Consider the following 57671-nt stretch of genomic DNA (forward strand, 5'->3'; position numbering starts at 1 on the left):
TGGCAGGGTATGCACATAACAGGCTTCACTGTGAAGCCTCTGTCTGCAAAGCCTAACAGACGTTTTCAGAATTTCTTTGTGAACAAAAGATATGTGAAATCAAGGGCTTGTGCGGCGGCACTTGAAGAAGCCTACAGAAATCTTCTTATGACGGGAAAATTCCCGGCTTGCGTGCTTTATATCGATATCCCGCCGAATACCATAGATGTGAACGTCCACCCTACTAAAATAGAAGTGCGTTTTTCAGACGAAAAGCTTATGCACGAGGCTGTGTTCTTTGCGGTGAAAAATTCCCTTATGAAAAATGACAGACCTAATGAGATGCACCTTGAAAACAAGCGTAATTTCACCGACAGAGAGCTTTTTGATATACCTAAAAAAGATAACAGCGTTCAGCTTAAATTCTCTATGGAAAATGATACACCAAAGCCTGTTGCCTCAAAGGCTGAGATACCTGTCCCAAAGCCGCAGACAGAGAAACAGTACGAAAATTCGTACAGCTATCAAAAGCCTGCACCAACGCTTAAAACTGTGGAGAGCAGGAGCATAACTGAGGAAGAAAAGGAAAAACTCAGCGGCAGTGACGATATGTTCCTTGCAAGCCTTGAACAGCCTGCAAAGAAAGAAACAGCCGTTACAGAGCTTTCAGGTCCTGAGCCGAAGCCCCATAAAGTGACAGTGGAGGAGATAAACAAGGCGATAAGCGAGATACCTCTCCCCGAAGAGCCGGAGGAGCAGAGCGGCGACGCTTTCAAGTTTATCGACGCTCAAAGCTTCACAAAGAAAAAGCCTGTTTCCGTTATCGTGGAGGAGAAAGAGCCTGAAAAGCCGAAGCCTGTTGTGGTGGGCGAGCTTTTCAAGACATATGTTGTGGCACAGGTGGGCGACGAAATGATACTTATGGATAAGCATGCCGCCCATGAGAGATATATTTTCGAGAGGATAAAAAGCGACGCCGAACAGCTTGAAACGCAAATGTTCCTAGAGCCTATCATGGTATTGCTTTCCTATGACGAGTATGACGCTCTCACCGCAAACCTCGATAAGGTGTCACAGCTTGGCTTTGAGATAGAGCCTGACGTTGCGCCAACTGTTGCAGTAAAGGGCGTGCCTATCATTCTTGGTGACGATAACCCTGCGGATATAATCAGCGAACTTGCAAAGAATTTTATTGAGAATAAACTCAATCCGCAAATAGAGCTTTTTGACGACCTCTACCATTCTATCGCCTGCAAAGCGGCAATAAAGGCGAACGATACCAACAGCGGAATAGAATTGCAGGCGCTCGTGAACGCCGTTTATGGTCAGGAAAATATCAGATATTGCCCCCATGGCAGACCTGTTATGATAACCCTCACCAAAAGAGATATCGAAAAGCAGTTCAGACGAGTTCTATAAAAAATGCAGGAGGCGAAAGCTATGGAAAATAAAATACCTCTCCTTGTCATTGCAGGACCTACCGCCAGTGGAAAGACCGCCTGCGCAGTGGAGCTTGCAAAGATATATGACGGTGAGATAGTTTCCGCAGACTCTATGCAGATATATAAGGGTCTGAGCATCGCCACTGCAAAGCCTACCAAAGAGGAAATGCAGGGCGTGCCACATTATCTTGTAGATTTTCTCGAGCCTGAGCAGGCTTTTTCCGTGGCAGATTATGTGAAGCTCGCAGGTGAGCGTATCAGAGAGATACACAGCCGTGGCAAAGTTCCTATTCTCTGCGGGGGAACAGGACTATATATAAGCTCACTTGTGAACAACGTAATCTTTGGCGATACCGAAACGGACGGCTCAGTCAGAAAACGTCTTGAGGAGGAAGCCAGGACGCTGGGCGGTCACGCTTTGTGGGAAAGGCTCAGAGAGGTCGATCCCGAAACTGCTGAGAAAGTCCATGAGAACAACCTGCCAAGGGTCATACGAGGACTTGAAGTCTTTGAAACTACAGGTATACCGCTTTCACAGCATAAGGTGAACAGCCGTCGTGAGAAGTCGCCATATAACGCCTGCATTATCGGTCTTACAGCTTCCGACAGACAGTATCTCTATGACCGTATAAACCGCCGTGTTGATGTAATGGTGGAAAACGGGCTTATAGAGGAGTGCAGGGTTTTTTATGACAGCTTTACCCCTGCTACAGCTTATCAGGCGATAGGCTATAAGGAGCTCGTGCCGTATTTTGAAGGCAAAGCTGAGCTTTCCGAATGTCTCGACAAAATCAAACAGGAAAGCCGTCATTATGCCAAAAGACAGCTTACTTGGTTTAGACGAGTTGACGGAATTCAGTGGGTGGAAACAGATAAATTTGATAGTTTTCAAAAAATTATAGAAAATATCAAAAATATTATAGCCAAATCGGAAATTATGTGATATAATATAATTTGAAAGATTTTATAGTAAAAAAAGCAATACATTGCTGTAAAAATTTTTAGGAGTGTTATTTATGAATAAGAATCTTAATCTTCAGGACGTTATACTCAACCAGATCAGAAAAGACAAGATAGCGTCTACTTTTATCCTTATGAACGGCTACCAGTTCAAAGGCGTTGTAAAGGGCTTTGACAGCTATGTTGTGGTTCTCGATTGCGAGGGCAAGCAGAACATAGTTTATAAGCATGCTATCTCAACTATCGTTCCGTCAAGATATATCAACGTTCTTGACGCCGCAGGCAATTCAGATATTTAAGAGGGCAGTAAAAAATGAATTCTCTGACCGTTAAAATACTTACCGGTCTGCTTTCTGTGCTGATAATCACAACTATCGGCAGTCAGATATACAGTGCACTTACAGAGCGTCATGATACTGAGGAAGCTGTGCTTGTTACTATCAATGAGGATATTGCTTTTAAGGGCGTTATAATCAGAGATGAAAAGGTGGTCACCTATGACGGCGGCGGAGTTTTGGATTATACCTATTCCGACGGCAGTAAAATATCTGTTGGCAATACCATAGCGTCAGTTTATTCTTCTGAGGACGCTGTTACAGCGAAAAACAAGATAAAGATACTTGAAAGCGAGATAGCCGCCCTTGAAAGAGCACAAAATCCGGGTACAACTAATTATGTTCAGCCTGAAACGCTCAAAAGCAAGATAGATAAGGAATATAAGGAGCTTCTCTCATATTCTTCTCAAGATAATTTCTCTGAGTTTGCCAAAACAAGAGAGGATATGTCCCTTGTGATGAATATTTATAATATCGTCACAAAGACCGAGCAGAGCTATGACGAAAGGATAAGCCAGCTTCAGGCGAAAGTCAAGGAGCTGGAGGAACAGACCTCAGGTTCAGGAAAAACGATCACTGCTGACGAAACAGGCTATTTTGTTTCTTATGCAGACGGCTATGAGAGCGAGCTTACTATGGAGAACGCTTCCCAGCTCACTGACAAGGATATACAAAAGGTCATCGACCAGCCTAGTAAGGACGCACCGAACGCCATTGGCAAAATGTTTTCCGACTATTCATGCAGGATAGCAGGGATCATGGAAAACGATAAAAGGATAACAGAGGGCGCATGGCTTAGAATGACGCTCAGTACCACAAAAAACATCTATGACGTTAAGGTGGAGTCTGTTAAGCCTTGTGAGGACGATGAGAACAAAGTGGTCGTCGTGCTTTCCTGTGACAGACTTGACGAAGCTCTTGTTGAGTCAAGAGTGCAGTCTGCGGAGCTTATCTTCGACGAGTATCAGGGTCTTAAAGTTCCAAGAAGTGCGATACGTTTTCAGGGCGATCAGAAGGGCGTTTATGTGATACTCGGCAAGGACGTTACCTTTAAGAAGATCAATGTTATTTATGAGGGCGATGATTATGTGCTCTCTGAAAATACCTCAAACGAGGATTATCTGCTGCTTTACGATCAAATTTTGTTAGAGGTGGTATCAGATGAAGATGTGCAGCAAAGTAGATCAGACAGCAACGCTGTCACCTCAGGATAATTATTTTCCGGAGGTTCTTGAAAACTGTAAGGAAATATGTTATAATGTAGAGAACGCCAAAGCAAAATGGCGTAAGCCTGACGAAGAAGTCAGGATAATGGCTGTCACAAAGACAGTGCCGCCTGAAAAGGTGAATTTCGCTGTGGCTCAGGGCTTTAAGCTGCTGGGCGAAAACAGGGTGCAGGAGTTTCTTTCCAAGAAGGAAGCTTACGATAAAAGTGCAGAAGTGCAGTTTATCGGACATTTGCAGACCAATAAGGTGAAATATATAATCAATGACGTTACTCTGATACAGTCTGTCGATAACCTGAAGCTTGCTCATGAGATAAGCAGGCTTGCAGTGAAGAATAATAAAACTATGAACGTCCTTGTGGAAATAAATATAGGCGACGAGGCTACTAAAAGCGGCGTTTCCGCTGAAATGGCTGAGGAGCTTGTAAGACAGACAGCGCAGCTGCCTAACGTTTCCGTAAAGGGACTTATGGCTATCCCTCCTGTTGGCTCAGGGGAGGACGTTTTTGAAAAAATGCACGGTATCTTTCTTAGTGTAAAGGAAAAGGATATACCGAACGTGTCTATGGATATTCTCTCAATGGGAATGTCTGGGGACTATGAGCTTGCCATAAAGCATGGCTCAAATTTGGTGAGGATCGGAACAAAGCTTTTCGGAGCTAGAAAATATTTGGAGGATTAAAAATGGGTGCAATGCAGAAATTAAAAAATCTCTTTGTAGGCGAAGATGAACTTGAGCAGGAGGACGCAATGTATCAGCAGCCGATGTATGAGAATAAAACAGAATACAACGAAGCACCAAAGAACACAGGTGCATATGGCAATAACGCACGTCCGGTAAGAATGGAGCAAACCACGACTTTGCAGATAGTTCTTGCAAGACCAAACGATTTTTCTGAGGTCAAGTCTATCGGCGGCGATATAAATGAGGGAAAGACAGTTCTTCTTAACCTGGAAACTGTCAAGAGCGAGGACGCAAAGAGAATACTTGACTTTATCTCAGGTGTTGCGTATGCAAATGGTGCAGACATCAAGATGATGGCTCAGAAAACATTCGCTATCATGCCTAGAAACGTTGGTTTCTCAGGAGTTGACCTTATGAGCGAGCTTGAAAATAACGGCTACAGCTTCTAAAAATGGCTCGTGCTAAATATCAGTTTTTGCCCGACCTGTCTGAGGACGATATCCGTCTGTTAGACAGAGTGTCCGATTGGATAATGGCGGCTGATGAAAAGTATATAACAAAGTTTTCTGCGTTTCTCGATGAAAGGCAGTGTCTGCTGTGCGAAAAACTCATGGCGTCTGTGAAATATGAGAATTATAGGCTTTGGGGCGGATATGAAAACGCCGCAAGGCGTATGCTGTGCGTCTATCCTGAATATGGCGAGGCAGAAAGTGAGGATTTTCCTATCACCGCAATTACACTGCTGTATCGCAAAGAGGATAAAATAACTCACAGAGATATCCTAGGCTCGCTTATGGGTCTAAGAATAAAAAGAGACAGCGTTGGCGACATTCTTGTGGGAGAGGGAAAGTCAGCGGTGTTCCTGCGTTCTTCTGTGGCAGGCGAGGTTACAAGCGTCCTGACGAAGGTCGGCAGAGCAGGAGTGAAGCTCCGGGAAGGCTATGACGGCAGTATACATATTGGGCAGAAAACTCAGGAAATAAGCGGTACTGTGGCTTCCATGCGTGCAGATTGTATCTTAAGTCTTGCAGCAAGGATATCACGAGAAAAGTCAGCACAGCTTATAAAAAACGTGGGCATCGAAATAGACCATATGCCGAAAAATTCACCGAAAATACCTCTTGAAGAGGGCTGTACATTTTCAGTGAGAGGATACGGAAAATTCAAGCTGCTTTCAGTTGACGGCACAACTAAAAAAGACAGAATACATATAACTTTAAATAAATTTGTGTAAAGATCACGGAGGTCCTAGTATGTTAAATCCAAATAATATTAAAGGAAAAACTTTTGATACCGAGAAAAACGGTTATTCAAAAGAAGACGTAAAAGAATTTCTCGGGCAGGTAGCCGAGGATTATGCCGAAGTAGTAAAGGCAAATCAGGATACCGAAGCTAAGATCATCAAGCTCGTTGAGAAGATAAACGAGTACAGAGAGGACGAGGAAGCTATCCAGCAGGCTCTTGTTGTGGCTCAGAAAGAGTCAAATAAGATACTTACTGAGGCCAAAACTCAGGCTCACGATATGATCGAGTCTGCCAAAACAGAGCAGGTAAGACTCGCAGAGCAGAGTGCCTCTGAGTGTGAGAGAATAGTTAAGGAGCATAAGGAAAAGTGCGCTGAGCTTATCAGAACTAATACCGAGATAACAGAAAAGAAGATAAATGAAGTAAGAGCCGCTTATGACGAGGAGCTTGCTAAGTTTGAGAACCTCAAGGCTGAGGTAACTCAGTTCAAGGCTGACCTTACTCAGCTTTATAATAAGCAGATAAGACTTATTATGGAGATTCCTGCGTCCGAGCCTGCCGAGGATACAGCAGAGGAGTATGAGGAAGAAGAAACAGTCGAGGAAACTCAGGAAGCTGCAGAGGAGCAGGCAGAGGAAACAGCTGAGCCGGAGGAAACTGTTGAGGCTGAATCTGCACCTGTTACTGACAGTGAGCACGTTGAGAAGATACTTAACACTGGTTCTTTCGACCCTGTTATACCAAAGACAGCTCCTGCTGAGCTTAAATTTGGAAAAAATAACTAATTCAAAGGCTCTGTTTTCCGCAGAGCCTTACTGTTCATAAATGGAGTAGGGAATAGATGTTTGTAATTTCGCTTGTTATCATGGCAGTTCTCGTTGCCGCCGACCAGCTCATAAAGCTTGCCGTGACAAATAACCTGCCGTTGAATGGTCAGCCTGTCGAGGTCATAAAGTTCGGTAGCTTTAAGGTTTTCAGCCTGACCCATATAAGAAACTCAGGAGCAGCATGGAGCATGATGTCAGGAAAGACCTGGTTTCTTATCGGTCTGCCTGTTGTCGTATTGATCGTGGCGGTGATCTATATGTATAAGATACGCAAAGGCTCAAAGCTGGAGCTTGTGTCGCTGGCTATGGTGCTTGCAGGCGGTATCGGTAACCTTATCGACAGAATAAGGGTAAAAGAAGTTGTGGACTATATCAAGTTCGAGCCTATCAATTTCCCTATCTTCAACTTTGCGGATATCTGTATCGTTATCGGCGGAATTCTGTTCGTCATCTGTTTTTGCTTTCTTGACGAAAAGAAAAAGCCCATTCGTGACGATATAAAGGTCAAAGACGAAAATGACAAAGCTTGATTTTATTGCCACTGCTGAGCAAACAGGCGAGCGTATCGACAGATTTTTGTCAGCGCAGGATACAGGTCTTACACGTTCTGCTGTGCAGAAGCTTATCGAGGACGGTGGCGTCACAGTTGGAGGCAAAAATGTAGCTAAGAATTATAAGCTGCATAATGGTGACAGCGTTGAGATAATTATTCCCGACCCTGTGGAGCTTGACGTCAAGCCACAGGATATCCCCGTGGAAATAGTTTATGAGGACAGCGAGCTGCTTGTGGTGAATAAACCTAAAGGCATGGTGGTGCACCCTGCCGCAGGCAATCCCGATGGCACTTTGGTGAACGCATTGCTTTATCATTGTCATGGCAGGCTTTCTTCAATAAATGGCGTCATTCGCCCTGGGATAGTCCATAGGATAGACAAAAATACAAGCGGTCTGCTGATCGTTGCCAAGACCGACAGCGCACATAACTTTCTTGCGGCTCAGATAAAAGAGCATAGCTTTACAAGAGAGTATGAAGCTGTACTCACAGGCGGTCGCCTAAAGACCCCTATCGGCACAGTTGATGCACCTATCGGCAGAAGCAAATATGACAGAAAGAAAATGTGCGTGACAGAGCAAAACTCCAAGCACGCAGTTACCCATTATGAGGTGCTGGAGGAGTTAGGTCAGTATTCGCTGGTGAAATTCCGCCTTGAAACAGGCCGAACCCACCAGATAAGAGTACATTCCGCCTATATCGGTCACCCTGTCTACGGCGACGATGTTTACGGCAAAGCTGTAAAGGGAATCGAGGGGCAGTGCCTACACGCAAAGAAAATTGGTTTTATACACCCTGTGACCAAGGAATATATGGAGTTTGACAGCGAATTGCCCGATTATTTTCAGGCGGTGCTGAAAAAACTCAGAGCAGGGAATTGACCCACGGAAGTGATTTTATGTTTGAAGATATATCAAAAGTCCTGCTTATAACGGATATGGACGGAACTTTTCTCCCCGCAAGCAAGATACCTACCCCGAAAACTCTCGCCGCTGTCAAGCGTTTTGAAGAGGCTGGGGGCAGATTCTCTATCGCTACAGGCAGAGCCATTCAGGCGGCTAGACAGTATTTTGACATGGTGAATGTGAATTGTCCTATCATAATGTCAAACGGCGGAATGGTCTACGATATCCATACGAAAGAGCAGATATATAACGTCTTTCTGCCAAGCTTTGCGGCGGATATCGTCAAGGAGATACTTGCCGATAATCCTTATGTTGGCTGTGAAGTGCTTACTGTCAACGAGGTCTATGTGCCAAGCATGACCCCTATGGAAAAGCGCCATAACGAGATCTGTAAGCTCATTCCCGTTCAGTGTGACGTTGACGAGATACCTGACAAGAACTGGTATAAGGTGCTTTTTGCAGTTGAGCCTGAGCGTATGGACGAGCTTATAAATTATGTGGCAAAAAAAGGCTACAAAGGTGTAGATTTTGTGCGTTCAAGTATCGAGTATTACGAGATACTTCCACAGAATATATCAAAAGGTACGGCTCTTGAGGAGCTGAGAAAAGCTTGTGGCATGGATGATTTTACTTTCGTGGCAGCAGGCGACTATAATAATGATATTGAACTTCTTCAAGCGGCTGACATGGCATATTGTCCGTCAAATGCGGCAGAGGAGGTCAAAAAGGTTGCGGATAAGGTCTTTGAGCAGTCCTGCGAGGAGGATTTTATTGCCGCAGTCATAGATGAAATTTTTGAAAAACTGAAGAAATAATATTTTTTTTGGAGGTCAAAAGTATGGACGAAACATTAAAGAAACAGCTTGAGATCACAGCCTGCAAGGTTCGTCTTGGAATACTCGAGGGAGTATTCAACGCAAAGTCGGGTCACCCGGGCGGATCGCTCTCTATAGCAGATCTGCTCACTTATCTCTATTTTGCCAAGATGAACGTATATCCTGATAAGCCGGAAGAGCCTGAGAGAGATAGACTCGTGCTTTCAAAGGGTCACACAGCACCTGCACTCTATGCAACTCTTGCAGAAAAAGGCTTTTTTCCAAAGGAGGAGCTGAAGTCCCTCAGACATATCGGTGCAATGCTTCAGGGTCACCCTTGTATCTCTATCCCTGGCGTAGATATGTCCTCTGGATCCCTTGGACAGGGCATTTCTGTTGCCTGTGGTATGGCGCTTTCAGGAAAGCTCACAAGCGATACCTATAAGGTGTATACTATCCTTGGCGATGGTGAGATCGAAGAGGGTCAGGTATGGGAGGCTGCAATGTTCGCCGCTCATTATAAGCTTGATAACCTCGTTGCTGTTGTGGATAATAACGGACTTCAGATCGACGGAAAGATAGAGGACGTAATGTCGCCATATCCTATCGTTGACAAGTTTGCAGCATTTGGCTGGCACGTTATCACAGCCGACGCTCACGATTTTGACTCACTTGAAAAAGCATTCAACGAGGCAGAAACAGTATGCGGTCAGCCTTGCGTTATCGTAATGAAGAGTATCAAGGGCAAGGGCGTTTCATTTATGGAAAACAACGTTTCATGGCATGGCTCAGCACCTAACAAGGAGCAGTATGAGCAGGCTGTGGCAGAAATAAACGAACAGCTTAAAAGTCTGGAGGGTTAAGCAATGGCAGAATTGAAGAAGAAAGCTACAAGAGAAAGCTACGGCGAGGCTCTTGCAGAGCTTGGCGATAAGTATGATAACCTCTATGTTTTTGACGCAGATCTTGCTGCTGCAACAAAAACAGGTATATTCAAAAAGAAATTCCCTGACAGATTTTTTGACTGCGGTATCGCTGAGTCAAATATGATGGGCGTTGCAGCAGGTATGGCTGCAACAGGCAAGATACCATTTGCTTCTACATTTGCAATGTTCGCCGCAGGCAGAGCATTCGAGCAGGTAAGAAACTCTATCGGTTATCCTCACCTCAATGTGAAGATAGGTGCAACACACGCAGGTATCTCTGTAGGCGAAGACGGTGCAACACATCAGTGCAACGAGGATATCGCTCTTATGAGAACTATCCCTGGCATGGTGGTAATAAACCCTGCTGACGACGTTGAAGCAAAGGCTGCCGTTGAAGCCGCTATCCTCCATGAAGGTCCGGTTTATCTTCGTTTCGGCAGACTTGCCACACCTGTTTTTAACGACCCTGAAACATATAAGTTCGAGCTTGGCAAGGGCGTTAAGCTCCGTGACGGCAAGGATATAGCTATCGTTGCAACAGGTCTTATGGTTTATGAGGCTATCGAGGCTGCAAAAACACTGGCAGCCGAGGGTATCGAAGCAACAGTTATCAATATCCACACTATCAAGCCAATCGACGAGGATATCATCGTTGAAGCCGCAAAGAACACAGGACTTCTTCTCACAGTTGAGGAGCATAGCGTTATCGGTGGACTTGGCTCAGCCGTTGCAGACGTTCTTGCAGCAAGACACCCTGCAAAGCTTGTTAAGATCGGCGTTAATGACGAGTTCGGTCACTCAGGCCCGGCAGTAGATCTGCTCAAGGAGTACGGTCTGTGCGCAGACAATATCGTTGCAAAGGCAAGAGATGCTGTTAAGGCAAAGTAATAAAAGCAAACGGACGGATATCTTCCGTCCGTTTTTTTGTACACAAAAAAAGACACGCTTATGATCTCGTAAACGTGTCTTTTCTTATGCTTTTACAGTGCCTGCATGAGTGTCGATAATGTTGTTTATACATATGTAAAGATAAGGCTTAAGCTCGCCAATGTCCACAGGCTCGTTGTAAAGTATGGACGAGTAGCAGGTTGAGCTTACAAGCTCAACTATCATGAATATCATGACCTCAGGCTGAACAATATCATATGGAGCGTCAGCAAGCATAGCGTCATAAATGTTGCGGAAGTCGATGTCATCGTCCTTTATAGGCGACGTAAGAGCGTGCTTGAAAACGCCCCAGCTAAGATTCTTTGCAATAAAAGTCAAAAGCGACTTGTTCTCGTTTAGCTGGTTGATGATGTTGTCAACAATAAAAATAATTCGTTCGTTAAAGGTAAGCTTCTTGCCGCTCGCATTTAATGCCTCGATAGCGTTTCTGAAAAGCTGTGACGACTTGTGAGAAACAAGCTTGTTTCTTATGTCATATTTGTCCTTGAAATAAAGATAAAACGTTCCTTTCGCCACACCAGCGTTGTTCACGATGTCTGAAATGGAGGTCTTGCTCACTCCCTTGGAGGTAAAAAGACTAAAGGCCGTGTTAAGCAGAGAGTCCTCCTTTACCTTTTTATTGGTATCAAGCTTGCCCATTTTAACACGTCCTTCCTTATTATAATATATACAATTTGTATGCCACACATACACAGGTTTACTGTGGTTGACACTATATTTATTATAATACAAATTCTTGTTAAAGTCAACGGAGCAAAATGACCAATAGTCACTTGTGACCGTTGGTCATTTTGTGCAACTCTACAAAAAGAATGACTAATGGTCATTTTACTATTGACTGTTGGTCATTTTTGATGTATACTATGAATTGTTAAAAGACCGAAAGGTCAAAAACTATGTGAAGGGAATGACATTTGATGCAGAAATTTGGCAGAGGAGTTGTAAAGCTCCGAGTACCGATACTCATAGTCAGCGTTCTGCTGCTGATACCGTCAATATTCGGTTTTCTCAGCACGAGAATAAACTATGATATTCTTTCATACCTCCCGTCAGACATTGAAACCATGAAAGGTCAGGATATAATGCTTGACGAGTTCGGCAAGGGTGGCTTTTCGCTGGTAATGCTTGACGGCATGGAGGATAAGGACGTTGAAAAGGTCAAGGAGAAGATCGAAAAGGTAGACCACGTTTGCGATGTTCTCTGGTATGACACCTTGGCAGACGTTTCACTTCCAAAGGAAGTTCTTCCTGATGATATTTACGATTTCTTCAATACAGATAACTCCACAATGATGGCTGTCTTTTTTGACGAGGCGACCTCCGCTGACGGCTCACTTGAAGCTGTCAAGGAGATAAGAAGCATCGCAGGCGAGCAGTGTTTCGTAAGCGGTATGTCGTCAGTCGTTGAGGATATCAAGGATCTGACAATGCAGGAAGCTCCGATGTATGTTGTTATCGCAGTAATACTTACAAGTATCATACTTGCACTTACAATGGATTCGTTCCTTATCCCACTGTTCTTTATGCTCAGCGTGGGCATGGCGATAATCTATAACATGGGAACGAACTTCATACAAGGCGAAATATCGTTCATCACCGAGGCTCTGGCAGCTGTACTACAGCTTGCGGTAACGATAGACTACTCGATCTTCCTGTGGCACAGCTACAAAGAGGAGAAAGAAAAGCACCCTGGTGACAACAAAGAGGCTATGGCAGTCGCCATCGGCAAAACTATCACCTCAGTTGTTTCAAGCTCCATAACAACAGTTGCAGGCTTCCTTGCACTTTGCTTCATGAGCTACGAGCTTGGCATGGACATGGGTATCGTAATGGCAAAGGGCGTTGTTATTGGCGTTATCTGCTGCATAACAGTTCTCCCGTCAATGATACTTGTCTTCGATAAGGCACTTGAAAAAACAATGCACAAAGACCTTGTTCCAAGCCTTGAAAAGCCTTCAAAGTTCATTATCAAGCACCATGCAGCATTTATCGTACTCTTTATAGTTGTACTTATCCCTGCCGTATATGGTCAGATAAACACCAATGTCTACTATAACCTGACAGATACTCTTCCAAAGGATCTCAACAGTGTTATCGCAAACACAAAGCTAGATGAGGAATACAACATGGCAACGACCCATATGCTCCTGGTTGACGCTGATATGCAGCCAAAGGAAGTAAACTCTATGCTCGACGAAATGGGCAAGGTTGATGGTGTAAGCTTCTCAATGTCACTGGATACTCTTATCGGTCCGTCTATCCCTCGTGAGATAGTTCCTGAGTCAGTAACAAAGATACTCAAGAGCGACAAATGGCAGCTTATGCTAATAGGTTCTGAATACAAGGTAGCTTCTGATGAAGAGAATGCCCAGATAGATGAGCTTAGCAAGATACTTAAATCCTACGATAAGGACGGAATGCTTATCGGTGAGGCGGCGGCAACAAAAGACCTTATCGACATAACAGATCATGACTTCAAGGTAGTAAATATAGTTTCTATCGCCGCTATCTTCATCATCATTCTTATTGCACTGCGTTCAGTTTCACTGCCTATTATTCTGGTAGCCGTTATCGAATTTGCTATCACAGTAAACATGGGTGTTCCGTGCTTTACGAATACCACCATACCGTTCATAGCGTCGGTAGTAATCGGTACTATCCAGCTTGGTGCAACAGTTGACTACGCTATCCTTATGACAACAAGATATAAGACCGAGCGTAACGCAGGCAAAGATAAGCACGAAGCTGTCACTATCGCACTCACCACTTCAATGAAGTCTATCATGGTCAGCGCACTTGGCTTCTTCGCTTCAACATTCGGCGTTGGCGTATATTCAAGCGTAGATATGATCTCACAGCTTTGTACGCTCATGTCAAGAGGCGCAATAATCAGTATGATAACTGTTATCTGCATACTTCCTTCAATGCTTATGCTGTTCGATAAGGTAATAATCAATACAACAATGGGCATGAAGAAAAAAGAAAATAAGCTTTATAAGCTTCCTGAAATAAACTAATTCGTAAAGGAGATATAGTTATGAAAAAGTATTCAAGAGTTCTTGCAGGCATACTTGCCGTACTTCTTTCCGCAGGCTGCACAGGTCTTTACGCAGCAGCTCAGTCAGACAGCTCTTCCGCTGCCGACAGCACTGCCTCAACAACAAAGAGCGAATCAGATAAAAAAGATACAAAAGATACAAAGAAAGCTGATAAGTCTGACAGTGATACAGAAAAGCAGGCTAAGGAAGAAACAGTTTATGTTATCACTGACGCTTCCGGCAACAAGACAAAAACAGTCGTTTCCAACTGGCTGAAAAACCCACAGGGCGTAAAGAAGCTGGAGGACGTTTCCGACCTGACAGATATCGAGAATGTTAAAACAGACGAGGGCTTTACAGCCAATGGTGATAAGCTCACATGGGATACCGAGGGCGGAGATATCTACTATAAGGGCTATACCGATAAGGCACTCCCGGTTGATGTAAAGGTAACATATACCCTTGACGGCAAGGAGATAAAGCCTGAGGACCTCGCAGGCAAGAGCGGCAAGCTTACAGTAAGATATGACTATACGAACAACGATAAGAAAACTGTCAAGATAAACGGCAAGAAAACAGATATCTATGTTCCATACCTTATGGCAACAACAGCTATCCTTGATACTAACGTTTATTCAAACGTTGAAGTAACAAATGGCAAGCTCATTTCAGACGGAAGCAGACAGATACTTATAGGTGTTGCAATGCCTGGCCTTACAAAGAGCCTTGATCTTCAGGATAACGAAGATATCGAGATACCGGAGTACGTTGAGTTCACAGCAGACGTAAAGGACTTCGAGTCAACAACTGCTCTCACAGTCGCAACATCTGACATCTTCTCAAAGCTTGACCTTAGCGATATCGGTGATGCTGACGATCTTCAGGATAAGCTTGATGAGCTTTCTGATGCTACAGACGAGCTTGTAGACGGCACAGCAGAGCTTTACGCAGGCATCAAGAAGCTGTCCGATTCCTCAGGAACACTTATCACAGGTATCGACAAGCTTTATTCAGGCTCTAAGTCACTTGACAATGGTGCTAAGACCCTTAACAGCGGTGCAACAAAGCTTCGTGACGGAGCAAAGACCCTTGATTCTTCCACAGGTGAGCTTATGAGAGGTATCTCCACAGCTCATAGTGGTTCAACAGCCCTCCTCGGTGGTTTTGATCAGGTAAACAGTGGTATGTCATCCTTGAAGAACGGCTCATCATCACTTTCAAGTGGACTTTCACAGGTATCCTCAGGCGCACAGCAGGTAAATAACGGTGCTGCAAGCCTTGCCGCAGGCACAAATAAGCTTGTTACAGGCGTAGGCGACCTCCAGGCAGGCTCTAAAAAGCTTGCCGCAGGCACAAAGCAGACCTATGACGGTTCAACTGCACTGAAAAAAGGCGTTGCAACACTTAATGCAGGCGTTTCCACACTCTATGAAAAGGTGCAGTCACTCCCTGCAAGCGTTGAACTTCTTTCAAATGGCATAACAAAGGTAGATAACGCTCTTACACAGTCTATCGCATACGACCAGCAGGTACTCGCAGGACTTGAGCAGCTTCTCGGTAATTACGAAGAAGGCTCAGCAGAGTATACGAGCATAAGCAATATGATAGCAGCCGTAAATGGCTCTATCCAGTATCAGCAGGGCGCACAGAGCGGCCTTGGCGATGTTTCAACAGGTGTCGGCACAATGGCTACCGAGGGCAAACAGCTTGTTGACGGTGTAACTCAGATATACAATGGTCTTAACGATAAGAAGAAAGGTCTTGTCGCAGGCGTTGATAATTTGAATACAGGACTTAAAACAGTAAACGAGGGTGCTTCAGCACTTAAAACAGGTATCGGCACACTTGCTAAGTCCAGCAAGGATCTTAACAATGGCGCAGCTACACTCTCCGCAGGCACAAAGAACCTCTCCGCAGGCGTAAGCTCAGCACAGGTAGGCGCAAGCAAGCTTGATAAGGGTGTTGACAGCCTGAACTCAGGCGTATCAAAGCTTTCAAACGGTGCAAAAACTCTTGACAGCGGTCTTGGTCAGCTTGACAACGGCAGCAAGCAGCTAAAAGACGGTACTGCAACACTCTATTCATCACTTGTAGAGCTTGCACAGGGTACAACAACACTTTCAAGTGGCAGTGCAGAGCTGTTCAGCGGTATCGGTCAGCTCAAAGACGGCAGCTCACAGCTTTCATCTGGTGTTAAGAAGCTTGAAAGCGGTGCAAAGACCCTTAAAGACGGCATGGCTAAGTATAAGGACGAGGGCATCGGCAAGCTCCTTGACATCTACAACAACGACCTCAAGGGACTTATCGACAGACTTGACGCTCTCAAGAAAGCAGCCGAGGATTCAACTACATTCTCAGGCGCAGCCGATGGCGTTGAAAGCTCAGTTAAGTATATTTACGAAACTGCGGCTATTGAAAAAGCAGACGAGTAATTTTTACTTCCCACACATAGCAAAGACCCCCTTGGACAGAAATGTCCGAGGGGGTCTTTGTATTTATAAACGTATTATCTGTACAAAAAAACGGACGGGATTTCTCTCTCCGTCCGTTTTATATATTCTACTGTCTTAGATAAACGCCGTTTTCTTCGATGTAGTCCTCCATGTCCTGCTTGTATTCAAGATCAAGAGAATCTTTAGGAAGTGCCTTGAGTGCTTTCTGACCAATGTCTTTTCTGAAATGCTCTCCCTCGAACTTTATCTTGGAAACAGCCTCGTAAGACTTGTCCAGAGCACCCTGAAGCGTGTAAGCATTGCAGGTAACGCCCAGAACACGTCCGCCGTTTGTGTAGAATTTGCCGTCCTCGTACTTAGTGCCTGCGTGATAAATAAACGCTCCGTCTACCTGACCCTTGTCGTCCATACCGAACATCTCGATACCCTTTTTGTACTTAACAGGATATCCTCCGCTCGCCATAACAACACAAGTGCAGTAACCCGACTTCCAGCCGATCTTGACATCAGCCAGCCTGTGTTCATAAATAGCCTCAAATATCTCGCAAAGATCACCCTCCAGCATAGGAAGAACTACCTGCGTTTCAGGGTCGCCGAAACGGCAGTTGTATTCAATTACCTTTGGACCATTAGAGGTGAGCATAAGTCCGAAATACAAACAGCCCTCAAAAGTCCTGCCCTCAGCATTCATTGCATTGATAGTTGGCAGGAAGATCTTCTCCATGCACTCCTTGGCAATGTCCTCAGTGTAGTAAGGGTTAGGTGCAACAGTACCCATTCCGCCTGTGTTCAGACCCTTGTCGCCGTCCAACGCTCTCTTGTGATCCATTGAAGAGATCATAGGAACAACAGTCTTGCCGTCAGTGAATGAAAGCACAGAAACCTCAGGACCTGTGAGATATTCCTCCACAACGATAGTGGAACTGCTCTCACCGAACTGCTTGTCATCTATCATTGAGTGTATAGCCTCCACAGCCTCTTTCTCACTCTCCGCCAGAATAACGCCCTTGCCAAGTGCAAGTCCGTCAGCCTTTATAACAGCAGGGTATGTGTTCTGTTCCTTGACATATTTTATAGCGTCCTCACTGTTTGTGAACACCTCGTATTTGGCTGTAGGAATATTGTATTTTTTCATAAGATCCTTAGAAAAGACCTTTGAACCCTCGATTATAGCCGCATTTTTCTTAGGACCAAAGGTCTTGAAACCCTCAGCCTGCAAAGCGTCTACCATTCCAAGTACAAGCGGATCGTCAGGTGCAACAGCCACCATGTCTACTTTAAGCTTCTTTGCCAGAGCCACAACGCCCTCAATATCCGTTGCCGCAACATCAAAACATTCTGCATAGCGTGAAATGCCACCGTTTCCGGGTGTGCAGTAAAGCTTTCCTACCTTAGGGGACTCCGCAAGCTTCATAATGATAGCGTGTTCACGTCCGCCTCCGCCAACAACTAATATGTCCATTTTCAGACCTCCTCAGTGTGTTTTTCCAATTATAACAATACCGCACACCTATGCTGTGCGGTATCGTCATTTATTTACTTCGTATATTATTACTTAAGCTTAAAGCTGTCAAGAACTGTCTTGAACTCGTCAGAAAGCTTGCTGTAAGCGTTCTCGCTTGCACCATATGTGATAACAACAAGGTTGCCGTTGTCAGAAGTGATTATCTGATTGAGCAGTACCTTCTGTGAGCCGATCTCGCCTGTTACGTCAACAATGTAAGCGTCCTTGCCTGCAAACTTATCTTCCTTGTCGTTTGTAACAGTGTAGCCGTCCATGGAATTATATGTTTGCTTGATCTGGTCAGCATAATCACTTGCTGTAAGACCATTGAGCAGATCGTTTGACATTGAGATAACGTTGATAGAAGCAGACTCAAGCTCAGCATCATCGCCTGCGTCAGCGTATGTGAACATTACGTCAACACCAGCGGACTCCTGCATTGCCCACTTCTTTGAGTCGATCTTGAAAGTATAAAGATCGCTTGTGTAAACGTCATTCTCATATGTGCCTTTAGCCTCGTCGCCAGTGCTTGTTGTGTCGTCAGCAGAAGTTGTTGTGTCAGCAGCTGACTCCTCAGGTGCAGCAGTTGTAGTTGTTGTGTCAGCCTTAGACTCAACAGCAGGTGCAGCCGTAGTTGTAGTAGTTGTTTTAGCCTCAGCCTTTGACTCACTGCTTGAATCGCTTGACTCTGAGCAGCCTGTAACTGCAAATACCATTGACAGTGCCATGAGTGATGCAAGTAACTTTTTCATAATAAATTTCTCCTTTTCTTCTTGACCTTTATTGTTTTGCATTAATGCGCAGAAATTAGTGATGGAATAATCTTATTCCAGTGAATGCCATTGCCATGTTGTACTTGTTGCAAGTCATGATAACATGATCGTCCCTGATAGATCCGCCCGGCTCGGCAATGTAAGCCACACCGCTCTTTTTAGCTCTCTCGATGTTGTCGCCGAATGGGAAGAAAGCGTCAGAACCAAGGCAAACGCCTGTGTTCTTTGCAAGCCATTCCTTCTTTTCAGCCTCAGTGAGCACCTCAGGCTTTACCTTGAATGTGTTCTGCCATACGCCCTCAGCCAGTACATCATCATGCTCGTCAGAAATGTAAACGTCGATAGCGTTATCTCTGTCAGGACGTCTTATGTTGTCAACGAACTGAAGTCCCAGAACCTTTGGGTGCTGTCTGAGCCACCAGATGTCAGCCTTGTTTCCTGCAAGTCTTGTGCAGTGTATTCTTGACTGCTGACCTGCACCGATACCGATAGCCTGACCGTCCTTTACATAGCAAACGCTGTTAGACTGTGTGTATTTAAGTGTGATAAGTGAGATAACAAGATCAGTTTTCTTGTCCTCAGGGATCTCCTTGTTGTCTGTCACGATATTTGTGAGCATATCATTGTCTATTTTCAGCTCGTTTCGACCCTGTTCAAAAGTTACGCCGAAAACCTGCTTTCTCTCAATAGGTGCAGGAACATAGTTCTCATCTATCTTGATGATGTTGTATGTACCCTTTCTCTTTGACTTGAGTATCTCAAGAGCCTCGTCAGTGTAGCCCGGTGCAATGATACCGTCAGAAACCTCTCTCTGGATCATCTTTGCAGTGCAAGCGTCACACTCGTCAGAAAGTGCGATAAAATCGCCGTATGATGACATTCTGTCAGCACCTCTTGCTCTCGCATAAGCGCTTGCAAGTGGAGTAAGCTCGCCCAGATCGTCAACAAAATATATCTTCTTTTCGACCTCGCTCAAAGGCTTGCCGATAGCAGCGCCCGCAGGTGAAACGTGCTTGAAAGAAGTTGCCGCACACATACCTGTAGCCTTTTTAAGCTCTCTTACCAACTGCCAGCCGTTGAATGCGTCAAGCAGATTGATGTAACCGGGCTTGCCGTTGAGTACCTGGATAGGAAGATCCTTGCCCTCCTCCATAAATACTCTTGACGGCTTCTGATTAGGGTTGCAGCCGTATTTCAAAAGCATTTCATTTGCCATAATTTTTACCTCCTGTTTATATGAATAAGCCTTAATCCATTGCAAATATTGCCACTCCTGCCATTACTGCCACAAGCAGTACCGCAGCGAATGAGATATAGAAAAGCAGTATGAGCCTGCCCTTGCTTTTCTCTTTAACGTCCCACTTTTTCGAGGGGATACTTGGTCTTGTCACACCCATTATTATGGGCATGATTAGCAGATATCCAAGCATACCGAGTATAAGATTTATGCTCGGCGTATCGTCCATATTCTTCATGAGCAGAAAAATAGGTATCACAATAAGAATGTGCGCCAGCACCATGAATACTCGCCATATCCTGCGCTGTTTTATCTTTTTGTCCCTTATGCCGTTGAGTTCTTCCTCAGAAGCTTTTCTCTTTAGAAATTCTTCCTGCCTGAGCCTTACTTCTTCAAGCTTCGCCTCATCAACTATCTTGACCGTCCTGGTGCCGTCGTCAATGTAGTTCTGAGTGCCGCAGTAAGGGCAGTAGACGATCTTCTTATCGTCCTCTATCGTTATTTCACCGCCGCAGTTTTTGCACTGAAGTGCGATAAGTTCCAACTTGCTCCCCCCTGACTATTTGATGAAACGTAAGTAAAGCTTGCCCACTCCGAAGAATATCGCAGTGAACGTGATGTAGAAAAGCACCGCAGTTTTTATCCTGCCCATGCCCCCAGCGTTCCTCGGTTTAATAAGCGCCATTATCACAGGCAGAGCCACCCATAAGCATATGGAAGCGATTATTGCAAATACAGACTGATACATCACCGCACCGCTGAATACAAGCGTGAATATAACGTGCAAAACGATGCAAGCTATTATCCACCCCTGCTTCTGGGAAGCGTTTTTGTATCTGCCGCTCGCTTCTTCGTCACGAAGCTTCTTGTCAAAGTCCGATACCTCTTTGTTGAGCTTTATCTCTTTGAGCCTAGCCTCGTCAATGACGTTTATTATCCTGTTTCCGTCATCAAGAAGTATCTGTGACCCGCAGTATTTGCAGAACGTCTTTTTCTGCCCCTCGTGAACTTCAAGCTCGCCGCCGCATTTGGGACATTTTAATGCAACTAACTCCATTTTTTTTATACTCCTGCTTCGCTATAGGATATTACTTGCTGTACTTATTAACGATCTTAGAAACAGCCTTGCCGCCTGCGATATCAATGTATCTTACAAACAGCGATACCTTGTTGTCCTCGTTGAGTGCTTCCCAAAGCTTGCCGGTGAACTCCTCGATATCGTTAGGTATCTCCACCTTCTTAGGCTCGCCCTCAAAGCTTGGCAGAGGATTGCCGTCACCCATGTAAGTGTGGATAAAATGACCCACGCCGTCAAGAGGGTTGGTGTATGTGTAAGTAAATCTCTCGCAGCAGTCAGGGTTGCCGTCAGCGGACTTGAGTATGCTCATAGCATAATTATATGCGCCGTTCTCAACGTGCATGATACCTGAAATACGAGGAGTGTAGTTTGGAGCGTCGTCCTCATACTCTCTCGTTCTCAGAGATTGCTCAAAAGTCTGCTGCTTGTCCATAAGCTCGTAGATAGTGTCCGTCTGATCGCCGTTTGTAACGATAGTCTTGTTTCCAAGCACACGAACAGGGGAGTATATAATAAGGTGTGGGTCAGAAAGCTTGCTAGGGTCAGCAGCTTCTGTCTTGATGCCGTCCTCAGTTTCCGTGAAAACTCTGTTTCTGGAATTAACACTTCTGCCCATGATAAAATAAGCAGTCACAGCACTCTTTCCGTCAGCAGACTTGCCTATTACTATTCCTCTGCCCGGATATGAGTTGCTTTTAAGCTCGTCATAAATATTAAGGGTCTTCATATCTTGTCCTCCATAATTTTTCTCAGTCTTTAAGGTCAACGTAAGCCTTGCCGTCCTTAATGCTTATCCTGTCCTCGCAGAACAGCGAAACCGCCTTAGGCAAAAGCTTCCATTCAACGTTTTCCATTATCTTCTTCTGTAAGCTTTCAGGCGTTTCGTCATTTGCAACATCTACAGCGCCCTGCAAAATAATAGCACCGGCATCAGCCTTTTCGTTTACAAAATGTATAGTCGCACCCGATACCTTTACACCATATTCAAGAGCCTTTTCGTGAACTCTAAGTCCGTAAAAGCCCTCGCCGCAGAATGACGGTATCAGCGCAGGGTGAACGTTTATTATCCTGTAAGGATAAGCCTTTGTAACGCATTCGTCAAGAATGACCATAAATCCGGCCAGCACCACAAGGTCAGCACATTGTCTGTTCAGCTCCGCCAGTATAGCCTCGCTGTAACTCTTGCTGTCAGCATATTCCTTTCTCGGAATAATGACAGTGCCGATACCTGCATTTTTCGCCCTCTCCAGAGCATAAGCACCCTCCTTCGAGGATATAACGCAGGTTATCTTGCCGTTTTTTATAATGCCGCTTTTTTCAGCGTCAATAAGCGCCTGTAGGTTTGTTCCGCCGCCCGAAACAAGAACGCATATCTTCTTCATATCTCTTTACCCTTAGCAGATGATAACGCCCATGTCAGAGTCAACAAGTTCGCCCAGAACGTAAGCCTCTTCGCCTGCCGCCTTGATAGCTTCGATAGCCTTGTCAGCGTCAGTCTTGTCAACAACAACAGTCATACCAACGCCCATGTTGAATGTGTTGAACATATCTCTCTCAGGAATGTTTCCTGTCTTTGCGATAACGTCGAAAATAGGAAGCACCTGAACGTCGCTTCTTGCTATCTTAACGGAAAGACCGCTTGGAAGTGAACGTGGAATGTTCTCATAGAATCCGCCGCCTGTGATGTGAGATATAGCCTTTACCTTAACAGAGTCAAGCAGGCTCATGACAGCCTTTACATATATCTTTGTAGGTGTGAGAAGTGTCTCGCCCAGTGTCTTGCCAAGCTCGTCATAGTGAACAGAAAGAGTCTTTTCGTCAACACTGAATACCTTTCTTACCAGTGAGAAGCCGTTTGAGTGAACACCGCTTGACTTGATAGCTATCATAACGTCACCGGCCTTCTGAGTGCTTGGGTCAAATATCTTGTCCTTGTCAACAACGCCAACAGAGAAGCCTGCAAGGTCATATTCGTCAACAGGGTAGAAACCAGGCATCTCAGCCGTTTCGCCGCCGATAAGCGCACAGCCTGACTGTACACAGCCCTCTGCTACTCCAGAAACTATCTGAGCTATCTTCTCAGGATAGTTCTTGCCAACAGCGATGTAGTCAAGGAAAAACTGTGGCTTTGCGCCGCAGCAGATAATGTCGTTTACGCACATTGCCACGCAGTCGATACCAACTGTGTCATGCTTGTCCATAAGAAAAGCTATCTTGAGCTTTGTGCCAACGCCGTCTGTGCCTGAAACGAGAACAGGCTTTGTGATACCTGTCATGTCAAGCTCAAACAGACCGCCGAAGCCGCCGATGCCGCTGAGAACACCGCTCGTCATGGTCCTTGCAACGTGCTGCTTCATAAGCTCAACTGCCTTGTAGCCTGCCGTTACGTCAACGCCTGCTTCCTTGTAGCTGTTTGAAAAACTGTTTGTATTCATGATAAAATATCCTTTCAGTTATTTACTTCTTTTCCGATATCTTCGATTCAAATTTGTCCTTAGGCATATCCTTAGGAACTTCGATAGGGTATTTCTCTGTAAAGCAGCCTACGCAGAAATCACACTTTGAATTTCCCGCAAGCTTTTTAACGCTTTCAACACTGAGATATCCCAAGCTGTCTGCACCGATATATTCGCATATTTCTTCATTGGTCATCTTGCAGGCGATAAGATTTTCCTTGCTGTCTATATCCGTTCCGAAATAGCATGGTGCAATGAATGCAGGGGAGGAGATACGAACGTGAACTTCCTTTGCACCTGCGTCCCTCAGCAGCTTGACGATACGTCCCGAAGTCGTTCCTCTGACGATACTGTCGTCTATCATAACGACCCTCTTGCCCTTAACAGTGCTTGAAATAGCGTTGAGCTTTATCTTGACGGAGTTCGTCCTCTCTGTCTGGCTAGGCTGAATGAACGTCCTGCCTATGTATCTGTTCTTGATAAATCCGATGCCGTATGGTATGCCGCTTTCCTGAGAAAATCCCAGCGCAGCGTCAAGTCCCGAGTCAGGCACGCCTATGACAATATCAGCGTCAACAGGGTGTTCTCTCCAAAGATATTTTCCTGCCCTGAGCCTTGCCATGTGAACGCTAGACCCCTCGATAACAGAGTCAGGTCTAGCAAAATATACATATTCAAATACGCATATAGTACCCTTTTTACCACAGTGAGTCGTGATAGAGTTCACACCGTTTTTGTCAATAACTATCATTTCACCTGGTTTAAGATCTCTTATGTATTCAGCGCCGATGCTGTCAAAAGCACAGGTCTCCGACGCTACCACATAGCCGTCGTCTATCTTTCCGAGGCAAAGGGGTCTGAAGCCGTCAGGATCTCTCGCCGCAATAAGCTTTGTCGGCGACATAACGAGCAGCGAATACGCACCCTTTATCCTGTACATAGCTTTTTCAAGCGCCGCCTGTATAGACGGTGCTCTAAGACGTTCCTCGGTTATGGCGTATGATATGACCTCAGTATCATTTGTGCTGTGGAATATCATGCCCTTGTTTTCATATTGCTCTCTAAGTTCTCTTGCGTTAGTAAGATTTCCGTTGTGAGCGATAGCCATAGGACCCTTTATGTGACGAACAACAAGCGGCTGAGCGTTTGAAGCATTGCAGTTGCCTGTGGTCGAATATCTCACATGACCTATAGCAATATTGCCCTTGCCGAGCCGTTCGAGAGTTTCCTTGTCAAAAACCTGATTGACAAGACCCACGTCCTTGTGATAGCTGAACACGCCGTCGTCGTTTACAACGATACCGCAACTTTCCTGACCTCTGTGCTGTAATGCGTAAAGAGATACATAAGTCTGAGCCGCAACATCGCTTGTCTTGTTAGTATAAATGCCGAAAACGCCGCATTCTTCATGGATACCTGTTACCAATTAAATCATTCCCTTCCGTTCCAGCAGTAGGTGCAAAGCTCACAGCTTGGCAGACCCACAGCCTTTACAGTGCCTTCAAGCGATTGGAATTCAACAGAGGTAAGTTTAAGTCTTCTGCATATCTCGTCCCTGAGGAGCTTGCCACGCTCAGTGCTTGAATCGCTGTATTCTTCAATGTATTTAACTCCCTCGATACCCTCGTTCTCATCAATGATCTGTCTTGCGATAAGTTCAAGCTCCGAGGTGCTGCGTGAAAAGTTAAGATACTTGCAGCCATACATGATAGGAGGACAGGCTGATCTCATGTGGACTTCCTTTGCACCGTTCTCATAAAGAAACTCAACAGTTTCCCTCATCTGAGTTCCTCTGACGATACTGTCGTCAACGAACAGAAGCTTCTTGCCCTCGATAAGTTCGTGAACAGGTATAAGCTTCATCTTCGCAACTCTGTTTCTCATAGACTGGCTTGTTGGCATAAAGCTCCTAGGCCACGTAGGAGTGTACTTGATGAATGGTCTTGCAAAAGGTATGCCGCTTTTGTTTGCATATCCTATAGCGTGAGGAACGCCCGAATCAGGTATTCCGCAAACGAAATCAACGTCAGGGAGCCTGCCGTTTTTCATATCGTTCTCTGCCATTATCTCGCCGTTGCGTGTTCGCATAAGCTCCACGTTCACGCCCTCATAGCAAGCGGTAGGGTAGCCGTAATAAGTCCAAAGGAAAGTGCAGATCTTTTTCTTGTCTGTACCCTCGCTGAGGATATTGTAGCCGTCCTTGGTTATCTCGGTTATCTCTCCCGCCTTTAGTTCGTGACAGGTGGAGTATCCAAGCTTCTGATATGCAAATGATTCAAAAGAAAAGCAATATCCGTCAGAACGCTGTCCTATTATAATAGGAAGCCGTCCGTCCTTATCTCTGGCAACGATCATCGACTTGTCTGTCATTATTGCAAGTGACATCGTGCCTTCTATCTTGTCCTGTGCGTATCTTATGCCGTCAACAAAGCTGTTCTTCTGTGCGATCAGCGCACCGATAAGCCCTGCGGAATTGATAGCGCCGCTGCTCATTGTTTCAAAGTTTGCGCAGCCCTTTTCAAGCAGTTCGTCAGCCAGTTTAGCGGCATTTTGTATTACACCGATAGAGCACACTGCGTAAAGTCCTAACTTGGAGCGTACCATTATCGGCTGAGGATCTGTGTCGCTTATGCAGCCGATACAGATGTTTCCTCTCATTTTGTCAACGTCTTTTTCAAATTTAGTACGAAATGGTGAGTTTTCAATGCTGTGAATATTTCTCTGAAAGCCAAGCTCAGGGGAGAATGAAGTCATTCCGCCCCGCCTTGTGCCTAAGTGTGAATGATAGTCGGTCCCGAAGAAAACGTCCTGAATACAGTCATTAGCTGAAACAGCTCCGAAAAAACCGCCCATAGATATTATTCTCCCATTACTCTCTTTATCATCTCATGGTAAGCCTCTTCAACGCCGCCCATGTCTCTTCTGAATCTGTCCTTGTCGAGCTTCTCATGTGTCTTAGAATCCCAGAAACGGCAAGTATCAGGTGAGATCTCGTCAGCAAGAAGTATCTTTCCGTGGAATCTGCCGAACTCGATCTTGAAGTCGATAAGGTCAATGCCGATGTTCTTGAAGAAGCCAAGCATGAACTCATTTACCTTGAAAGCATACTTTGTGATATCCTCGATCTCTTCCTCAGTAGCAAGACCAAGACCAAGAGCATAATACTTGTTGATGAATGGGTCGCCAAGCTCGTCGCACTTGTAGCTGAACTCAAGTGTAGGCTGCTTGAGCTTTGTGCCTTCCTCGATACCGAGCTTCTTTGAGAAGCTTCCTGCTGCAACGTTTCTTACGATAACTTCCAGCGGAACGATCTCGACCTTCTTAACGATAGTCTCTCTGTCAGAGATCTCCTCAACAAGATGAGTAGGGATACCCTCTTTTTCAAGAAGCTTGAACATATAGTTTGTCATTTTGTTATTGATAGCACCCTTGCCAACGATAGTGCCTTTCTTCTCGCCGTTGAAAGCAGTAGCGTCGTCCTTGTAATCAACGATAACAAGATCAGGGTCGTTAGTAGCGAATACTTTCTTAGCCTTGCCCTCATAGAGCTGTTCTGTCTTTACAATGTTTTCCATAGATTTATTCCTCCATAAATTTATTTACATTATTTATATGATACACCGAAAACATATCCACTGCCGTTTTAATATGTAGGGGCGAACATCGTTCGCCCGCCGACAGCAGAACTTCCCCGATATATCAAATATAACATACAGCCGAGCTATATGTCTGTATCAAAAAATCAAAGCGCAGCAAGCTTGTCCTGTAAAGCCTTGTCCTTAGCCACAACGCCGTCTATCATATCCTGCTTAGCCTTTTCAAGCTTCTCAGCCAGACCCTCGTCAGAAAGAGCGAGCATCTGAATAGCAAGTATAGCAGCGTTCTTAGCGCCGTCAACTGCGACAGTGGCAACAGGGATACCGCTAGGCATCTGAACGGTAGCAAGCAGAGCGTCCATGCCGTCGAAGTTAGCACCCTTGCAAGGGATACCGATAACAGGAAGCGTTGTGTGACCTGCAATAACTCCCGCAAGATGAGCCGCCATTCCGGCAGCGCAGATTATAACTCCGAAGCCGTTTCCCTTAGCTTTGTCAGCAAAATCGCTTGCAAGCGCAGGCGTTCTGTGAGCAGACATAACGTGACATTCGTAAGGAACACCGTAAGCTTTAAGTTCAGCAACAGCCTTGCTGACAACAGGAAAATCGCTGTCAGAACCCATTATTACCGCAACTTTTTTCATAAATTTATACCTCCAAGTAAAACAAAAAATTACAAATAAAAAACTGCAACAATGGCGTTGCAGTTTTAGTCAGTGCATAATTAGATCGTTAGAGTGCAAAAAATCAAGGCAGGACGCAATTATACTTAAAGACCTACCCATAAAAGAATATGTAATTGATGAAAAACAGCACATTTCAGTCATACATCTCTCCTGAATACATACAAAAAATACTGCACAATATTACCAGACAGTAAAGCGGAGCAAAACTGTCTGCGAAAGCTTTTTTACTGATTTTTTCCATAACAGTATACAAAGCCTTACAATAATATTGTACAATATTTATAGATAAATTTCAACACATATTTATATAAAATTTATATCAATTAATCTTTGATTTATTGTGAAATTTGTCTACATTAACTTTTTGTTCAGAAAATACTTGTATCAGTGATCTGACCGTTTGACAAGCTGTTGACGAAACCACGCATTTCCTCTTTGGAGCGAATACAGTGTGCCGAGTCGATTATCTGCTGTCTTTGAAGCGGATCCAGCTTAGCAAAGTAAGCATATGCCGCAGGCACCTGAGCAAGAGCCATAGACAGCCCCAGCGGCAATTCCTGCCCGTGAGCAAAAGAGTTGTTTTTCATTTTTATCACCTCCGCATATATTATTTCCCGGGCAATAAAAATAATAAACCCTTACGATCTTATATGTGATACTGCACAATTTATCACTCCGTAATTTGTGCAAACAAATGATTTATTTTTTAATTTGGCAACATTTCTGCAATTGTTGCATTTTTTTATGCAACAAAAGTGGTGATTTTCGGGATAAGTATAAGGATATTATCCCAAATCGAATATCCTGCAAGGTAGCAGTGTATGAGGAAACATTCTGAGGGCGTGAGTTAGGTGAACACGATGAGAGGTTCTGATCGCACAGAAAAGCACTTCCTGCACCTTGTTTGAAGCTTGAAAATTGAATAAAAATCGTACAAAACCACAAAATTACGGCAACAAATCTGTAGGGGCGAACAGCGTTCGCCCGTCGAAGAAACAAGTCCACGATTACAACCATTGTAGGACAGAACAAAAAACTATCCTATCATGCTTGTAAGGGCTGGCGCCCTCGACAGCCCGCTCGAAGTGACGAGGTTTGAATTTACCATAAAGTCATGCAGATGTACAAAGACGTGCGAGGGGGTCGGGACGTCGGATTTCTGCAAAGCAGAAATCGCTCCGCTGGGTCATTCCTTACTTCATAGGAATATTATTCTTTTCCAAATCAGTTGACAATCTTTTGTTAATATGATATAATTATTTTGTTAATTTTTTGTCGATTTATCAGTTAATCTGAGGTGTATTAATAAATGGATAATCTTTCTAATATAAGTGTGATAAAAGATGTTCTCGCAAGACACAATTTCACTTTCTCCAAGGCTCTCGGTCAGAATTTCTTAGTGAATCCCTCCGTTTGCCCCAAGATAGCCGAAATGGGCAATGCAAAAAAAGGCTTCGGCATAATCGAGATAGGCACAGGCATAGGCGTTCTCACAAACGAGCTTGCCAAGCGTGCCGACAAGGTGGTGGCTATCGAAATTGACGACAGGCTTATGCCGGTCCTTGCAGAAACTCTTGCAGAATATGACAATGTGAAGATAATAAATGCCGACGTCATGGAAACTGACCTCCATAAGCTTATTGCCGAGGAATTTCAGGGCATGGACGTTGCCGTTTGTGCAAATCTGCCTTACTATATAACCTCGCCCATATTAATGATGCTCCTTGAAGAACGTCTGCCCATAAAGTCTGTTACTGTCATGGTGCAGAAAGAAGCAGGCACACGTCTTTGTGCCCCTATGGGTACAAGAGATATGGGAGCAGTCACAGTGGCAATAAATTATTTTTCTGTACCGAAACTGCTTTTCAACGTATCACGAGGAAGCTTCATGCCCTCGCCTAATGTTGACAGCTGCGTGGTGAGGTTTGATATCCGTGATAAGACCCCCGAGGGCGTGACGGACGAAAAGTTCTTTTTTAAAGTCGCTAGGGGAGCATTTTCACAGCGAAGAAAGACCCTCTCAAATTCCGTATCATCATCAATGGGCATAGATAAATCTATAGTAAATCAGGCGATAGAGCAAAGCGACCTGCCTGCCTCCGTCCGTCCTGAAGCTCTTTCCATGGAACAATTCATAACCTTTTCCGAAGCCCTTAGAAAGCTTGTCTAATTATACATATTTTTGTACAATTAGACTTCATTACTTGCAGGGGAGCGGCTCAGTTTCTGCAAGCAGAAATGCGACGTCCCATTTCGTTCGCCCGTTGCTCGGCAACTATCCCGAATTTCAACAGCAGATTTTCATGACGTTGAAAGTTATGAGATCTGTCCGTAAATTTGGTCAGTATTTCAATTTCAAGCCCATATTGCGACACCTTTCGCTTGATAGTCCTGCTAAAATGTAATTATTACATTTTGGAAACATAGGACGTGATAAGCAATGGAAAAAATACGGCATACGGCAAAATTTCATACCTCAGGCAAAACGAATGTACTTATGGCTGTTTTATCGGCGGCAGCAGCGTTTGCGGCAAGCTTCGGAAAGATCTTAGGCTTCCCCTCGTCAATGAACGTGGCGGTTGCAGTGCTTTCGGGAACTAATGTGATACCTGCTTTTTTAGGCTCTGCACTTGCATATTTTGTAAACGGAACATTCTCAGAGGGTATCGTTCAGCTTTGTGCGATACTTGTTATAGGGGCGGTAAGGCTTGTGATGCCATCTGCTGACCATAAGGACGACCCCGTTTTTGTGTCGCTCCTCACAACAGGATCAATGCTTCTTTTCAGCTGTGTAATGTCGGTGGCAATGCCATCGGATACATATACGGCTTCACTGCGAATGATAAGCTCTCTCATGTGTGGCTGTGTTGTTTTTATTGCACTGACCGTAAAACGTCAAAAAAACCGAAGCGGTGTTTTTGACCTTACAGGAATAAACGGAGTTTTCACAGCTATACTTTATATTATGTTTATCTCGACCATCACTGCCGCACCGCTCTGTGTGGTGAACCTGGGCAGGATAGCAGGCACTTTGTTTATGCTTATGGCAGTGCGAAAGTATAGAAATATAGGCGGCGCAGTTGTTGGTGCATTGACCACCTGCGGTGTACTCCTTTGTACTCCGTCACTTGCGAGAAATACACTTTTGCTTGCCACGTCAGGACTTATCTGCGGAGCTTTTCTGCAATTTGGGTCTCTTGTGATAGTGCTTGTTTTCCTTGCAGTTTCACTTGTGAGCCTTGTGGCAATGGGCGTGAACGGTGATACATTTTCAATGTTTGCTGATTTGCTTATAGGCTCTGTGCTTTTTATCGCACTGCCTGTTCCTGTGATAAAAAGGGTGGCAAAAAAAGTGGTGGGAGTGAAAAATTCCGTTGACCTTGTAGGGCAGACCACTTCTTCAAAGCTCAATATGGCTTCGAGAACTCTGGGCGGTATCAGAGGTCAGCTTACAATGGTCACTGCGGCGATAGATAAACGCTCAAAGGAAGCTACACTGTCAAAGCGTGTACGATCTGTTGTTTGTACCGATTGCGATATGTATTCAGTGTGCAGTAAGCGTTGTGTACAGCTTGATGACAGCTTTTCAAAGCTTGAAAGCATAGTCTGTACATATAATAACCTCAGCCTTGACGACGTTGAAAAGCATTTGGGAGGCTGTGTGAGAAAGTCGCTTCTTTGCAAAAGCTTCAATGAGTTGTATACCGACTTTGTGGCAGAACGTGCCGACAGCATGAGAGTTCGTGAAATGCGTGAGTTTTTAAGCGAACAGCTTTCCTCCATGGAGGATATCTTATCCGACCTTTCTTTCAGGGCAGGTCAGGTGAGAAGCGTTGATCCTCAGCTTTCAGCAAGAGTAAGGGAGCATTTCTCAAACCTTGGCTATCCAAATGTGAAAGCCTGCGTTTACATAGACGAAAACCTTTGCCAGCGTGTGGATGTTTTTATAACTGCTCAGTTCAGGGGTGATCTTGTAAGGCTCACAGCAACGCTTTCAGAAATGATAGATTATGACCTTGATATGCCAGTGATAGTCAAGGTGGATAATATAACCAGAATGTCCTTCGCGGAAATACCGAAATTCACAGTTGATATAAAAAGCTTTTCAGCTTCGTCAAGCGGAGAATATTCGGGGGACAGCTTTGAAGTCTTCGATTCAAGCGTCAACGAAAAGTATATCGTCCTTTCAGACGGCATGGGAACAGGAAAAAGAGCAAGACTGGATTCATTGTTTTCCGTAAGTCTTGTTACAAGGCTCATACGATCGGGAATGTCTATGCAGACAGCTCATAGGCTTATAAATTCCATGCTCAGAGTTAAGGGCTGGGAGGAATCTTTTGCGACCCTTGATATAATGCGGCTGGAGCTTAATGGCGGAACGGTGCAGTTTCTGAAATCTGGTGCGGCGCAAAGCTTTCTTTTCCGTGACGGCGGTCTTAAAGCTATCGGCGGACAGGCTTTTCCTGCTGGGATACTTGCGGAGTGTACTCCTGATGTGAGCGAGCTTAAGCTCTTTGACGGGGACGTTCTGCTTATGACCTCAGACGGTGTCGAGGACGCTACAGCACGAGAGATACTCCGCTGTAACGGAATGAACGCTCAGGAGATAGTCACGGCGCTTGGCGCAAAGGCGCTTGCTCAGCGAACAGGAGGCAGGCGTGACGATATAACTATTATTGCCGCAAAAATTTCACTTCGTGACGAAAATGAAAAATGAATGTAAATGACTTTGCCGACTTTTGCCTGCAATTTTTTACTTTTGTATACTTTGACTTTACTTTTTCTATGTTATTATATAAAATCTATTGTGCAAAATATATAAAACTATCTGTTGAAATATGTGCGAATACGAGAATAACTACTAAAACTATTGCAAAATTGTTCAAAAAAGATTAAAATGTAAGTATGAAACACCGAAATTATTCAGCGGTTTTCACAAAAAGACAAGGGAGGCTGAATTATGATAGATATTATTCCAAAGGATTATGAACTGCCGCTCTATCTTTTCCACAATGGCACAAACTGCGAAACATATAAGTTTCTTGGCTGCCATAAGGGAGAGAAAGACGGCATAGAAGGATATTATTTCAGAGTCTGGGCAGCACACGCTGAGGGCATTTCTGTTGTGGGAGATTTCAATGACTGGGACGAAAATGCCACTCCAATGGAGAAGATAGACGACTCAGAGGTGTGGGAGGCTTTTGTTACAGGGCTTAAGACTTATGATGCATATAAATACTGTATCCACGGCTGTGACGGCAAGACCCATTATAAGGCTGATCCGTACGGCACACACATGGAGGTCGCTCCGAACACCGGCTCAAAGGTTTTCGATATAGACGATTATCTTTGGAGCGATAAAAAGTGGATGGCCGAGAAGAAGTCTAAGGATATCTACAATTGTCCTATGAATATCTATGAGGTACATCTCAATTCATGGAAGGCTTGTCCTGACGGAAAATATTTCTCATATGTTAGATTTGCAGATACTATAATCCCTTATATAAAGGAAATGGGCTATACTCATATCGAGCTTATGCCGCTGGCGGAATATCCTTTTGACGGCTCTTGGGGCTATCAGGGTATCGGCTATTTTGCGCCGACTTCACGTTTCGGAACGCCTTATGACTTCATGAAAATGATAGACCTTTTCCATTTGGCAGGAATAGGCGTTATCCTTGATTGGGTGCCTGCGCATTTTCCTAGAGATGAGGCAGGACTGTTCGAGTTTGACGGTGGTCCGTCATATGAATACTCTGACCCGAAAAAGGCAGATCACCTCACTTGGGGAACGAGAGTTTTCGATTATTCAAAGGGCGAGGTAAAGTCGTTCCTTATCTCGAACGCTCTTTACTGGATAGAAAAATATCACGTTGACGGTCTGAGAGTTGACGCTGTTGCGTCTATGCTTTATCTTGACTATGACAGACGTGACGGAGAGTGGACGCCTAACAAGTTCGGTGGCAAGGAAAATCTTGAAGCTGTTCAGTTCTTCAAGGATCTCAATACCGCTGTGTTCGGAAGAAACCCTAATACCCTTATGATAGCTGAAGAGTCAACTTCATGGCCTATGGTAACAAAGCCTGCGAGCGACGGCGGTCTTGGCTTCAACTTCAAGTGGAACATGGGCTGGATGAACGATATGCTCAAATATATGGCTCTTGACCCTATTGACAGAGCTTTTCATCATGATATGCTCACGTTCTCATTCTTCTATGCTTTCTCTGAAAACTTTATTTTGCCTATCTCTCATGACGAGGTGGTGCATGGTAAGGCTTCATTGGTAAATAAAATGTATGGTGGAGATATCGACAATAAGTTCAAGCAGTGCAAGCTGTTCATGGCTTATATGATGGCTCACCCAGGTAAGAAGCTTCTGTTCATGGGTGCTGATTTTGCTCAGTTCAGAGAGTGGGATTACGAGAATGGTCTGGAATGGTTCATGGTGGACGAATATGAGAACCACCGCAATTATCTGAACTACTCCAAGAACCTCAATCATTTCTATCTTGACCACCCTCAGTTCTGGGAAAGAGATTTCTCTTGGGAGGGCTTTAGCTGGATATCAAATGACGATTTCAAGCAGAGTATCATCATCTTCAGACGTTTTGACAAAAACGGCGGAGAGGTCATCGTGGTTTGCAACTTCGTTCCTGTGGAAAGAAAGTCATACTGCTTTGGCGTTCCTTACTGGGGCAGCTATACAGAGGTGTTCAACTCGTCTTCTGTTGACGGATCCCCTTGCACGAACGGTACTGTCAAGGCGGTAGATGTTAAGATGCACGGCTTTGACCAGTCAGTCTGCATCGACATTCCTGCGTTCTCTTGTATGTATTTCACGGTGAAGAAAGAGGAAAGACCTGTGCCTGAGAAAAAGGCAGAGAATAAGAAAAAGACAAAGACGGCGGCTAAGAAAACTGCTGTCAAAAAAGCCGCTAAGGCGAAAACAACTAAGAAGTCCACAGCTAAAAAGGCTGAGTAATATAGACTTAATAAAAATTGGTGGGTGAATTAATTATGTTCAACAAAAAAGAATGTGTTGCAATGCTGCTGGCAGGCGGTCAGGGAAGCAGATTGTATGCCCTGACACAGAGCGTTGCAAAACCGGCAGTACCTTTCGGTGCTAAGTATCGTATCATTGATTTCCCTCTCTCGAACTGTATCAATTCAGGTATCGACACAGTGGGCGTGCTGACACAGTATCAGCCATTGGTACTCAATGAGTACATTGGAAACGGTCAGCCTTGGGATCTTGACAGAATACACGGAGGCGTTCATGTGCTTCCTCCTTATCAGACAGCTTCAGGCGCTGACTGGTATTCGGGTACTGCAAACGCTATTTATCAGAATATCGCTTTTGTAGACAGATATGACCCTGAGTATGTTGTTGTTCTTTCAGGCGACCATATCTATAAAATGGATTACAACAAGATGCTTGAATATCACAAAGCTAAGAACGCTGACGCTACTATCGCTGTTCTGGACGTTCCAAAGGAAGAGGCGTCACGTTTCGGTATCATGATAACCGACGAGGACGACAACATCATAGACTTCGAGGAGAAGCCAAAGAACCCTCGTTCAACTCTTGCTTCAATGGGTATCTACATATTCACTTGGAAGAAGCTGAAAGCTTATCTTATCGCTAATGAGAACGACAAGGAAGCTTCAAAGGACTTCGGCAAGAACATTATTCCTGACATGAGAGAAGCAGGCGAGAAGCTTGTGGCTTATCGTTTTGACGGCTACTGGAAGGACGTTGGAACTATCGACTCTCTTTGGGAAGCTAATATGGACCTTATCAATCCTAACATTCCTATCGATCTTTATGACACAAGCTGGAAGATATACTCAAGAAACCCTGTTATGCCACCTCAGAGCATAGGCAAGAACGCTCAGGTACAGAACTCTATGGTAACAGAGGGCTGCGTTATCGACGGCTCTGTCGAGTTCTCAATGATCTCTGACGGCGTTACTGTTGAGGAAGGCGCTGAGATACTGGATTCTATCCTTATGCCTGGCGCAGTTGTCAAGAAGGGTGCAAAGGTCGAGTATGCTATCGTTGGCGAGAACACTGTTATCGGTGAGAACGCTCAGATCGGTGCAAGACCTGAAACTATCGAGGACAAGGACTCATGGGGCGTTGCTGTAGTGGGCAATAATCTGACCGTTTCTGACGGCAGTGTTGTTGCACCAAAGGCAATAATTTACGAGAATATCTAAGAAAGGACCGAGTAAATATGGATGTAAATATGGGTAACGTACTGGGTCTTGTTTTCGCTAATATGCACGACACGACTCTTGGCGACATGACAAAGAACAGAACTATGGGTTCTGTAATGTTCGGCGGAAGATACCGCCTTATCGACTTCCCACTGTCTAACATGGTAAACAGCGGCATAAGCGAGGTCGGAGTTATAACAAAATCTAACTATCAGTCACTTCTGGATCACCTCGGCTCTGCAAGAGAGTGGGATCTGGCAAGAAAAAAGGGTGGACTTTACATTCTGCCTCCATTCGGCAACGTTGAAAGCACTCTTTACAGAGGCAGGATCGAGGCTCTTTATGGTGCGATGAGCTTTATCAAGCATTCAAGAGCTAAATATGTTATCCTTTCAGACTGCGACGTTGTCACAAACATTGACTACAAGCCTATCGTTGCGGCTCATATAGAGAGCGGTGCTGATATTACTGCTGTTGCACACACTGGCGTTTACAGCTCTGATGATATAAAGACTTCAACTGTATTCAACGTTGACGCTGACAAGAACGTAACCTCTGTTCTTATTAATCCTGACATCAGCGGCACTTGCACGACTAGCCTTAATGTGTTCGTTATGTCAATGGATTTCCTTATTGAAACTGTTAATGACGCAATGGCTAGAGGAAATGTAAGCTTTGAGAGAAATATTCTTCAGGAGAAGTGCAGAGAGCTTAAGATAAAGATCTACGAGTACGATAACTATTTCAGCAAGCTCAACAGCCCTGAAAGCTACTTTAAGTCAAACATGGCTCTGCTTGAACCTGAGAATGCACGCAAGCTGTTCGTTCCAAAGCGTTCTATCTACACAAAGGTAAGCGACAATGCTCCTGTTAAGTACGATCTGGACAGCAAGGTATCAAATTCTCTTATTGCTGACGGCTGTATCATAGAGGGCGAGGTAGAGAACTCTGTACTGTTCAGAGGCGTTAAGGTAGGCAAGGGTGCAAAGGTCAAGAACTGTATCCTTATGCAGGGCACTGTTGTTGGTGACAATGCTGAGCTTAATTATCTTATCACAGACAAGAACGTTTCTATCTGTGAAAACCATATCCTTACAAGCTCGCCACAGTATCCTATGTATGTAGGAAAGGGAGCTTCTGTATAAAAAGGTCGCAATGACTTAGGAAAGAGGGTTCGGATATGAACATACTTTATACTGCAAGTGAGGCTTTGCCTTTTATTGCTTCAGGTGGATTGGCTGATGTTGCAGGCTCGCTGCCTGCGGCTATCAATGCCGAGGGTCACGATTGCAGAGTCGTGATACCTTATTACAGCTCTATCAGGCAGGAGCTTAAGGACAAGCTGACATATGTTACGAATTTCACTGTGCCGGTGGCATGGAGAAATCAATACTGCGGCGTTTTTACAGGCGTTGTGAACGGAGTGACTTATTATCTTTTGGATAATGAGTATTACTTCCAGAGAAACGGCTTGTATGGCTTTTATGATGATGCTGAGAGATTTATATTCTTCTCAAGGGCAGTTCTCGAGCTGCTGAGATACATCGACTTTAAGCCGAATGTTATAAACGCCAATGACTGGCAGACGGCACTTGTTCCTGTTTATTATGATATTTTCTACCGCTATCAGCAGGGTTATGAGGATATCAAGACGGTATTTACCATACACAATATTCAGTATCAGGGACAATATGGCTTAGAACTTATCAACGATATTATGGGCATTCCGCTTTATCATACGGATCTGCTTTCATATGACGGTGATGTGAACTTTATGAAGGCTGCTATTGAAACGGCTGACAAGGTGACGACAGTTTCGCCAAGCTATGCTTGGGAGATACTTGATCCATGGTATTCACATGGTCTTGACAGGGAGCTTGTTAACAAGCAATACAAGCTTTGTGGAATACTCAACGGAATAGATCAGAAGATCTATGATCCTGCAACTGATCCTGTTATTGCTAAGAATTATAGTTTGAATGACAAGACGGGCAAGGCTGTTTGCAAGCACGCTTTGCTCAGCGAGCTTGGCATGGCACATGGAAAAGAGCCTGTTATCGGTATCGTAACGAGATTTGTTTCACACAAGGGTCTTGACCTTATCAAGTATGTGTTTGAGGACATCATCAGGCTTGGCTGCAAGTTTGCTATTCTTGGTTCGGGAGAGAAGATATACGAGGACTTTTTCAGCGAAATGCATTATCGTTATCCTGACAGAGTGGGTCTGACCATTGGTTTTGTGCCTGAGCTGTCCAAGAAGATATACGCTGGTGCGGATATGTTCCTTATGCCGTCGCAGAGCGAGCCTTGCGGTTTGGCTCAGATGATCGCTCTGAGATATGGTACTATACCTATCGTAAGAGAGACAGGCGGTTTGAGAGACAGTATCCATGATGCAGGCGACAAGAATGGAAACGGCTTTACTTTCAAGTCTTACAACGCACATGATATGCTTGACGCTGTTGTTAGAGCCAGGGCATACTATGATGACAAGATGAAGTGGGGCAGGCTTGTGAACACTGCGCTCAAGCAGAATTTCAGTTGGACAAAGTCCGCCAAGGATTACATTGCACTTTACAACGACATTCACTAAACACCAATATCCGTTTATTTTGCCTGATAAACGGGAAAGACCGTCCCTTATCTTAGGGGCGGTCTTTTTGCATTTATATAAGTGTACGATCAATTGTACATTTATTTAGGAATTTGTCAACAAACTGAAAGCGGACAGGTGTGTGCCTGTCCGCTTTGGTTTAATGCTGTTTTGTTCGCATTGCTTTCGCTTTTTCTTTCATTTTCTGACCCAAATAAGAGCCTATTTCCAACATTGCGGTGTATTTGTCGATACACACGATAACGTAAGATTCAGCGTATTTAGGGAATTTCAGGGTCAGCGGCCACATATGCTTGACTATCATATCCTCCTCACGCTTGCCTATCTCAAAATGCTGTTTCGCATTGTTGAGTGCGACCTTTGGGTGGGTCATTCCGTGAGGCATTTCGCCTTTTTTCTTCTCACGATCCCGCCAATCATAAAGAAACAGATCGTGAAGCAGACCTGCTCTTGCTGCGGATCTTGAATTTAGTCCCAATTTTCTGCAAACGAGATAGTTATAGTAGGATACATTGATGCAATGCTGATAGCAAGTCGTACTATAGTGATGACGAAAATTTTTCATTTCGTTTACAACATCGCTGTCAAGCAGGTCCTTTACAAACTCAAAATACTCCTTTGCTTCCTCGGAATTTTCAATGGAATATCTTGAACCGAAAGCCTTTGACATTTGCATGACCTCTTTTCGATAACTTATATGCAGGCGGCAATTTTGCTGCCCTTTTTACGGTTGGTGACTAATGTTTACCCCATAAGTTACCCCATTCAAGTTTGTTTTACCAAACTTACATTAACATTATAAACTTTTTTGTTCAAAATGTCAATAGGGAATGTATAACAATTTTATTACAAAAATATCGGGCTGTCTGTGTTAGCATGGCAGTCCGATAAAAAATGGATATCAGTAATATTTTTCGTCATAGAATTTTGGAATAAAGTCTTTGGCGGCGGAGGTGCGGCTTTGGATAAAGCCCTCAAAACCATATTTGTTCACGGCGTCAATGACGGTGTTATACTCGAAAGTTGATGTCTTACGGCAAAGCTCTTTGTAGTCAAAGGCTTTATACACGGGGGTGAACTGGCTCATAAGACTTATCATTATCTCGTTTTTGGAAAAATTTTTGCCTAGCCACTCCATAAGCTTTATGGAGTCTTTACGGTGAGTGGGGAGGACAAGGTGGCGGACTATTGTGCCGCTCTGCATTATGCCCTTTTCGTCAAAGATTGGCTTGCCTGAAAGCTCCGCCATTTTATGTATTGAAGCAGCGGCGTTTTCAAAATAGTCTGCGGCTTTGGAATATTTATCCGAAAGTGTAGGATCAAAATATTTAAGGTCGGGTAGAAATATCTGCACATAGCCACGAAGAAGCTCCAGCGTTTGGGGCTTTTCATAACCACCGCTGTTATAGACCACAGGGATAGTGAGCTTATCTTTACAGAGGTCGAGTGCTTTGATTATTTGCGGAACGAAATGGGTGGGATTGACGAGGTTTATGTTGTTTGCGCCCATTGATTGAAGCCGCAGAAAAGTGTCTGCAAGTTCTTGTTCGGTAAGCTCAAAGCCTTTGCCCTCAGCGGATATCTCGTAGTTTTGGCAGAAACAGCATTTCAGACAACAGCCTGAGAAAAATACTGTGCCTGAGCCTTCTGTGCCACTGATACAAGGTTCCTCCCACATATGAAGCTCGGCTCGGGCTATCCTTACTTTGGCAGTTTCACCGCAGAAGCCTTTATGCTCGTATCGGTTCACTTTGCACTCTCTTGGGCAGAGGGTACAGCTTTTAAGGATATCGTTCATGCCGCTGTGTCAACTCCGCCTATTTTGGTGTAGGAGTCAGAGGATAGGTCGCCTGATGAGTCTGTGTTTTTGTCAAGGGGGATATTGAACTGGAATGAATCGGTTATCCAATCGTCATTCTGGAAGCAGGCTGTGAACGTGGTACGCTTTGTATCGGCAGGGACAAGAAACTTGATCGTATAGGTCATATCGTCTCCGTAGTCGCTTTCACCGGGGAAGAAGTTGTTTGAGAAAAACGAATTATCGTTTTCGTCATAGGCGGTGTTGTAGGCAAAGGTAAATTTTACCTGTCTGTTGTTATCGCTGATATTAACATCAAGGTCGAGGTCTATTTCCCATACTGTGTCACCGCTTATAATACCGCCTGAAAGGGAGTTCCTTTCCTCATCGGTCAGGTCGCTTACTTTGCGTTCGGTGAGGGTATAGCCTTGATACTGAACGCTGTAGGTACCGTCCTCAGCGTCTTGCGCTACATAGAGGTTGGAATGGTCGGTGTAGTCATCTTCGGCTTCACTATAGGTATCGTCATAATCGTAGTCATAGTTATAGTCGTCATATTTGCTTGAAATTATTTTTGATGAGACAAAGCCTATGATAGTTGGGAGGATAGCCATAAGGATTATTATGACCACAACGGCAGTGGCACAGCCTTTGCCTCCATTCTTTTTGTTAGAGTGGTTTATGTTCGTGGCGTTGAAGCTATAGGAGCTGTTGTTTGGGCGGTTATAGTTTGTACGCTGTTGGCTGTAGTTATTGAGGGCGGCAAGCTTTTCGGCTCTTGAATTTGAATAGCTTGGGGGAGGGGTCGGGTTTTTAGGTGGGGTATAGGTGCTTTGGAAATTCTCGTCCCTTGCTTCCTCTTTACGTTCCTCGGAAACGAAATCGTTCTTTTCTTCCTTGAAGGTGTCATTTTCAGACTGACCGAACCAGCCGTCCTGCTCGTTATCGGCACGGAGATCATGAGAGTGCAGGTCATCTGAAAGGCTGTTACAGCTTATATCCTCGTCACGGGCTGTAAAGCACTCAGGACAAATTATCTCATCATCGCTTTTAAAGCGGTATCCGCAAATTCTGCATTTATTTCTGCTCAATTATTTCACCTCATTAATATACAAATTCCCAGCCCTGTTTTACAGGCTGACAAACGCACTTATAGCTCCAGCCTGACAGCTTTTCTGCGGCTGTTTGTGCGGAAGCGATATCGGGGAAAACTCCAAAAACGGCTGAGCCGCTTCCTGTCATAAGGGCGGAGAGAGCTCCGCTGTTTTTAAGCTCCTGCACTGCATGAGTTATCTCCTCACGGTCGGCGGCATATTCCAGCACATTGAAAAGGTTTGAGCATATGCCGAAAAGCTTTCCGCCGCCGATATATCTCAGCAGGACGTCCATATTACAGCGTTTTGGGTTTGAAATGCTGTCATATTTTTTGAAAGCTTCGGGGGTGGAGATACCCACGTCGGGTTTTATTATGACGAAAGCGCAGTCGGGTGAGGGCAGGTTGCTCATTATTTCGCCAACGCCCTGACAGAGCCTTGTGCCGCCTGTAATACAGAAAGGCACGTCTGCACCCAGAGCCACACCTATGGAGCAGAGCTGTTCATCGGTGAGCCTTGTATCAAACATGAAGTCCAAAGCTCTAAGGGTAGCGGCGGCGTCTGCACTTCCACCGCCCATGCCGGCTTGTGAGGGGAGGTTTTTCTCCACATTCACTGTTATTTTACAGCCGAAGTCAATATGGGTGAAGTCGGCAAAGGCATGGTAGGCTTTTGTGATGATATTATCCTCGCCCTTTGGAAAGCTGTCAAGTTTGCAGGTAAGCTCTATGCCCTTGCCCTCAGAGAGTGTGAAGTCCAAAAGGTCGAAGCAGGACACTGACTGCATGACAGTATTTAGCATATGGTAGCCGTCATCACGTTTACCAACGATATCCAATGCAAGATTTATTTTTCCGTAGGCTTTTATTTTTAAATTACTGCACGTTACCATTTTTGATATCCTCTAAAAATTCTCCGATACGTTTGATAGCCTCTCTCAGGTGGTTAAGGGAATAGGCGTAGGAGACACGCACATAGCCCTCTCCGCACTCGCCGAAAGCATCTCCCGGCACGACGGCTACCTTTTTGGTGTACACAAGTTTTTCGCAGAAGTCGGTGCTTGTCATGCCTGTGCTTTTGATACAAGGGAAAACATAGAATGCGCCTTGTGGTGCAAAGCATTTAAGACCAAGCTTATTGAAAGAATCCACCACAAAGCGACGGCGGATATTATACTCGTTACGCATGGCATCTATATCCTTCTGACAACTGTGCATGGCAACGATAGCGGCATACTGGCTGACAGTAGGGGAGGACATGATAGCGTACTGGTGGAGCTTGAGCATTTGGGACACTATCTCTTTTGGTCCGCCAAGGAAGCCAAGCCGCCAGCCTGTCATTGCAAAGCTTTTGGAAAAGCCGTTTATGACGATAGTACGCTCACGCATACCCTCTATTTCTGCGATAGAGCAATGCTTGCCTGAATATGTAAGCTCGGAATATATCTCGTCTGAGGCTATCATGATATTGGTATCTTTAAGCACCTTTGCGACAGCTTCAAGATCTTCACGGCGCATTATCGCACCTGTTGGGTTATTAGGATAGGGCAGGACAAGGAGCTTGGTTTTGTCGGTTATTTTTTCACGAAGCTCGTCTGCTGTAAGTCGGAACTCGTTTTCTTCCTTTGTTTCTATGACCACCGGCACGCCGCCGCATAGGGAGACGATAGGACGATAACAGACAAAGGACGGTTCGACTATAAGGACTTCATCACCGGGTTGAATAAGGCATCTTATGGTAAGGTCGATAGCTTCAGAGCCGCCAACAGTGACGATTATTTCCTTATTAGGGTCATAGCTTGTGTGGATAGTACGCTGAAAATACTTGGCTATCTCTTCACGGAGAGCAATCAGACCTGCGTTTGCGGTATAGCAGGTCTTGCCTTTTTCCAAAGTTGAGATAGCTTCCTGACGTATTAGCCACGGAGTTTTGAAGTCAGGCTCGCCAACACCAAGGGAGATAACGCCCTCTAGCTGCTGTGCGATATCGAAAAATTTTCTGATACCTGAGGGCTTCATTTCCTTTATGGCAGGGCAAAGCACTTTATTATAATCTATCATGGGGAGATCAAACCTCTTTCGTCTTTATCATCTGTGCTTATCATGATGCCGTTGTCTTTATAGACCTTTAGCACGAAGTGAGTGGCTGTGGACTGGACAGCGTCGATAGTTGCAAGTCTTTGGGAAACAAACTGTGAGATGTCCCTGATGTTTGCACCGTTCACGGCAACGATTATATCATAAGCACCTGACATAAGGCGGACGGACTCCACCTGCTCATAGCTTGCGATCTGGTTTGCTATCTCGTCAAAGCCTGACTGTGACTGTGGGGTGACTTTAAGTTCTATAAGAGCGAAAACTGAATTAGGGTCATAGGCACTTTCGTCAACGATCGCGGAATAGCCCTTTATTACGCCGTCTGCTTCAAGCTTGGCGATATCCGCTGCAACCTGCTCTTCCGACTTATCGAGAAGAACGGCAAGCTCGCTGTTTGTGATACGGGCGTTGTTTTTCAGTAATTTTATAAGCTGATCCATAAATAAGCCTCCTTTAGATTTATAAATATACATTATATATTATAACATATTATCTGTATGAACGCAAGTATTGTGATGTAAGAAATGAGTAATTTATCTGTCAGAATAGACAAAGGGGATGGTGAGAAAGCTTGTGGCGTGGGGGTCGTGGTATAGCTGAGATGTTGTGGGGGTGGACGGGCGAACGTTGCTCGCCACTACAGATAAATTGCGGTCATGAGAAATTGTAGGGGCTGGAGTCCTCGACAGCCCTTTTATCTTGGGTATTTGTTTTATGAGCTGTACAGTTATTTGGACTGTGCAGCTTTTTATGTGTAAGGGGTGTGAAAATTGGGGCGGCGGTATTGAAATTATTATTTTGTTGTGATATAATTGTACTAACTAGAACTGTGTAAATTCAGGAAGGATCTTTATGAGTATAAACAGCAATGAGGGCAATGATTTTTGCAACAGATATAATGAGGTGCTGAAAAGCGATAAGAAAAAAATGATCGCTGCGGCTGCAGCTTGCACTATCGTTATGGGAGCAGGCTTTGGGGGATATTTATACTACGGCGCTTATTATGCTTCGGGCTGGCACACCCATGACGGCTCGACTTATTATATTGTCAAGGAGACGGGCGAAAAGGCGCTTGGCTATCAGATAATAGACAACACCTGCTATCTTTTTGACGACAAGGGCAACGCTATGGCTGACGGCTGGCATAAGTATCGTGGGGACACTTACTATGTCAAGGACGGCGTTGTTCAGCGTGGAAAAATGAAAATAAAGGGAGAGGAATACTATTTCTCTGAGGAGTCTGGCATTTTCAGGACGGGCCTTTGCGAGATAAACGGCGGTGAATACTATTTTGACGATCACGGCTTCCCTGACACGGGTTTTGACAGCGACGGCGGTTATTACTATGACGAGAGTGGCAAGCGTGTGACGGGCTGGGCAAAGATAAACAATGTTCAGTATTATTTTCTCAAGAGCGGTGAGATGGCCAAGGGCTTTGTTGAGATAGAGGGCAAGATATACTATTTTGATGATGACGACGGTCACATGGCCACAGGCTGGCAGGATATTGACGGAAAAAAGTATTATTTTTCTGAGAGCGGTGCGGTTCACAAGGGCTGGATGGAGCTTGAAAAGAAGTATTATTATTCTGATGAAGCTACAGGGGCTTGCGCTCAGGGCTTTGCGGAGATAGACGGTGAGAGCTATTATTTCAATGATAGCTGTGAAATGGTCAAGGGCTGGATAACAATTGACAAGAACAGATATCATTTTGCTGATGACGGTAAAATGACTAAGGGCTGGTATGAAGAACCGCCTGAGAAGTATTATTTCAAGGGCGACGGCTCGGCAGGCAAGGGCTTTACCAAGGTCAAGGACAAGTATTATTATTTTGATAAGAAAAATCGCCTCCTCTCCGGCTGGAACGAGATAGGCGGAAATGTTTATTACTTCGGCAGAGGCGGTGTTGTGGCTGACGGCTGGGAGGATATTGACGAAGATACTTACTATTTTGACAAAACGACCCATGTGGCGGCAACGGGTTGGACGAATACGGATCAGTACACTGATGATGAGAAAAAGAAAATAAAAGAGTTCAAATCCAATGTTTCAAAGCTTGTGAAGTTTGAGAAGGACGATTACAAAAAGGACGAGAAGCCTGACGAAAAAGAGACCCAAAAGCTTGAGGAGCTTGCGGACAAATTCGGCGAAAAGACATTCAATGCTTATGACAGAAAGGTTTATGAGAAGTTCGGCGGGGCGGTGTTCTATCAGTATTATTTCTACTCTGATCACACTCTTTGCACTGGATTTCATAAAATAAACGGCTATTACTTCTACTTTGATGAGGAAACCGGCAAGAAGGCTACGGGCTGGAAGACCATTGACGGAAAGAGATATTATTTTGGTCTGACAGGTGCGGCGGCTGTTGGCGAATTTGAGGAGGACGGGGACAAGAAATACACCTTCTCAAACGAGGGCGTACTTGCAGACGGGATCGTTAAGATAGACGCTGAATGGAAGTTCAAGAAAGAGGACGGCTCTTGGGCTAAGTCGGAGTTTGTTACTTCAAAGGGAAAAATTTACTACATTGGTGAGGACGAGGCTGCACTTACAGGTTGGCACACTATTGAAGACAAGCTGTATCATTTTGACAATGACGGCAAGCTTTCAAAGGGGCTGTTCAGTGATGATTCAGGGCTTTACTACATTGACAAGAACGGCGCTCAGAAAGACAAGTGGGTAACAGCCGGTGACAAGACCTATTATTTTGACGGCGATGGCAAGGCAGTTTCAGGCTGGAGAGAAATAGACGGAACGGGGTTTTATTTTGACAGCGATCATGTTTTGCAGAATGAATGGACGACTATTGCAGGAAAGAAATATTTCCTGCAGAATGGTGTTGCGTTGAGAGGTCCTGTATACATTGACGACAAGTATTACAACTTCGGTGAGGACGGATATCTAAAGTCCGGCTGGGTAAGCTGGCGTGGGCAGAAGTTCTACAACAACAAGAACGGCACTGTTGTGACAGGTTGGAAGAAGATAGGCGGAAAGCGATATTATTTCAATGATTATGGCATGATGCTCATAAACACTACTGTTGACGGATATAACATTAACAATGACGGAGTTGCGCATAAGGCAAAATAGCAATAAAAAGGACTGCTGTGGTTTAAGACAGCAGTCCTTTTGGTTTTGTGTCAAATTTTTTCAAGCAGGCAGACCGCTGTGGCGGATATGCCTAGTTCCTCGCCTGTGAAGCCTAGTTTTTCTTCAGTGGTGGCTTTAACTGATATTTGTGAAATATCGCAGCCGCAGGCTTCTGCTATACGCTCCCGCATGGAGGTGATATATGGGGCAAGCTTCGGCTTCTGTGCGCAGATGGTGGAGTCTATATTGCCTATTTTCCAGCCTTTTTCGGTCATAACGTTTATGACTTTTTCCATGAGCTTCATACTGTCTGCACCCTCATAGTCGGGGTCATTATCGGGGAAAAGCTTGCCGATATCGCCCAGTGCCAATGCACCAAGTATGGAATCCATTATGGCGTGGGCAAGGACGTCTGCATCGGAATGTCCTAAAAGTCCTTTTTCATATGGTATATCCACGCCGCCGAGAATGAGCTTTCTGCCCTCGGTCAGTCTGTGGACGTCATAGCCGTGTCCTATACGCATTTTTGTTCCTCCTGTCCTGAAAATCGTACTGTTATATTTCCTCGTAGTTGCCTAAAAATTTGAAATATGAAAGCTCTGAATTAAGCTCGCTCATGAGCTTTGCAACGTCCGGAGAGGTTATTGCTCCCTCAAAATCGAGATAGAAAACAACGTCAAAATCGGTGTTTGCGATAGGGCGGCTCTCTATCATGGAAAGGTTAAGGCCTGCCACGGAGAATTTGGTGAGAAGTCTGTAAAGTGCAGATGAGGTATGTGGCAGTGCCAAGGACACTGACACGATGTCAGCATTTTCCGAGCAGAGAGTCTCCTTTGAAATGAGAATAAATTTTGTGTAATTCTCGGCGGCGTTGGCTATATTATGCCTGAGTATCTCAAGATCGTTCTGCTGTGCGCAGGCTTCTGAGCAGATAGCGGCATACGGTTCATTGCTTTCTTTTATGTAGCACGCCGCAAGGGCAGTATTTGCGTATTTATGGCTTTTAAGTCCGTTCTGAGAAAGAAACTCAGAACACTGGCTGAGCGCCTGCTCGTGGGAATAGACTATTTTGATATCCTCAAAGCGTGTGCCTTTTTTTACGGCAAGGCAGTGGGAGATCTTTACCTTAGTTGCTGCGCATATCTTGAAGTCATGCTTTTTCATAAGCTCGTAGGTCTGACCAACTGAGCCTGCGGTGGAATTTGCTATGGGAAGTATGCCGAAATCCGCTGAGCCGTTTTCAACTGATGAAAAAACGTCCTCAAAATCTTCAAAGAACATTGGCTCAAAGTCGCTGAATATCTGCTTGCAGGCTATATGTGAATATGAGCCCACTGTACCTGGGACGGCGACGGTCTTATGACCTGTTAAGTCTAACTTTTTGTACCCTATCTTATCTGAGTCTGCAAAAAACTCCTGATACTGACGGCACTTTGAAATATCCATGATGTTTTGGAAGAACACTCTTGACGCACTTTCCAAGCCCTTTGGTGAGCTTTCTGTTACATGGTCAAGTATCTCGTTTTCACGCTTGCTCTGAAAAACAGGCATATTGTTTGCTATCTTATACTCAGCCACCTTGAAGCTTATCTGCATACGCTTATTGAAAAGCTCCTGAAGCTGGCTGTCTATATCGTTTATTTCATTCCTTAATTCCTGAAGATCCATTTTTACGCTCCTTAACAGACAGAATGATATTATTTTATCATATTTTCTGCCTTTATTCAAGAACTATTTTGTTAATTAAGGCTTTATCGAGCTGAGAAAACGGGATAACGGGCAGAGGGGTGGTATCGGTCTGGGTGAGGATTTTTTCGAGCCAAACCATATGATAGCACTTGTTGAACTTAAAGGCACATCTATGGAACGTACCCACTATGGCATAGCCCATTTTTTCATGGAACTTTACGCTGTCAAAGGTGAGATACTCGTCTTCTTTTTCGGGATAGGCGACGCAGGCATAGAGGTTTGTTATATGCTGTGCCGCAAGGAGCTTTTCAAGGGCGGAGTAGAGTTTTGCACCTATGCCTTTGCGGTGAAGCCCTTTATTTACATAAACTGTGACTTCGACCGACCAATCATAGGCGGCTCTGTTTTTGAAAACGCCTGCATAGGCGTAGCCTGCTATTTTGCCGTTTTCTACTGCGGCTATGTAGGGATAATTTGCGGATATGCGGCGGATACGGTCGGAAAACTCCTCCACAGAGGGGACGTCATACTCGAATGTTATGGCGGTGTCTTCAACGTAGGGACGGTATATTTCAAGAAGCTCGTGAGCGTCCTTCTCGGTAACTGTTCTTATTATCATGGCGTTCTCCTTATAGTACCATTAATACTGTGCCTGCAGTGATAAGCACCGCACCTATGGCTGATCTTACTGTGAAGTCCTCGTGGAGAAATATCACTGCAAGGATAAGGGTGATGACAACGCTGAGCTTGTCTATGGGGGCGACCTTTGAAACGCTGCCCATTTGGATAGCCTTATAATAGCATAGCCACGAAGCACCTGTTGCAAGTCCTGAAAGGATAAGGAATACCCAGCTTTTTCTGCCTATAGAGCCTATGCCGCTTTGTGTGTGGGTGATGAACACCATGAGCCATGCCATAGCAAGCACAACGCAGGTACGCAGTGCGGTGGCAAGATTTGAGTTTACTCCTTCAATGCCGACCTTTGCAAGGACAGAGGTGAGCGCTGCGAAAACAGCGGAGAGAAGCGCAAACACGAACCACATAATACCACTTTCTTTCGTGAAAAATTATTTGCTCATGCTTTATTATAGCACCTAAAGGTGCTTTTTGCAATAGAATGAGCGGCAGGACGTGATATTTTACATCAGACCTGCCACTTATGCTTAGTTATTTGCGGCAAATATTTTTATTGTTCGTGAAAGTGCTGTTACCTGCTGAGGGGTACTGAATGCAGAGGGTGAGAAACGTACTGTGCCTTGCTCTATTGTGCCGAGGGTGGTATGGGTGACGGCGGCACACTGAAGTCCTCCACGGAGGGCGAAGCCTTTTTCGCTGAGATAGGAGGCGATCTCAGCGGAAGGGATATCACCGATGTTAAATGAAAGTATGGGGACTTTCTTTTGGTCTGCTTCATAGAACTTTATTTTATCTATGTCTGAAAGCTGTTCGTAGAGCTGTCTGCAGAGCTTTTCTTCGTGGGCTTTTATTACGGCAGGGGTCTTTTGGCGGACGAACGTTAGTCCCTCGCCAAGACCGATTATGCCCACTGTGTTGATTGTGCCGCTTTCAAGCTTTTCGGGGAGGAAAGGGGTCTGTTCAAGCATGGCGGAGGTCGCACCTGTGCCACCCTCGATTATGGTGGACAGAGAATACTCGCCGTCTGAGATAAGAAGCCCTGTGCCTGTTGGTCCGTAGAGGGCTTTGTGACCTGCGGTGCAGAGAAAGTTGAAGCCGTCTGAGAGAGAAAGCTCCAAAAGCCCGCAGGCTTGTGCGCCGTCGGCTATAAAGCATATGCCGTGGGCTTTGCAGAGGGCGGCTAATTCACGGTATGGCATGAGCCTGCCTGTGACGTTTGAAGCCACTGTACAGCAGATACACTTAGTTTCGGGGGTTATAAGGCGGCGGAAGTTTTCTACTGTTTCGCTGTCTGTTTCCCCTGTTCGGGCAATAGAATATTTCACGCCTCTTGTTTTTGAAAGGGCATATACGGGTCTTGCTACTGCGTTATGCTCGTGGTCTGAGATTATCATATGACCACCGTACTGCATGACACCTTTTATCGCCATGTTAAGGGCATGGGTGCAGTTGGCGGTGAAAGCCACGTTCTCGGTCTGTGCTCCAAACATTTCTGCCGCCTGCTGTCTGACGGTGAATATCTTTTCAGACACTCGCATGGAAAGCTTGTGACCGCTTCTGCCCGGGTTGCCGCCATAGCGTTCTACTGCCTGAGCGACGGCTTTTGCTACGGCAGGGGGCTTGGGATAGGTGGTGGCGGAGTTATCAAAGTTTATTATGCTTCGGGTGTTTATTTTTCTCACCTCTTTTGCTCGAATATCACGTTTCTGAATGGTATGCGCTCTTTTTCAAGTATGGCGGTTATTTCTTCCGGGGGTGCGGTGACGGCTATGGAGTAGCCGCAGCCTGTGCCCAGATCTTTCGGGGTGCGCTGTATTTCGCAGTAGTATTTTAAACTGTTCAGCAAATTTTTTGCTTTCATTGCATAGGTTATGGAAGTCATGGCTATAAGACTCTTTTTCATTTTTTGTTGCTCCTTTATGCTGTACTTGTCCGTATACGCTTTTACGAATACACTTCAGTATATGCCGTTCACTGTTTGAGGGTGAACGCTGAAAGTTTTGTGAAAGGTAGGTGAAATTTGATAAAAGTTAATAGTCAGTTTAAATTTCGGGTGTACTATTTATAATATAAAAAAGAAAAGAGGTAAAAGCTTATGAACGGATTTATGTATAAGGTAGCGAGATTTTTTCAGGGCAGATATGGTATAGACAAGCTTTTTTACGGCATTTGCGGTGTGGCTGTGGTGCTTAGTGCGGCGAATTTGTTTGTAAGGTCGCTTATTTTACAGCTTATGGTATACGCTGTGCTAGTGCTGGCGGTAGTGAGGGCGATGTCAAGAAACTGCCAGAAGCGATACGAGGAGAACATGAAGTTTGAGAGGGTTTTCGGGGGAATTGGCAGGAAATTTTCATTCTGGAAGAGAAAGTTCGCTGACAGAAAGACCCATGTTTATATAAAGTGCGGTGTATGCAAAAAGACGCTAAGGCTTCCAAAGGTAAAGGGTGAACATACTGTGAAATGCCCTAACTGTGCAAATAAGTTCAAGGTGAAGATCTGACCTGTTGCGGAATTTGCGGAAATGTGCTATACTATATAATATAGTATGATACTGTAGGGGTGCAAAGACAATGGGAATGGGCTGTCGAGGACGCCAGCCCCTACGGGAGTGTGTCAGGTACGATTTTTTTGCGAAAAGGGAGCGGCAGGAATGCAGAAAGTAAATTATCAGAAAATGCTGGAGGGCATTATAAAAAAACACGAGGAAAAGGGTGAAGTGCCGACTTTGCTTTTGCATAGCTGTTGTGCGCCATGTTCTTCTTATGTGCTTGAATATCTGTCGCAGTATTTTAAGATAACTGTGTTTTACTACAATCCGAACATTTATCCCCGTGAGGAGTACGATAAGCGTGTGGCGGAGCTTCAAAGGCTTATTGCACAAATGCCTATGAAAAATCCTGTTACGTTCGTGGAGCGTGGGTATGACGAGGGTGAGTTTTTTCAGGCTGTTAAGGGCTTTGAGGATATACCTGAGGGCGGGGAGAGATGCTTTCGATGTTACAGGCTCAGGCTTGAACGGACGGCTCAGCTTGCCAATGAGCTTGATATGGACTATTTTACCACAACGCTGTCTATTTCACCATACAAGAATGCTCAGAAGCTCAACGAGATATCGGAGGAGCTTGGGGAGATATATGATGTAAAGGCACTTCCTGCGGATTTCAAGAAGCGTGAGGGCTACAAGCGTTCCATTCAGCTTTCAGCGGAATACGGGCTTTACAGGCAGGATTACTGCGGTTGTATCTTCTCAAAAAGAGAGCGTGAAAGGCTGAATACGATTACAACAAAATCTGAATAAATATAAATATATTAATGTTGTGTAAAATACTTGTGCATACCATGGCAACATATCTGGTTATATATAGCAAAAACAATATACAAATTTGTGAAAAATGGCTAAAGATATGTGGTTAATTTGTGAAAAACGTTTATTGAAATACTTGTAAATGTGTGTTACAATAAAGACAAGGTGTATGTTGAGGAGATATCGCTCAATATGTATCTAAAAAATTATTAATAAAAATGGAGGAAAAACAAATGAAAATCTCTAAGATTCTCGCTGGTATGTCAGCTATGGCTCTCGCAGCTTCAATGATGACTATGGGCGCTTCCGCAGAAATTTCAAATGCAAATTTCAATGACGGCAAGGACTACTGCTTTGACGTATTTGCAGCAGTAGGTGCTGAAAAGGCAGCTACTATCTCAAGCGTAAGAGCTAAGCTCTCTTTCAAGAACATTGATGATCTTAAGGCTAACGGCGCAGGCGGCGGATTTATCACAAGCAGCGACGGAAATAACTGGAAGTCAACAGAGTTCGGTAACGACGGTGCTGACAAGCCAATCACATTCGTAGTTGACGAAGCTTCTTCAACAGCTACAATGGAAAAGACTCTTACTGATGCTGACAAGTTCACAGGTAGTGGCGAGGACGCTCTGTCATATGCTCAGGTAGTTTTCCAGAGCTGGTGGGGCGAATTTTCAGTTGACAACGTAGCTTGCTACGATGCTGCTGGCGAACTCGTTTGCTCAGTAACAGGCGACGGAATTGACCTTTACAAGGCTCCTGAAAAGGGCGGAAACGAAGTTGACCTCAGCGAATACAAGAAGCAGACAGAGGTTACACTTAACGGTGAAGGCAGATCTGTAACTGACAGCGGTAAGGTAAGAATCAACATTAAGCACCCATGGGTAGATGATGCAACATTCAACCTTGTTGATGATTGGAGCGTATTTACAGGTGCTGACGCTATTGCTGTTACAGTTGATATCTCAAATGTAACTGACGCATTCAATGCTTATCCATGCTTCTCAAATGGTATTGAGAACAGCATTGGTTATTGGGAAGCTTCTGATAACAACCCTGCTGTTACAGTAAACGCTGACGGCACATACACATTTATCGTTAAGTTCCCTTCAGCTCTTGAAATGGACGCAAAAAATATGTTCTTTGACATCAACACAGACCTCGCTGGTACAGACGGCGAAGATCCTGCTGTTAAGATGGCTGTTAAGAAGGTTGTAGTTCTCAACAAGAGTGATGCTGAGCCAACAGATCCTTCTGAGTCAACAGCTGATTCAACAGATTCAACAGATTCTGACGATTCAAATGATGTTCTCGTAGATTCTACAGATTCTAAGACTAACTCTGCTGCTACATCTTCTAAGGCTGCTAACAACGCATCTAACACAAACCCAAGCACAGGCGCTGCTGCTCTTGCTGCTGTAGGTGTTGCACTTGCTGGTGCTGCTGTAGTTGCTACTAAGAAGAGAAAGTAATCTGTAATTCAGATAATTCTTACTTAGAATAATTAAAGACCTGTCTTTCGGGACGGGTCTTTTTTTATTGCTTTTTTATCGATGTAGTGGTATAATTGATTTATAAACTGCGGAGGTGTTTTTTATGCGTATAGTTTTTGATGATATTAAAGAGAGCCTTGCACCGAATTTCAAGGGTGGCGAGAAAAGCTTTGCAAGCAGGGTCTATTCTGACGGAAAGAACAAGATGATGAAAGGCAGGCTCGAGCCGGTGGCTTCTATTGGTCTGCACAGACATGAGGGCAACTGCGAGATGATATATGTTCTTGAGGGCAGTGGCAAAATGCTTTATGACGGCGGTGAGGAAAGACTGTCGGCAGGAGATTTCCATTACTGCCCCGACGGCCATGAGCATAGCTTTATCAATGACGGCGACAGCGACCTTGTGTTTATTGCAGTTGTGCCAGCTCAGTAGATTTTTGCAGTTTTGTATCTGTGAAATAGTGGGCCAAAATGGCTTTGTAGTCTGAGCCTTTTTCTGCCATTGCGTTTGCGCCGTACTGGCTCATTCCTACGAGGTGTCCGAAGCCGTGAGAGGTGAAAGTGAATTTTGTGTTGGCAAAGGTGAACTCGAAACATGGCGAGGAGATATCAAGGATATCGCAGAATGTGTTGGGCTGGATATCATAGCCACAGACGGTCAGGTTCGTTACATAGCCTATGCCGTCTGTTTTTGTTTTGAGCCAACTATCAGCATTGGCGAGGGGAGTGAAATTAATATCGGGGAAGCGGTCAAGAAGCTTGTCTTGAAATTCCTTGGCGGTGAGTGTCTGGGTGCATTCTGTGGTGACAAGGTCTTTGTCAGCGGAGCTGTCTACTGACAGAAGATATGGGATATCCTCTCCCCATGCGTTTTTGGCGGATTGGGTATGACCGTTTGAAGCAGCGTGAAAGGCGACGATTATCGGTTCGCCTTTATAGGTGAGGATTTCGTTTTCCACTGACTGCACGGCTGACTTTACCTTTTTGTATGCCTTTTCATAGTCGCTGCCGTAATATTCTTTGGCGGCTTTCAGGGTAAAAAAGCTTTGGTAGAGGGTGCTGTCATCGCTGATGAGTGCGCCTTTTAAGGCGGGAGTAGGCGACTGGGCTTCGGAGAGCTGTCGGCGGCATATGTAGGTATGGGCGAGGACGGCTTGCGCTTTCAGGGCTTCTTCGTCAAAGTCCGCAGGCATTTGTGCAAGCACTGAGCCTATCATATATTCTTCAAGGGTGAAGTTTTCGGTCTTGCCGCTTTCGGTGAAATATACGGCTATTTTTTCTTTTTCTGAAAATGCAGGTTTCGATGCGGACTCGTTTGGGCGAAGAAATACTATGGTCGGTATTATTGTAAGGATAACAGCAAATACTGCCATTATCTGTATCAGGTCTTTCATATGGTTTGTCCTTTCTTTTTTGGGGTACTATATTATATTCATGCAGTGGAGCAAATATTCATACAGGGCAAATTTTTGTACTGCAAATTTTTAAATGGCGGAGATATGCGGTTTTAATTTGACAGGTTATCTTAATACTTGACAAAAATCTGAAAAAGGTGTATAATATAACTTATATTTATAATATACTTGAAAGCGAGATGATCTATTCAATGATAAATAATGCAGCAAGGTCGCTTTTATGCGAACAGTTTATAGCAAACAATACTATTGACCCTAAGCTTTATGACAGATATGTGGTAAAAAGAGGACTTAGAAACTCTGACGGTACAGGTGTTATGGCTGGTCTTACTAATATCTGTAACGTACACGGATATGTGGTAAACGAGGGTGAGAAATCTCCTATTCAAGGTCAGCTTATCTTCCGTGGATACAACATCAATGATCTGGTGTCCAACGCTCAGAAGGAGAACCGTTTTGGTTATGAGGAGATAGTGTATCTGCTGCTCATGGGCGATCTGCCTAACAGGGAGGAGCTTACTGCGTTCAAGGGAATGATGGCTGAAAACAGACCTCTCCCTGACAACTTCTTTGAGGACATGATACTTAAAGCTCCGTCAAAGAACATCATGAATAAGATGGCAAGAGCAATTCTGGCTCTTTACTCTTATGACGATAACCCTGAGAATCGTTCTCCTGAGTATGAAATGGCTACGGCTATCTCTATAATCTCTAAATTGCCTAACATCATGGTTTCGGCTTATCAGGTAAAGAAACGCTGTTATGACGGTGAAAGCTTGTTCATGCACCCTCTGATACCTACACATTCTACTGCGGAGATGATACTGTCGGCACTGCGTCCGGACAGACAGTTCACTGAGGAAGAGGCTAAGATACTTGATCTGTTACTTATGCTCCACGCTGAGCATGGCGGAGGAAATAACTCGACTTTTGCCTGCCGTGTGCTTACATCTTCCGGAACGGATCCTTATTCTGCATACTCTGCGGCTATCGGTTCACTGAAAGGTCCACGTCATGGTGGCGCTAACCTTAAGGTGGCGGCAATGCACCAGTGCATAAAGGACAACGTTCAGAACTGGGAGGACGAGGGCGAGATCGCTGATTTTCTCACAAAGATACTCAACAAGGAAGCTTTTGACCACACAGGTCTTGTTTATGGCATGGGTCACGCTGTTTACACATTGTCTGACCCTAGAGCTGTCATACTCAGAGAGAATGCCAAGAAAATGGCTGAGAACACTGAGTTTGAGAGAGAATACAAGCTTCTTGAAGCGGTGGAAAGACTTACTCCTGAGCTGTTCAAGAAGATCAAGGGCAGTGACAAGGCGATGTGCGCTAACGTTGATATGTACTCGGGCTTTGTTTACAGTATGCTGGGTATACCTGAGGATCTTTACACGCCTATGTTCGCTGTTTCAAGAATGGCAGGCTGGTGCGCACACAGATTTGAAGAGCTTGTAACAGGCAAGAGGATAATCCGTCCTGCATACAAGGCTATCTCAGGTGAGAAGAAGTATATCCCATTGGACGAAAGATAAGCAAAATTATTTTTACCTGTTCCTAATGGGCGGAAAAAGGCTTGAAATATTTTTGCGTATATGATATAATAGAATCGGGTGTATGCCCGGTTCTATTTTTTTGTTTGGTGTATCAGGAGGGATCGCTTGAAAAATCTTAAATTGGCTGCTGTTTGTCTTTCTTGTCTTACTATGACAGGCTGTTCGGCACTGAATTTTTCTGTTGAGGGACTTATAAACGCCCCGAAGCTTACCTCTGAGCAAAGCGAGATACATCAGGCGCTTATCGAGAGCGTGGGCAGTAATATAACTCTGAAATATCCTAAAAACGGTGAATACCGCTCGGCTTATGTTATCGCTAATATCGACGATGAGCCTACGGACGAGGCTATGGTCTTCTATGAGTACACTTCAAACGGATCTGAGGAGGACGGCTTGAGGGTGAACATTCTCGACAAGGACGAGGACGGCAAGTGGTATTCTGTGAAAGAGCTTGCAGGCGCAGGCACGGACATAGATCAGGTCATTATCTCGCCTATGGGAAGCAATAACCAGACGGACGTTTTTGTGGGATATCAAAATCTTACTAATGATGAAAAGACTATGGAGATATACAGCTATACCGACGGAGATTTCAAGCGTGTGGCGCTTGATACTTATTCGGTGCTGGAGCCTTTGGATATAAACAATGATGGTTATATAGAGCTTATCACCATTCAGAGAAGCACCAATAATGATACAGGTGCGGTGACGGCAAAGGCTTCTATGCTCAACATGAAAAACAATGAGATAACCCGCGGCGAGAACGTTGATATGTGCGATAATGTGACTTCTTATGTGTCATCAAAGACGGGAATGCTTGACAGCGGCAGGCGTGCTATTTTTATTGACGGACTGACTGCTGACGGAAAATTGCAGACGGAGATAATATACTACAGATATTCGGGACTTCAAAATCCTATGCAGCTTAGAAGCGAAAAGCTGCTGCCTTTATGCACAAGACCAGCGGGCTACTACAGTGAGGACATGGACGGC

Annotated in this window: 55 protein-coding genes (2 of these 55 running past the window's edge); 28 read left to right on the forward strand and 27 right to left on the reverse strand. The window is 44.7% G+C overall.

All coding sequences use genetic code 11. The features are described 5' to 3' along the window. The 13 genes from mutL to OCV57_RS01310 all read left to right on the forward strand — a co-directional run. A protein-coding gene (gene mutL / locus OCV57_RS01250) for a DNA mismatch repair endonuclease MutL (RefSeq protein ID WP_267300247.1) crosses the window boundary here: on the forward strand, window positions 1-1398 show its 3' portion. The gene continues 681 nt to the left of window position 1, outside the view; only the last 1398 of its 2079 coding nucleotides appear in the window; its start codon lies beyond the left edge, outside the window; its stop codon occupies window positions 1396-1398. 21 nt (window positions 1399-1419) lie between these two features. Next, entirely contained in the window at window positions 1420-2364 is a 945-nt protein-coding gene (miaA, locus tag OCV57_RS01255; protein WP_267300248.1) for a tRNA (adenosine(37)-N6)-dimethylallyltransferase MiaA, read from the forward strand. Window positions 2365-2437: 73 nt separating this feature from the next. Further along, window positions 2438-2680, forward strand: a complete 243-nt coding sequence (hfq, locus tag OCV57_RS01260; RefSeq protein WP_022287370.1) for an RNA chaperone Hfq — start codon at window positions 2438-2440, stop codon at window positions 2678-2680. 14 nt (window positions 2681-2694) lie between these two features. Continuing rightward, window positions 2695-3930: a biotin/lipoyl attachment domain-containing protein gene (locus OCV57_RS01265; protein ID WP_117856579.1), complete on the forward strand. Its 1236-nt coding sequence runs from the start codon at window positions 2695-2697 to the stop codon at window positions 3928-3930. Next, complete coding sequence (locus OCV57_RS01270) at window positions 3878-4624, forward strand: YggS family pyridoxal phosphate-dependent enzyme (protein ID WP_022287368.1); 747 nt, start codon at window positions 3878-3880, stop codon at window positions 4622-4624. Before OCV57_RS01265 ends, OCV57_RS01270 begins: the two co-directional genes overlap by 53 nt. A 2-nt stretch (window positions 4625-4626) precedes the next feature. Next, window positions 4627-5076 carry a cell division protein SepF gene (locus tag OCV57_RS01275; RefSeq protein WP_242989556.1) on the forward strand — a complete coding sequence of 150 codons (450 nt, stop codon included), beginning with the start codon at window positions 4627-4629 and terminating at the stop codon, window positions 5074-5076. Window positions 5077-5078: 2 nt separating this feature from the next. Continuing rightward, window positions 5079-5861 (forward strand): YlmH family RNA-binding protein, encoded by a 783-nt coding sequence (locus OCV57_RS01280; RefSeq protein WP_267300249.1) that lies wholly within the window; start codon window positions 5079-5081, stop codon window positions 5859-5861. Window positions 5862-5880: 19 nt separating this feature from the next. Beyond that, window positions 5881-6657 carry a DivIVA domain-containing protein gene (locus OCV57_RS01285; RefSeq protein WP_117863232.1) on the forward strand — a complete coding sequence of 259 codons (777 nt, stop codon included), beginning with the start codon at window positions 5881-5883 and terminating at the stop codon, window positions 6655-6657. A gap of 56 nt (window positions 6658-6713) precedes the next feature. Continuing rightward, window positions 6714-7229, forward strand: coding sequence for a signal peptidase II (lspA, locus tag OCV57_RS01290; protein WP_046440859.1), 516 nt, complete (start codon window positions 6714-6716; stop codon window positions 7227-7229). Continuing rightward, the gene (locus tag OCV57_RS01295; RefSeq protein WP_267300250.1) at window positions 7216-8133 is read left to right on the forward strand and encodes an RluA family pseudouridine synthase; all 918 of its coding nucleotides are present in this window, start codon (window positions 7216-7218) and stop codon (window positions 8131-8133) included. The genes lspA and OCV57_RS01295 overlap by 14 nt, the downstream gene beginning before the upstream one ends. 17 nt (window positions 8134-8150) lie before the next feature. After that, entirely contained in the window at window positions 8151-8972 is an 822-nt protein-coding gene (locus OCV57_RS01300) for an HAD family hydrolase (protein WP_267300251.1), read from the forward strand. A 23-nt stretch (window positions 8973-8995) separates the two neighbouring features. After that, complete coding sequence (locus tag OCV57_RS01305) at window positions 8996-9835, forward strand: transketolase (protein WP_022287361.1); 840 nt, start codon at window positions 8996-8998, stop codon at window positions 9833-9835. A 3-nt stretch (window positions 9836-9838) separates the two neighbouring features. Then, window positions 9839-10786, forward strand: coding sequence for a transketolase family protein (locus OCV57_RS01310; RefSeq protein ID WP_022287360.1), 948 nt, complete (start codon window positions 9839-9841; stop codon window positions 10784-10786). Window positions 10787-10870: 84 nt separating this feature from the next. Here the strand turns inward: OCV57_RS01310 and OCV57_RS01315 are convergent, their stop codons facing one another. Continuing rightward, on the reverse strand, window positions 10871-11485 hold the full coding sequence (locus OCV57_RS01315; RefSeq protein ID WP_267300252.1) for a TetR/AcrR family transcriptional regulator: 615 nt from the start codon (window positions 11483-11485) through the stop codon (window positions 10871-10873). A 278-nt stretch (window positions 11486-11763) separates the two neighbouring features. Here OCV57_RS01315 and OCV57_RS01320 point away from each other — a divergent pair, with 278 nt between their 5' ends. Together OCV57_RS01320 and OCV57_RS01325 are read left to right on the forward strand one after the other, a co-directional pair. Further along, window positions 11764-13863, forward strand: a complete 2100-nt coding sequence (locus OCV57_RS01320) for an efflux RND transporter permease subunit (RefSeq protein WP_267300338.1) — start codon at window positions 11764-11766, stop codon at window positions 13861-13863. A 20-nt stretch (window positions 13864-13883) separates the two neighbouring features. Beyond that, entirely contained in the window at window positions 13884-16316 is a 2433-nt protein-coding gene (locus OCV57_RS01325) for a YhgE/Pip domain-containing protein (RefSeq protein ID WP_267300253.1), read from the forward strand. A 127-nt stretch (window positions 16317-16443) separates the two neighbouring features. Here OCV57_RS01325 and purD read toward each other — a convergent pair whose 3' ends face one another. From purD to OCV57_RS01390, 13 genes are all read right to left on the reverse strand, one after another. Next, entirely contained in the window at window positions 16444-17799 is a 1356-nt protein-coding gene (gene purD / locus OCV57_RS01330) for a phosphoribosylamine--glycine ligase (protein ID WP_267300254.1), read from the reverse strand. 89 nt (window positions 17800-17888) lie between these two features. Continuing rightward, complete coding sequence (locus OCV57_RS01335; protein ID WP_267300255.1) at window positions 17889-18593, reverse strand: photosystem II reaction center PsbP family protein; 705 nt, start codon at window positions 18591-18593, stop codon at window positions 17889-17891. A 55-nt stretch (window positions 18594-18648) separates the two neighbouring features. Then, entirely contained in the window at window positions 18649-19866 is a 1218-nt protein-coding gene (locus tag OCV57_RS01340; protein WP_267300339.1) for a phosphoribosylaminoimidazolecarboxamide formyltransferase, read from the reverse strand. Beyond that, window positions 19862-20395, reverse strand: a complete 534-nt coding sequence (locus OCV57_RS01345) for a TFIIB-type zinc ribbon-containing protein (RefSeq protein ID WP_267300256.1) — start codon at window positions 20393-20395, stop codon at window positions 19862-19864. Before OCV57_RS01345 ends, OCV57_RS01340 begins: the two co-directional genes overlap by 5 nt. A gap of 15 nt (window positions 20396-20410) precedes the next feature. Continuing rightward, complete coding sequence (locus OCV57_RS01350; RefSeq protein ID WP_267300257.1) at window positions 20411-20908, reverse strand: TFIIB-type zinc ribbon-containing protein; 498 nt, start codon at window positions 20906-20908, stop codon at window positions 20411-20413. Between the two features lie 31 nt (window positions 20909-20939). Continuing rightward, the gene (locus tag OCV57_RS01355; RefSeq protein ID WP_267300258.1) at window positions 20940-21656 is read right to left on the reverse strand and encodes an IMP cyclohydrolase; all 717 of its coding nucleotides are present in this window, start codon (window positions 21654-21656) and stop codon (window positions 20940-20942) included. A 22-nt stretch (window positions 21657-21678) separates the two neighbouring features. Further along, complete coding sequence (gene purN / locus OCV57_RS01360) at window positions 21679-22311, reverse strand: phosphoribosylglycinamide formyltransferase (RefSeq protein ID WP_267300259.1); 633 nt, start codon at window positions 22309-22311, stop codon at window positions 21679-21681. Window positions 22312-22323: 12 nt separating this feature from the next. Beyond that, window positions 22324-23364 (reverse strand): phosphoribosylformylglycinamidine cyclo-ligase, encoded by a 1041-nt coding sequence (gene purM, locus OCV57_RS01365; RefSeq protein WP_267300260.1) that lies wholly within the window; start codon window positions 23362-23364, stop codon window positions 22324-22326. Window positions 23365-23386: 22 nt separating this feature from the next. Then, on the reverse strand, window positions 23387-24811 hold the full coding sequence (gene purF / locus OCV57_RS01370) for an amidophosphoribosyltransferase (protein ID WP_022287348.1): 1425 nt from the start codon (window positions 24809-24811) through the stop codon (window positions 23387-23389). Between the two features lie 5 nt (window positions 24812-24816). Continuing rightward, a complete protein-coding gene (locus OCV57_RS01375) occupies window positions 24817-26238 on the reverse strand; it encodes an amidophosphoribosyltransferase (protein ID WP_267300261.1) in 1422 nt (473 codons plus the stop codon). Window positions 26239-26243: 5 nt separating this feature from the next. Then, a complete protein-coding gene (purC, locus tag OCV57_RS01380) occupies window positions 26244-26960 on the reverse strand; it encodes a phosphoribosylaminoimidazolesuccinocarboxamide synthase (RefSeq protein WP_022287346.1) in 717 nt (238 codons plus the stop codon). A 167-nt stretch (window positions 26961-27127) separates the two neighbouring features. After that, the gene (gene purE, locus OCV57_RS01385; protein WP_117956406.1) at window positions 27128-27625 is read right to left on the reverse strand and encodes a 5-(carboxyamino)imidazole ribonucleotide mutase; all 498 of its coding nucleotides are present in this window, start codon (window positions 27623-27625) and stop codon (window positions 27128-27130) included. A 410-nt stretch (window positions 27626-28035) separates the two neighbouring features. Then, entirely contained in the window at window positions 28036-28254 is a 219-nt protein-coding gene (locus tag OCV57_RS01390; protein ID WP_267300262.1) for a YdeI/OmpD-associated family protein, read from the reverse strand. 722 nt (window positions 28255-28976) lie between these two features. Between OCV57_RS01390 and rsmA the strand changes: the two genes are divergently transcribed. The 6 genes from rsmA (at window position 28977) to OCV57_RS01420 (ending at window position 38480) form a co-directional block, all read left to right on the forward strand. Next, complete coding sequence (rsmA, locus tag OCV57_RS01395) at window positions 28977-29837, forward strand: 16S rRNA (adenine(1518)-N(6)/adenine(1519)-N(6))-dimethyltransferase RsmA (protein WP_118161714.1); 861 nt, start codon at window positions 28977-28979, stop codon at window positions 29835-29837. A gap of 270 nt (window positions 29838-30107) precedes the next feature. Next, on the forward strand, window positions 30108-32384 hold the full coding sequence (locus tag OCV57_RS01400) for a SpoIIE family protein phosphatase (protein ID WP_267300263.1): 2277 nt from the start codon (window positions 30108-30110) through the stop codon (window positions 32382-32384). Window positions 32385-32627: 243 nt separating this feature from the next. Further along, the gene (gene glgB / locus OCV57_RS01405; RefSeq protein WP_267300264.1) at window positions 32628-34649 is read left to right on the forward strand and encodes a 1,4-alpha-glucan branching protein GlgB; all 2022 of its coding nucleotides are present in this window, start codon (window positions 32628-32630) and stop codon (window positions 34647-34649) included. 35 nt (window positions 34650-34684) lie between these two features. After that, on the forward strand, window positions 34685-35887 hold the full coding sequence (locus tag OCV57_RS01410) for a glucose-1-phosphate adenylyltransferase (protein ID WP_022287953.1): 1203 nt from the start codon (window positions 34685-34687) through the stop codon (window positions 35885-35887). A 17-nt stretch (window positions 35888-35904) separates the two neighbouring features. Beyond that, on the forward strand, window positions 35905-37032 hold the full coding sequence (gene glgD, locus OCV57_RS01415) for a glucose-1-phosphate adenylyltransferase subunit GlgD (RefSeq protein ID WP_022287952.1): 1128 nt from the start codon (window positions 35905-35907) through the stop codon (window positions 37030-37032). 35 nt (window positions 37033-37067) lie between these two features. Beyond that, window positions 37068-38480, forward strand: a complete 1413-nt coding sequence (locus OCV57_RS01420) for a glycogen synthase (RefSeq protein ID WP_022287951.1) — start codon at window positions 37068-37070, stop codon at window positions 38478-38480. A gap of 160 nt (window positions 38481-38640) precedes the next feature. On the opposite strand, the gene OCV57_RS01425 is transcribed toward OCV57_RS01420, so the two are convergent. The 6 genes from OCV57_RS01425 to OCV57_RS01450 form a co-directional block, all read right to left on the reverse strand. Further along, window positions 38641-39171 (reverse strand): HDIG domain-containing metalloprotein, encoded by a 531-nt coding sequence (locus tag OCV57_RS01425; RefSeq protein ID WP_022287950.1) that lies wholly within the window; start codon window positions 39169-39171, stop codon window positions 38641-38643. A gap of 231 nt (window positions 39172-39402) precedes the next feature. Next, window positions 39403-40299, reverse strand: coding sequence for a radical SAM protein (locus OCV57_RS01430; RefSeq protein ID WP_267300265.1), 897 nt, complete (start codon window positions 40297-40299; stop codon window positions 39403-39405). Then, window positions 40296-41390 (reverse strand): hypothetical protein, encoded by a 1095-nt coding sequence (locus tag OCV57_RS01435; RefSeq protein WP_267300266.1) that lies wholly within the window; start codon window positions 41388-41390, stop codon window positions 40296-40298. Before OCV57_RS01435 ends, OCV57_RS01430 begins: the two co-directional genes overlap by 4 nt. 13 nt (window positions 41391-41403) lie before the next feature. Continuing rightward, window positions 41404-42285 carry a 4-(cytidine 5'-diphospho)-2-C-methyl-D-erythritol kinase gene (ispE, locus tag OCV57_RS01440; RefSeq protein WP_267300267.1) on the reverse strand — a complete coding sequence of 294 codons (882 nt, stop codon included), beginning with the start codon at window positions 42283-42285 and terminating at the stop codon, window positions 41404-41406. Beyond that, window positions 42269-43453, reverse strand: a complete 1185-nt coding sequence (locus OCV57_RS01445) for an aminotransferase class I/II-fold pyridoxal phosphate-dependent enzyme (protein WP_181983437.1) — start codon at window positions 43451-43453, stop codon at window positions 42269-42271. Before OCV57_RS01445 ends, ispE begins: the two co-directional genes overlap by 17 nt. Further along, window positions 43450-43929 (reverse strand): Lrp/AsnC family transcriptional regulator, encoded by a 480-nt coding sequence (locus tag OCV57_RS01450; RefSeq protein ID WP_117876450.1) that lies wholly within the window; start codon window positions 43927-43929, stop codon window positions 43450-43452. Before OCV57_RS01450 ends, OCV57_RS01445 begins: the two co-directional genes overlap by 4 nt. 412 nt (window positions 43930-44341) lie before the next feature. Between OCV57_RS01450 and OCV57_RS01455 the strand changes: the two genes are divergently transcribed. Continuing rightward, window positions 44342-46582, forward strand: a complete 2241-nt coding sequence (locus OCV57_RS01455; protein WP_267300268.1) for a cell wall-binding protein — start codon at window positions 44342-44344, stop codon at window positions 46580-46582. A 50-nt stretch (window positions 46583-46632) separates the two neighbouring features. On the opposite strand, the gene ispF is transcribed toward OCV57_RS01455, so the two are convergent. The 6 genes from ispF to OCV57_RS01485 all read right to left on the reverse strand — a co-directional run bounded on the left by ispF (window position 46633) and on the right by OCV57_RS01485 (window position 50810). Next, a complete protein-coding gene (ispF, locus tag OCV57_RS01460; protein ID WP_267300269.1) occupies window positions 46633-47106 on the reverse strand; it encodes a 2-C-methyl-D-erythritol 2,4-cyclodiphosphate synthase in 474 nt (157 codons plus the stop codon). 31 nt (window positions 47107-47137) lie between these two features. Further along, the gene (locus OCV57_RS01465) at window positions 47138-48250 is read right to left on the reverse strand and encodes a bifunctional chorismate mutase/prephenate dehydratase (RefSeq protein WP_041337211.1); all 1113 of its coding nucleotides are present in this window, start codon (window positions 48248-48250) and stop codon (window positions 47138-47140) included. 52 nt (window positions 48251-48302) lie between these two features. Next, window positions 48303-48890: a GNAT family N-acetyltransferase gene (locus OCV57_RS01470; RefSeq protein WP_267300270.1), complete on the reverse strand. Its 588-nt coding sequence runs from the start codon at window positions 48888-48890 to the stop codon at window positions 48303-48305. A 10-nt stretch (window positions 48891-48900) separates the two neighbouring features. Further along, window positions 48901-49314 (reverse strand): EamA family transporter, encoded by a 414-nt coding sequence (locus tag OCV57_RS01475; protein WP_046440818.1) that lies wholly within the window; start codon window positions 49312-49314, stop codon window positions 48901-48903. Window positions 49315-49434: 120 nt separating this feature from the next. Continuing rightward, window positions 49435-50589 (reverse strand): aminotransferase class V-fold PLP-dependent enzyme, encoded by a 1155-nt coding sequence (locus OCV57_RS01480; RefSeq protein ID WP_267300271.1) that lies wholly within the window; start codon window positions 50587-50589, stop codon window positions 49435-49437. Continuing rightward, the gene (locus OCV57_RS01485) at window positions 50586-50810 is read right to left on the reverse strand and encodes a putative Se/S carrier protein (RefSeq protein ID WP_022287071.1); all 225 of its coding nucleotides are present in this window, start codon (window positions 50808-50810) and stop codon (window positions 50586-50588) included. Before OCV57_RS01485 ends, OCV57_RS01480 begins: the two co-directional genes overlap by 4 nt. A gap of 192 nt (window positions 50811-51002) precedes the next feature. On the opposite strand from OCV57_RS01485, the gene OCV57_RS01490 reads away from it, so the two are divergent. From OCV57_RS01490 to OCV57_RS01505, 4 genes are all read left to right on the forward strand, one after another. Next, on the forward strand, window positions 51003-51407 hold the full coding sequence (locus tag OCV57_RS01490) for a hypothetical protein (RefSeq protein WP_117876458.1): 405 nt from the start codon (window positions 51003-51005) through the stop codon (window positions 51405-51407). A 150-nt stretch (window positions 51408-51557) separates the two neighbouring features. Further along, entirely contained in the window at window positions 51558-52205 is a 648-nt protein-coding gene (locus tag OCV57_RS01495; protein ID WP_267300272.1) for an epoxyqueuosine reductase QueH, read from the forward strand. A 239-nt stretch (window positions 52206-52444) separates the two neighbouring features. Beyond that, window positions 52445-53683 carry an NPXTG-anchored protein gene (locus OCV57_RS01500; RefSeq protein ID WP_267300273.1) on the forward strand — a complete coding sequence of 413 codons (1239 nt, stop codon included), beginning with the start codon at window positions 52445-52447 and terminating at the stop codon, window positions 53681-53683. A 124-nt stretch (window positions 53684-53807) separates the two neighbouring features. Further along, window positions 53808-54137, forward strand: coding sequence for a cupin domain-containing protein (locus OCV57_RS01505; protein WP_267300274.1), 330 nt, complete (start codon window positions 53808-53810; stop codon window positions 54135-54137). Here OCV57_RS01505 and spoIID read toward each other — a convergent pair. Next, entirely contained in the window at window positions 54112-55098 is a 987-nt protein-coding gene (gene spoIID / locus OCV57_RS01510) for a stage II sporulation protein D (protein ID WP_267300275.1), read from the reverse strand. The genes OCV57_RS01505 and spoIID overlap by 26 nt on opposite strands. A 212-nt stretch (window positions 55099-55310) precedes the next feature. Between spoIID and OCV57_RS01515 the strand changes: the two genes are divergently transcribed. Then, a complete protein-coding gene (locus OCV57_RS01515) occupies window positions 55311-56657 on the forward strand; it encodes a citrate/2-methylcitrate synthase (protein WP_267300276.1) in 1347 nt (448 codons plus the stop codon). 126 nt (window positions 56658-56783) lie between these two features. Further along, window positions 56784-57671, forward strand: the 5' portion of a protein-coding gene (locus OCV57_RS01520; RefSeq protein ID WP_022287064.1) for a hypothetical protein. Its footprint extends 447 nt past the window's final position; the window shows 888 of its 1335 coding nt (coding positions 1-888); the start codon lies at window positions 56784-56786; its stop codon lies off the right edge, out of view.

Origin of the sequence: Hominimerdicola aceti, assembly GCF_025567495.1 — a bacterium.
GTDB classification, from domain to species: Bacteria; Bacillota; Clostridia; order Oscillospirales; family Ruminococcaceae; genus Hominimerdicola; species Hominimerdicola aceti.

What these genes read in the sequence shown, in the direction of transcription:
- miaA (WP_267300248.1), top strand. Translation starts at nt 1,420, where the DNA reads ATGGAAAATAAAATACCTCTCCTTGTCATTGCAGGACCTACCGCCAGT.
- hfq (WP_022287370.1), top strand. Translation starts at nt 2,438, where the DNA reads ATGAATAAGAATCTTAATCTTCAGGACGTTATACTCAACCAGATCAGA.
- OCV57_RS01265 (WP_117856579.1), top strand. Translation starts at nt 2,695, where the DNA reads ATGAATTCTCTGACCGTTAAAATACTTACCGGTCTGCTTTCTGTGCTG.
- OCV57_RS01270 (WP_022287368.1), top strand. Translation starts at nt 3,878, where the DNA reads ATGAAGATGTGCAGCAAAGTAGATCAGACAGCAACGCTGTCACCTCAG.
- OCV57_RS01275 (WP_242989556.1), top strand. Translation starts at nt 4,627, where the DNA reads ATGGGTGCAATGCAGAAATTAAAAAATCTCTTTGTAGGCGAAGATGAA.
- OCV57_RS01280 (WP_267300249.1), top strand. Translation starts at nt 5,079, where the DNA reads ATGGCTCGTGCTAAATATCAGTTTTTGCCCGACCTGTCTGAGGACGAT.
- OCV57_RS01285 (WP_117863232.1), top strand. Translation starts at nt 5,881, where the DNA reads ATGTTAAATCCAAATAATATTAAAGGAAAAACTTTTGATACCGAGAAA.
- lspA (WP_046440859.1), top strand. Translation starts at nt 6,714, where the DNA reads ATGTTTGTAATTTCGCTTGTTATCATGGCAGTTCTCGTTGCCGCCGAC.
- OCV57_RS01295 (WP_267300250.1), top strand. Translation starts at nt 7,216, where the DNA reads ATGACAAAGCTTGATTTTATTGCCACTGCTGAGCAAACAGGCGAGCGT.
- OCV57_RS01300 (WP_267300251.1), top strand. Translation starts at nt 8,151, where the DNA reads ATGTTTGAAGATATATCAAAAGTCCTGCTTATAACGGATATGGACGGA.
- OCV57_RS01305 (WP_022287361.1), top strand. Translation starts at nt 8,996, where the DNA reads ATGGACGAAACATTAAAGAAACAGCTTGAGATCACAGCCTGCAAGGTT.
- OCV57_RS01310 (WP_022287360.1), top strand. Translation starts at nt 9,839, where the DNA reads ATGGCAGAATTGAAGAAGAAAGCTACAAGAGAAAGCTACGGCGAGGCT.
- OCV57_RS01315 (WP_267300252.1), bottom strand. Translation starts at nt 11,485, where the DNA reads ATGGGCAAGCTTGATACCAATAAAAAGGTAAAGGAGGACTCTCTGCTT.
- OCV57_RS01320 (WP_267300338.1), top strand. Translation starts at nt 11,764, where the DNA reads ATGCAGAAATTTGGCAGAGGAGTTGTAAAGCTCCGAGTACCGATACTC.
- OCV57_RS01325 (WP_267300253.1), top strand. Translation starts at nt 13,884, where the DNA reads ATGAAAAAGTATTCAAGAGTTCTTGCAGGCATACTTGCCGTACTTCTT.
- purD (WP_267300254.1), bottom strand. Translation starts at nt 17,799, where the DNA reads ATGGACATATTAGTTGTTGGCGGAGGCGGACGTGAACACGCTATCATT.
- OCV57_RS01335 (WP_267300255.1), bottom strand. Translation starts at nt 18,593, where the DNA reads ATGAAAAAGTTACTTGCATCACTCATGGCACTGTCAATGGTATTTGCA.
- OCV57_RS01350 (WP_267300257.1), bottom strand. Translation starts at nt 20,908, where the DNA reads ATGGAGTTAGTTGCATTAAAATGTCCCAAATGCGGCGGCGAGCTTGAA.
- OCV57_RS01355 (WP_267300258.1), bottom strand. Translation starts at nt 21,656, where the DNA reads ATGAAGACCCTTAATATTTATGACGAGCTTAAAAGCAACTCATATCCG.
- purN (WP_267300259.1), bottom strand. Translation starts at nt 22,311, where the DNA reads ATGAAGAAGATATGCGTTCTTGTTTCGGGCGGCGGAACAAACCTACAG.
- purM (WP_267300260.1), bottom strand. Translation starts at nt 23,364, where the DNA reads ATGAATACAAACAGTTTTTCAAACAGCTACAAGGAAGCAGGCGTTGAC.
- OCV57_RS01375 (WP_267300261.1), bottom strand. Translation starts at nt 26,238, where the DNA reads ATGGGCGGTTTTTTCGGAGCTGTTTCAGCTAATGACTGTATTCAGGAC.
- purC (WP_022287346.1), bottom strand. Translation starts at nt 26,960, where the DNA reads ATGGAAAACATTGTAAAGACAGAACAGCTCTATGAGGGCAAGGCTAAG.
- purE (WP_117956406.1), bottom strand. Translation starts at nt 27,625, where the DNA reads ATGAAAAAAGTTGCGGTAATAATGGGTTCTGACAGCGATTTTCCTGTT.
- OCV57_RS01390 (WP_267300262.1), bottom strand. Translation starts at nt 28,254, where the DNA reads ATGAAAAACAACTCTTTTGCTCACGGGCAGGAATTGCCGCTGGGGCTG.
- rsmA (WP_118161714.1), top strand. Translation starts at nt 28,977, where the DNA reads ATGGATAATCTTTCTAATATAAGTGTGATAAAAGATGTTCTCGCAAGA.
- OCV57_RS01400 (WP_267300263.1), top strand. Translation starts at nt 30,108, where the DNA reads ATGGAAAAAATACGGCATACGGCAAAATTTCATACCTCAGGCAAAACG.
- glgB (WP_267300264.1), top strand. Translation starts at nt 32,628, where the DNA reads ATGATAGATATTATTCCAAAGGATTATGAACTGCCGCTCTATCTTTTC.
- OCV57_RS01410 (WP_022287953.1), top strand. Translation starts at nt 34,685, where the DNA reads ATGTTCAACAAAAAAGAATGTGTTGCAATGCTGCTGGCAGGCGGTCAG.
- glgD (WP_022287952.1), top strand. Translation starts at nt 35,905, where the DNA reads ATGGATGTAAATATGGGTAACGTACTGGGTCTTGTTTTCGCTAATATG.
- OCV57_RS01420 (WP_022287951.1), top strand. Translation starts at nt 37,068, where the DNA reads ATGAACATACTTTATACTGCAAGTGAGGCTTTGCCTTTTATTGCTTCA.
- OCV57_RS01425 (WP_022287950.1), bottom strand. Translation starts at nt 39,171, where the DNA reads ATGTCAAAGGCTTTCGGTTCAAGATATTCCATTGAAAATTCCGAGGAA.
- OCV57_RS01430 (WP_267300265.1), bottom strand. Translation starts at nt 40,299, where the DNA reads ATGAACGATATCCTTAAAAGCTGTACCCTCTGCCCAAGAGAGTGCAAA.
- ispE (WP_267300267.1), bottom strand. Translation starts at nt 42,285, where the DNA reads ATGGTAACGTGCAGTAATTTAAAAATAAAAGCCTACGGAAAAATAAAT.
- OCV57_RS01445 (WP_181983437.1), bottom strand. Translation starts at nt 43,453, where the DNA reads ATGATAGATTATAATAAAGTGCTTTGCCCTGCCATAAAGGAAATGAAG.
- OCV57_RS01450 (WP_117876450.1), bottom strand. Translation starts at nt 43,929, where the DNA reads ATGGATCAGCTTATAAAATTACTGAAAAACAACGCCCGTATCACAAAC.
- OCV57_RS01455 (WP_267300268.1), top strand. Translation starts at nt 44,342, where the DNA reads ATGAGTATAAACAGCAATGAGGGCAATGATTTTTGCAACAGATATAAT.
- ispF (WP_267300269.1), bottom strand. Translation starts at nt 47,106, where the DNA reads ATGCGTATAGGACACGGCTATGACGTCCACAGACTGACCGAGGGCAGA.
- OCV57_RS01465 (WP_041337211.1), bottom strand. Translation starts at nt 48,250, where the DNA reads ATGGATCTTCAGGAATTAAGGAATGAAATAAACGATATAGACAGCCAG.
- OCV57_RS01470 (WP_267300270.1), bottom strand. Translation starts at nt 48,890, where the DNA reads ATGATAATAAGAACAGTTACCGAGAAGGACGCTCACGAGCTTCTTGAA.
- OCV57_RS01475 (WP_046440818.1), bottom strand. Translation starts at nt 49,314, where the DNA reads ATGTGGTTCGTGTTTGCGCTTCTCTCCGCTGTTTTCGCAGCGCTCACC.
- OCV57_RS01485 (WP_022287071.1), bottom strand. Translation starts at nt 50,810, where the DNA reads ATGAAAAAGAGTCTTATAGCCATGACTTCCATAACCTATGCAATGAAA.
- OCV57_RS01490 (WP_117876458.1), top strand. Translation starts at nt 51,003, where the DNA reads ATGAACGGATTTATGTATAAGGTAGCGAGATTTTTTCAGGGCAGATAT.
- OCV57_RS01495 (WP_267300272.1), top strand. Translation starts at nt 51,558, where the DNA reads ATGCAGAAAGTAAATTATCAGAAAATGCTGGAGGGCATTATAAAAAAA.
- OCV57_RS01500 (WP_267300273.1), top strand. Translation starts at nt 52,445, where the DNA reads ATGAAAATCTCTAAGATTCTCGCTGGTATGTCAGCTATGGCTCTCGCA.
- OCV57_RS01505 (WP_267300274.1), top strand. Translation starts at nt 53,808, where the DNA reads ATGCGTATAGTTTTTGATGATATTAAAGAGAGCCTTGCACCGAATTTC.
- spoIID (WP_267300275.1), bottom strand. Translation starts at nt 55,098, where the DNA reads ATGAAAGACCTGATACAGATAATGGCAGTATTTGCTGTTATCCTTACA.
- OCV57_RS01515 (WP_267300276.1), top strand. Translation starts at nt 55,311, where the DNA reads ATGATAAATAATGCAGCAAGGTCGCTTTTATGCGAACAGTTTATAGCA.